This is a genomic window from Thalassotalea sp. PP2-459, assembly GCF_001913705.1.
GTDB lineage: Bacteria > Pseudomonadota > Gammaproteobacteria > Enterobacterales > Alteromonadaceae > Thalassotalea_C > Thalassotalea_C hakodatensis.
This window is the reverse complement of record NZ_MKQD01000077.1, coordinates 1-57,671: the sequence shown is the minus strand read 5'-3', so window position 1 is coordinate 57,671 and position 57,671 is coordinate 1. Positions and strand designations below refer to the sequence as shown.

The 57,671-nt window shown below is 38.7% G+C and carries 54 protein-coding genes (1 of these 54 running past the window's edge); 8 read left to right on the top strand and 46 right to left on the bottom strand.

Annotated features, from left to right (window positions below; all coding sequences use genetic code 11):
* The 14 genes from BI291_RS16735 to BI291_RS16670 form a co-directional block, all read right to left on the bottom strand.
* A protein-coding gene (locus BI291_RS16735; RefSeq protein ID WP_074500305.1) for a carbon-nitrogen hydrolase family protein crosses the window boundary here: on the bottom strand, window positions 1-73 show its beginning. The gene continues 770 nt to the left of window position 1, outside the view; 73 of the gene's 843 nt are visible here — the first part of the coding sequence; it begins with the start codon at window positions 71-73; the stop codon falls past the left edge of the window.
* Window positions 66-4,046, bottom strand: a complete 3,981-nt coding sequence (locus tag BI291_RS16730; protein WP_074500303.1) for a YhdP family protein — start codon at window positions 4,044-4,046, stop codon at window positions 66-68. The genes BI291_RS16735 and BI291_RS16730 overlap by 8 nt, the downstream gene beginning before the upstream one ends.
* A gap of 114 nt (window positions 4,047-4,160) precedes the next feature.
* Window positions 4,161-5,624, bottom strand: coding sequence for a ribonuclease G (rng, locus tag BI291_RS16725; protein WP_074500301.1), 1,464 nt, complete (start codon window positions 5,622-5,624; stop codon window positions 4,161-4,163).
* A 10-nt stretch (window positions 5,625-5,634) separates the two neighbouring features.
* Complete coding sequence (locus BI291_RS16720) at window positions 5,635-6,237, bottom strand: nucleoside triphosphate pyrophosphatase (RefSeq protein WP_074500298.1); 603 nt, start codon at window positions 6,235-6,237, stop codon at window positions 5,635-5,637.
* A gap of 11 nt (window positions 6,238-6,248) precedes the next feature.
* Window positions 6,249-6,728, bottom strand: a complete 480-nt coding sequence (gene mreD / locus BI291_RS16715; RefSeq protein ID WP_074500296.1) for a rod shape-determining protein MreD — start codon at window positions 6,726-6,728, stop codon at window positions 6,249-6,251.
* Complete coding sequence (gene mreC, locus BI291_RS16710; RefSeq protein WP_074500293.1) at window positions 6,715-7,602, bottom strand: rod shape-determining protein MreC; 888 nt, start codon at window positions 7,600-7,602, stop codon at window positions 6,715-6,717. Before mreC ends, mreD begins: the two co-directional genes overlap by 14 nt.
* Window positions 7,603-7,786: 184 nt before the next feature.
* Window positions 7,787-8,830, bottom strand: coding sequence for a rod shape-determining protein (locus BI291_RS16705; protein ID WP_074500290.1), 1,044 nt, complete (start codon window positions 8,828-8,830; stop codon window positions 7,787-7,789).
* A 168-nt stretch (window positions 8,831-8,998) separates the two neighbouring features.
* Window positions 8,999-13,162 (bottom strand): LamG domain-containing protein, encoded by a 4,164-nt coding sequence (locus BI291_RS16700; RefSeq protein WP_074500288.1) that lies wholly within the window; start codon window positions 13,160-13,162, stop codon window positions 8,999-9,001.
* Window positions 13,163-13,387: 225 nt separating this feature from the next.
* Window positions 13,388-14,017, bottom strand: a complete 630-nt coding sequence (locus tag BI291_RS16695; protein ID WP_074500285.1) for a PEP-CTERM sorting domain-containing protein — start codon at window positions 14,015-14,017, stop codon at window positions 13,388-13,390.
* Between the two features lie 173 nt (window positions 14,018-14,190).
* Window positions 14,191-14,601 carry a pilus assembly PilX N-terminal domain-containing protein gene (locus tag BI291_RS16690; RefSeq protein WP_074500282.1) on the bottom strand — a complete coding sequence of 137 codons (411 nt, stop codon included), beginning with the start codon at window positions 14,599-14,601 and terminating at the stop codon, window positions 14,191-14,193.
* Window positions 14,602-14,620: 19 nt separating this feature from the next.
* A complete protein-coding gene (locus BI291_RS16685; RefSeq protein ID WP_074500279.1) occupies window positions 14,621-15,370 on the bottom strand; it encodes a type II secretion system protein in 750 nt (249 codons plus the stop codon).
* Window positions 15,370-15,915: a type II secretion system protein gene (locus tag BI291_RS16680; protein ID WP_074500277.1), complete on the bottom strand. Its 546-nt coding sequence runs from the start codon at window positions 15,913-15,915 to the stop codon at window positions 15,370-15,372. Before BI291_RS16680 ends, BI291_RS16685 begins: the two co-directional genes overlap by 1 nt.
* Window positions 15,905-16,414 carry a type II secretion system protein gene (locus BI291_RS16675; protein WP_074500274.1) on the bottom strand — a complete coding sequence of 170 codons (510 nt, stop codon included), beginning with the start codon at window positions 16,412-16,414 and terminating at the stop codon, window positions 15,905-15,907. The genes BI291_RS16680 and BI291_RS16675 overlap by 11 nt, the downstream gene beginning before the upstream one ends.
* Complete coding sequence (locus BI291_RS16670) at window positions 16,411-16,902, bottom strand: prepilin-type N-terminal cleavage/methylation domain-containing protein (RefSeq protein ID WP_074500272.1); 492 nt, start codon at window positions 16,900-16,902, stop codon at window positions 16,411-16,413. Before BI291_RS16670 ends, BI291_RS16675 begins: the two co-directional genes overlap by 4 nt.
* A gap of 161 nt (window positions 16,903-17,063) precedes the next feature.
* On the opposite strand from BI291_RS16670, the gene BI291_RS16665 reads away from it, so the two are divergent.
* Window positions 17,064-18,797, top strand: coding sequence for a PglL family O-oligosaccharyltransferase (locus BI291_RS16665; RefSeq protein ID WP_074500265.1), 1,734 nt, complete (start codon window positions 17,064-17,066; stop codon window positions 18,795-18,797).
* Window positions 18,798-18,871: 74 nt separating this feature from the next.
* Here BI291_RS16665 and BI291_RS18710 read toward each other — a convergent pair whose 3' ends face one another.
* The 12 genes from BI291_RS18710 to BI291_RS16605 all read right to left on the bottom strand — a co-directional run bounded on the left by BI291_RS18710 (window position 18,872) and on the right by BI291_RS16605 (window position 29,771).
* Window positions 18,872-19,312, bottom strand: a complete 441-nt coding sequence (locus BI291_RS18710) for a type II secretion system protein (protein WP_074500263.1) — start codon at window positions 19,310-19,312, stop codon at window positions 18,872-18,874.
* 20 nt (window positions 19,313-19,332) lie between these two features.
* On the bottom strand, window positions 19,333-19,944 hold the full coding sequence (locus BI291_RS18705; protein WP_074500261.1) for a Tfp pilus assembly protein FimT/FimU: 612 nt from the start codon (window positions 19,942-19,944) through the stop codon (window positions 19,333-19,335).
* A gap of 101 nt (window positions 19,945-20,045) precedes the next feature.
* Window positions 20,046-20,531: a hypothetical protein gene (locus tag BI291_RS16650; protein ID WP_074500258.1), complete on the bottom strand. Its 486-nt coding sequence runs from the start codon at window positions 20,529-20,531 to the stop codon at window positions 20,046-20,048.
* Between the two features lie 2 nt (window positions 20,532-20,533).
* The gene (locus tag BI291_RS16645; RefSeq protein ID WP_074500255.1) at window positions 20,534-21,766 is read right to left on the bottom strand and encodes a type II secretion system F family protein; all 1,233 of its coding nucleotides are present in this window, start codon (window positions 21,764-21,766) and stop codon (window positions 20,534-20,536) included.
* A 6-nt stretch (window positions 21,767-21,772) separates the two neighbouring features.
* Complete coding sequence (locus BI291_RS16640) at window positions 21,773-23,488, bottom strand: GspE/PulE family protein (RefSeq protein ID WP_074500254.1); 1,716 nt, start codon at window positions 23,486-23,488, stop codon at window positions 21,773-21,775.
* A gap of 4 nt (window positions 23,489-23,492) precedes the next feature.
* Window positions 23,493-24,644, bottom strand: a complete 1,152-nt coding sequence (locus tag BI291_RS16635) for a tetratricopeptide repeat protein (protein WP_074500253.1) — start codon at window positions 24,642-24,644, stop codon at window positions 23,493-23,495.
* Window positions 24,641-25,543 carry an ExeA family protein gene (locus tag BI291_RS16630; RefSeq protein ID WP_074500252.1) on the bottom strand — a complete coding sequence of 301 codons (903 nt, stop codon included), beginning with the start codon at window positions 25,541-25,543 and terminating at the stop codon, window positions 24,641-24,643. The genes BI291_RS16635 and BI291_RS16630 overlap by 4 nt, the downstream gene beginning before the upstream one ends.
* A 17-nt stretch (window positions 25,544-25,560) precedes the next feature.
* Entirely contained in the window at window positions 25,561-27,258 is a 1,698-nt protein-coding gene (gene mshL / locus BI291_RS16625) for a pilus (MSHA type) biogenesis protein MshL (protein WP_074500250.1), read from the bottom strand.
* Window positions 27,259-27,260: 2 nt separating this feature from the next.
* Window positions 27,261-27,587 carry a hypothetical protein gene (locus BI291_RS16620; protein ID WP_074500249.1) on the bottom strand — a complete coding sequence of 109 codons (327 nt, stop codon included), beginning with the start codon at window positions 27,585-27,587 and terminating at the stop codon, window positions 27,261-27,263.
* Window positions 27,580-28,263 carry a hypothetical protein gene (locus BI291_RS16615; RefSeq protein ID WP_074500248.1) on the bottom strand — a complete coding sequence of 228 codons (684 nt, stop codon included), beginning with the start codon at window positions 28,261-28,263 and terminating at the stop codon, window positions 27,580-27,582. Before BI291_RS16615 ends, BI291_RS16620 begins: the two co-directional genes overlap by 8 nt.
* A gap of 1 nt (window position 28,264) precedes the next feature.
* The gene (locus tag BI291_RS16610; protein ID WP_074500247.1) at window positions 28,265-28,867 is read right to left on the bottom strand and encodes a PilN domain-containing protein; all 603 of its coding nucleotides are present in this window, start codon (window positions 28,865-28,867) and stop codon (window positions 28,265-28,267) included.
* Window positions 28,860-29,771, bottom strand: a complete 912-nt coding sequence (locus tag BI291_RS16605; protein ID WP_074500246.1) for a hypothetical protein — start codon at window positions 29,769-29,771, stop codon at window positions 28,860-28,862. Before BI291_RS16605 ends, BI291_RS16610 begins: the two co-directional genes overlap by 8 nt.
* A 170-nt stretch (window positions 29,772-29,941) precedes the next feature.
* Here BI291_RS16605 and BI291_RS16600 point away from each other — a divergent pair, with 170 nt between their 5' ends.
* Complete coding sequence (locus BI291_RS16600; protein WP_074500245.1) at window positions 29,942-30,889, top strand: 1-aminocyclopropane-1-carboxylate deaminase/D-cysteine desulfhydrase; 948 nt, start codon at window positions 29,942-29,944, stop codon at window positions 30,887-30,889.
* On the opposite strand, the gene BI291_RS16595 is transcribed toward BI291_RS16600, so the two are convergent.
* The 9 genes from BI291_RS16595 to BI291_RS16555 form a co-directional block, all read right to left on the bottom strand.
* Window positions 30,852-32,474: an EAL domain-containing protein gene (locus BI291_RS16595; RefSeq protein ID WP_074500244.1), complete on the bottom strand. Its 1,623-nt coding sequence runs from the start codon at window positions 32,472-32,474 to the stop codon at window positions 30,852-30,854. The genes BI291_RS16600 and BI291_RS16595 overlap by 38 nt on opposite strands.
* 134 nt (window positions 32,475-32,608) lie before the next feature.
* Window positions 32,609-33,061, bottom strand: coding sequence for a 50S ribosomal protein L9 (gene rplI / locus BI291_RS16590; RefSeq protein ID WP_074500239.1), 453 nt, complete (start codon window positions 33,059-33,061; stop codon window positions 32,609-32,611).
* A 20-nt stretch (window positions 33,062-33,081) separates the two neighbouring features.
* Complete coding sequence (gene rpsR, locus BI291_RS16585; RefSeq protein WP_074500237.1) at window positions 33,082-33,309, bottom strand: 30S ribosomal protein S18; 228 nt, start codon at window positions 33,307-33,309, stop codon at window positions 33,082-33,084.
* A gap of 9 nt (window positions 33,310-33,318) precedes the next feature.
* The gene (priB, locus tag BI291_RS16580) at window positions 33,319-33,588 is read right to left on the bottom strand and encodes a primosomal replication protein N (protein WP_254849607.1); all 270 of its coding nucleotides are present in this window, start codon (window positions 33,586-33,588) and stop codon (window positions 33,319-33,321) included.
* A 43-nt stretch (window positions 33,589-33,631) separates the two neighbouring features.
* Window positions 33,632-34,039: a 30S ribosomal protein S6 gene (rpsF, locus tag BI291_RS16575; RefSeq protein WP_074500229.1), complete on the bottom strand. Its 408-nt coding sequence runs from the start codon at window positions 34,037-34,039 to the stop codon at window positions 33,632-33,634.
* A gap of 170 nt (window positions 34,040-34,209) precedes the next feature.
* Window positions 34,210-35,286 carry an ABC transporter substrate-binding protein gene (locus BI291_RS16570; protein ID WP_074500226.1) on the bottom strand — a complete coding sequence of 359 codons (1,077 nt, stop codon included), beginning with the start codon at window positions 35,284-35,286 and terminating at the stop codon, window positions 34,210-34,212.
* Window positions 35,287-35,476: 190 nt separating this feature from the next.
* Window positions 35,477-36,250 carry a 23S rRNA (guanosine(2251)-2'-O)-methyltransferase RlmB gene (gene rlmB, locus BI291_RS16565; RefSeq protein ID WP_074500223.1) on the bottom strand — a complete coding sequence of 258 codons (774 nt, stop codon included), beginning with the start codon at window positions 36,248-36,250 and terminating at the stop codon, window positions 35,477-35,479.
* 8 nt (window positions 36,251-36,258) lie between these two features.
* A complete protein-coding gene (rnr, locus tag BI291_RS16560; RefSeq protein WP_368482982.1) occupies window positions 36,259-38,625 on the bottom strand; it encodes a ribonuclease R in 2,367 nt (788 codons plus the stop codon).
* Window positions 38,626-38,787: 162 nt separating this feature from the next.
* Window positions 38,788-39,405 carry a tetratricopeptide repeat protein gene (locus tag BI291_RS16555; RefSeq protein WP_074500218.1) on the bottom strand — a complete coding sequence of 206 codons (618 nt, stop codon included), beginning with the start codon at window positions 39,403-39,405 and terminating at the stop codon, window positions 38,788-38,790.
* Between the two features lie 385 nt (window positions 39,406-39,790).
* On the opposite strand from BI291_RS16555, the gene BI291_RS16550 reads away from it, so the two are divergent.
* Window positions 39,791-40,960, top strand: coding sequence for an HD-GYP domain-containing protein (locus BI291_RS16550; protein WP_074500216.1), 1,170 nt, complete (start codon window positions 39,791-39,793; stop codon window positions 40,958-40,960).
* Window positions 40,961-41,025: 65 nt separating this feature from the next.
* Here BI291_RS16550 and BI291_RS16545 read toward each other — a convergent pair whose 3' ends face one another.
* From BI291_RS16545 to BI291_RS16530, 4 genes are all read right to left on the bottom strand, one after another.
* Complete coding sequence (locus BI291_RS16545) at window positions 41,026-44,166, bottom strand: efflux RND transporter permease subunit (RefSeq protein ID WP_074500215.1); 3,141 nt, start codon at window positions 44,164-44,166, stop codon at window positions 41,026-41,028.
* Complete coding sequence (locus BI291_RS16540) at window positions 44,166-45,266, bottom strand: efflux RND transporter periplasmic adaptor subunit (RefSeq protein WP_074500214.1); 1,101 nt, start codon at window positions 45,264-45,266, stop codon at window positions 44,166-44,168. The genes BI291_RS16545 and BI291_RS16540 overlap by 1 nt, the downstream gene beginning before the upstream one ends.
* A 352-nt stretch (window positions 45,267-45,618) precedes the next feature.
* On the bottom strand, window positions 45,619-45,960 hold the full coding sequence (erpA, locus tag BI291_RS16535; protein WP_074500213.1) for an iron-sulfur cluster insertion protein ErpA: 342 nt from the start codon (window positions 45,958-45,960) through the stop codon (window positions 45,619-45,621).
* A 51-nt stretch (window positions 45,961-46,011) separates the two neighbouring features.
* Entirely contained in the window at window positions 46,012-46,680 is a 669-nt protein-coding gene (locus BI291_RS16530; protein WP_254849605.1) for a DUF6776 family protein, read from the bottom strand.
* Between the two features lie 148 nt (window positions 46,681-46,828).
* Between BI291_RS16530 and BI291_RS16525 the strand changes: the two genes are divergently transcribed.
* The 4 genes from BI291_RS16525 to hemL all read left to right on the top strand — a co-directional run bounded on the left by BI291_RS16525 (window position 46,829) and on the right by hemL (window position 51,369).
* A complete protein-coding gene (locus BI291_RS16525) occupies window positions 46,829-48,514 on the top strand; it encodes a chloride channel protein (protein ID WP_083602143.1) in 1,686 nt (561 codons plus the stop codon).
* Window positions 48,511-48,942 carry a CopD family protein gene (locus tag BI291_RS16520; RefSeq protein ID WP_074500212.1) on the top strand — a complete coding sequence of 144 codons (432 nt, stop codon included), beginning with the start codon at window positions 48,511-48,513 and terminating at the stop codon, window positions 48,940-48,942. The genes BI291_RS16525 and BI291_RS16520 overlap by 4 nt, the downstream gene beginning before the upstream one ends.
* Before the next feature lie 114 nt (window positions 48,943-49,056).
* Entirely contained in the window at window positions 49,057-50,070 is a 1,014-nt protein-coding gene (locus BI291_RS16515) for an aspartate carbamoyltransferase (protein ID WP_217693848.1), read from the top strand.
* Between the two features lie 9 nt (window positions 50,071-50,079).
* Window positions 50,080-51,369: a glutamate-1-semialdehyde 2,1-aminomutase gene (hemL, locus tag BI291_RS16510; protein ID WP_074500211.1), complete on the top strand. Its 1,290-nt coding sequence runs from the start codon at window positions 50,080-50,082 to the stop codon at window positions 51,367-51,369.
* A gap of 50 nt (window positions 51,370-51,419) precedes the next feature.
* On the opposite strand, the gene BI291_RS16505 is transcribed toward hemL, so the two are convergent.
* From BI291_RS16505 to BI291_RS16480, 6 genes are all read right to left on the bottom strand, one after another.
* Window positions 51,420-51,821 carry a hypothetical protein gene (locus BI291_RS16505; RefSeq protein WP_074500210.1) on the bottom strand — a complete coding sequence of 134 codons (402 nt, stop codon included), beginning with the start codon at window positions 51,819-51,821 and terminating at the stop codon, window positions 51,420-51,422.
* 292 nt (window positions 51,822-52,113) lie between these two features.
* Window positions 52,114-52,506: a 30S ribosomal protein S9 gene (gene rpsI, locus BI291_RS16500; protein ID WP_074500209.1), complete on the bottom strand. Its 393-nt coding sequence runs from the start codon at window positions 52,504-52,506 to the stop codon at window positions 52,114-52,116.
* A 3-nt stretch (window positions 52,507-52,509) separates the two neighbouring features.
* Window positions 52,510-52,938: a 50S ribosomal protein L13 gene (gene rplM / locus BI291_RS16495; protein WP_074500208.1), complete on the bottom strand. Its 429-nt coding sequence runs from the start codon at window positions 52,936-52,938 to the stop codon at window positions 52,510-52,512.
* Window positions 52,939-53,314: 376 nt separating this feature from the next.
* The gene (locus BI291_RS16490; RefSeq protein WP_074500207.1) at window positions 53,315-54,094 is read right to left on the bottom strand and encodes a TIGR04219 family outer membrane beta-barrel protein; all 780 of its coding nucleotides are present in this window, start codon (window positions 54,092-54,094) and stop codon (window positions 53,315-53,317) included.
* Between the two features lie 4 nt (window positions 54,095-54,098).
* The gene (locus BI291_RS16485) at window positions 54,099-55,091 is read right to left on the bottom strand and encodes a DUF2333 family protein (protein ID WP_074500206.1); all 993 of its coding nucleotides are present in this window, start codon (window positions 55,089-55,091) and stop codon (window positions 54,099-54,101) included.
* A 9-nt stretch (window positions 55,092-55,100) separates the two neighbouring features.
* Window positions 55,101-55,598 carry a copper chaperone PCu(A)C gene (locus BI291_RS16480; RefSeq protein WP_074500205.1) on the bottom strand — a complete coding sequence of 166 codons (498 nt, stop codon included), beginning with the start codon at window positions 55,596-55,598 and terminating at the stop codon, window positions 55,101-55,103.
* A 68-nt stretch (window positions 55,599-55,666) separates the two neighbouring features.
* On the opposite strand from BI291_RS16480, the gene BI291_RS16475 reads away from it, so the two are divergent.
* Complete coding sequence (locus BI291_RS16475; protein WP_074500204.1) at window positions 55,667-56,404, top strand: enoyl-CoA hydratase; 738 nt, start codon at window positions 55,667-55,669, stop codon at window positions 56,402-56,404.
* Between the two features lie 27 nt (window positions 56,405-56,431).
* Here BI291_RS16475 and BI291_RS16470 read toward each other — a convergent pair whose 3' ends face one another.
* A complete protein-coding gene (locus tag BI291_RS16470; protein ID WP_074500202.1) occupies window positions 56,432-57,406 on the bottom strand; it encodes a lipopolysaccharide assembly protein LapB in 975 nt (324 codons plus the stop codon).
* Between the last annotated feature and the right edge of the window lie 265 nt (window positions 57,407-57,671).

Sequence of the window (57,671 nt, the reverse complement as noted above, 5' to 3'; positions counted from 1 at the left end):
GTTGCTCAATAACCGTTAAATTTGTTACAACATCTGGTGCTGTTGTTAATTGAATCGCAGATATATTAACCATTTGGCCGTTCCATTTGATCTTTTTTGACTGGCTCTATCAGCCCTGTTTCTGGGTTCAGTACACCTTCAATTTTTTGCTCAGGTGTTATCTCTGGTAAATTTTCAACAATTTGAGGAGGAGAATCTTGTCCAACACTTATGTGTTTAGTCTTTTTATTTATCTGTTCAAAGTTTGGCTTAGCAATATCACCCGTTAACGCAAATTGGTACTCAACGGGTACTTGAGAGGTGATCACACCATCTATCGCCACACCAGCTAAAAACGTCACAGGGTTTAACGTTGCAATCCACGCGATAGCAGGAAGACTTGAGGTAACATTAGGCTGATATGACATGCGGTAATCTAATTTTTGAGTCGTTAAATCCGTATTACCTTTAACGCTTAAATCACCTGCAGCCCCTTTCATAAAAGTATTCTTAGTATAAACAATACCATCTTTAATATGATAATCACCCTTTATTTCACTATAAAACATGCCATCAGAAAACATATCACGAAAGTCGAACCTTAACTTTCTTACTAACGATTGTAGGCTAAGTATTGAAAAGGCTCTTGCTTGATCAGGAACTTCCTTTAACACTCCTTCGTCAAGTTCTGCTTTAATATCCCCATTAAAATTATTCACGGCAAAATTATGCGGCCCACCTAACCAATTAACGGCAAAAGAAGCTTCCAAACCGCTGTCAGCTACGGTTGATGATAGACCTAAACGCTCAAATTCTCTTTCAATATCGTTGCTATTAAAGCGTCCAATGATATCAGTAATCGAATGTTCGCCTTGTACTTCCCAACTCGCATCAAATGCCAACTGGTTACCTTTTCTTTTGGCAACAAAATTCTCAATGACCAATTTACCATCACTAATTCGATTTAATAAAAAATCGACTTTTCCAAAAGATAAATTAGCGTATTGACACTCACCGCAAGAAAAGCGAATTGGTGGCATGTTTTCGAAAATTTTCTGGTTTAAATGCTCATCTGTGTTATCGATAATATTTTCTTTAGCAAACTGTTCCGTTACATTTGATTCTTCGGTATTGAATAACGCTTTTTCAGGCGCAATTCGAATATAATCAGCATTAATATCGATACCCTGTGCCAGTAGCTCAGGAAATATTCTAACTTCTCCTCGAGCTTCCTTGCTGGTTATCGTGAGTTGCCACCAGCTCGTTTGATCGGCTAAATCAAAAGAAACACCGTTAAGTTCTTCACCATATAAATCTACCTGCGCAATATTCCCGCGAATAATATCGGGTGAAGGTAATAAGGGGCTATTTTGCTCATCATTTTCGGTATTCAATAAGTCTATACTCGTTAATAAGTCGGTAATAAATGGTTGCCATTCGTGAACGCTGGCCGAAGCTAATGCGGTTGTCACGTGGAATCCTGTCTTAGGTAGTGACATAGGTTCATCGCCTAAAATCAAATGTGACTGATTGAAGTTGATTTGTTGATGATTTAGTTTGCCATAAAAGGCCAATTGATCACCGATCATTGCATCAATAGTTGACTCTTCCAAATCACCATTGACAATCACTTTACTCTTAGTGATTTCTTGCTCCCTTTTGTTGAACGGGGAAGGTAAATTGAGGATTGTTCCTTCTAAAGTTGAATCAACGGTTAAGTGATAATTAAATTCACCATCATCAAAGTTGTTTAGCACTAATTGCCCTTGCCACGCTAATAGACCTTCACCATACGGTTTCATCAGTGTAGGTAATTGCGCTAACCATGCGTTTTCTGGCCATAAAGCAGAGATATTTATTTCGGTTTCATAATGTAGAGGGTTCTGAATCCCTGTTACTTCAAACGATAGCGGCATCCCTCGCCAATTTGCTGTTAAACCTTTTGTATTAATTTTTTCATTTTCAAACGTCAACTGCCCATTTAAGCCACTAAATAGCATTTCCGGTGATTTCAGCGCTACGTCATTATCATTAAATCTAATATTACCTTTTGCAACGATCGCATCAACATCATTAAGCGGTAAAGAAAGTGAAAATGTTGCCGCGATATTTTGCTTAACATTCACCTGCTCCAATACTGCGCCAACACTTTCATCGAGAGGGCTCGTTAGCATCAGGTTCGTCACTAAAGCAGGGTCTGCTTGTGCGATATTGGCAGCAACGTTTAACACTTGATCATGTGATAAAGAATCTATTGAAGCCGTAACTCCGGTAACATCCAACCCATTTAACGTACCAGATCTTCCTGTGATCAACATTTTATTATTGGTGAAATTTAAATTTGCCGCAAAATGTTGAATGGCAGGCCAGTTTTCATTGAAGATAAAACTGGCATTTTCAAGCTCAGCGTTTACGTTAAAAATACCTTCATTATGATCAAACGGAAATTTTGCCAATGGCCCATTAAATAATATTTTCGCTTGTGAAACGGTACCTTTTTTAAGCGCACTGTTTAAGTAGCCAACCAAATTTTCACCCATCAATAATGATGGATATAATGAAGGCGCATCAACGACATTAAGCCCAGAAGCATTAGCAACTAACCACATCTCAGTGTCTTTATCTGGCGAAACAGTGATGCCCAGAGCGGCATTCATTTTTATCTTTGACGAATCAAGCACCAGATCAGTAGAAGATATTTTCCATTGTTCTGCCTGTTTCCTTATTACAACATTCCCTAATAGCCGTTCAAAAGTAATTGGCGCTTCAAAATGCTCTGCAAAGTCAACGATTCCTTGTTGACCATCTAGTGCCACTTTCATCGTATCGTTATGGAAAACAACCTCACCAGAAAGCCCAGAAATAGCAGGGATCCCTTCGCTGAATTGTGATTGAAATTGAGAGAAGTTCGCTGTTGCTTTTAATTCGTCTTTTGACTGCTGAAAGACAATTTGCGTTATTTGTCCACTCGGGTTTATCGCTTCAAGTGTTGAACGTATTTCTTTTTGTTCAATAAATAACGGTAATAAATCATTGACGCCACCAATATCTAACTGAGAAATACTGCCGATTAAACCGCCATTATTGCGTTTTACATCAACCACGAATGGCTGCCACTGTTGCTCATCGGTGCGAATTAAAATGTTGTTAGAATACACATGAAGCATTTCAGTTGTTGATAGATTATCAAACACCAATTGCCCTTGTGTAATATTCAAGGTTTTTATCGCATTTTGATGTTGCCAAGCGATTTGATTGTCACCTAACGACACTTGTAATTGATCAGCTTTACCATTTTTAATGTCTAACCATGCATCAAAATTGATCGATGCATGGGTATTTTCATCTTCAATGGCGAAGACTTTGTCTAACCAAGGGGTAATATTGAGTTGGTTCGCTTGTAAATAAAGCTTACCTTGCATGTCACGAAGCTTCTCACCACGAATAGCCATATTAAACTGTAGGGTATTCGAGGTTAGTCCGTCTAACACCACCTTTCCTTTCGCTTTATGCGACAACCCATTATTTGCCCAATACAGTTCATTGATTAAGAACGTTCTTTCACCTTTCTCATCACGGTAGATTATTTGGCTATTTTGTACAGAAAAACGGTTTATTTGCTTCAAAAAAAGCCTTGATGCATTTTTTACTAGTTTAGTATTACTTGTAGAATTATTGGCAAACGCTTGCTGATCAAAAAGTACTCTGACCCCATTTAATGATAGATCTTTAGTGACAATATTACGCTGCTTTATACTTCGCCAAAAATCGACACTGACATCAAATGCTTCAATATAAATTTCAGCACCTTCAGTTTGCAAAACACTTACATTTTCAGCAATTAAGCTGGGCCCTGAGCTCAACCAGCCCATATTTAAATTACCGATAACAATATGGCTATTATAAGTATTATTAATATAATCTTGTAAATGCTGACGATAATTATGGGCGTAAGGCAAAAATAGACGTAACGAGCTTATCAGCACAGCAAATATGACTAATAAAATAGCCAATATTTTGTATGCTCGGTTTAACCAACGATTGGAAACCTTCGATACTCTCATCATCTAAATTCATTCACCTCTGTAGGTAATTTTTACGATATCCTTGCTTAACGCCAACTTCACTCCTTGTTTTGTTGGTAACACCCCATGTTTAACATGAAGATTTATCACGCATAATCACATCATGACGACATCAAATTGTTCCTGATTATACATGATCTCAGTTTGCACTTTAATTTGCTTGCCGATAAAAACTTCAAGTTCAGCAAGATTATGAAATTCATCGTTCACTAACGACTCGCTAACTGCTGTTGACGCATAAACAATAAACTTATCGGCATCATACGCACGATTAACTCGAACAATTTCACGTAGTATTTCAAAACAGACGGTTTCAACCGTTTTTAAATAGCCACGACCATCGCAAACTGGGCACTCTCCGCATAAAATATGCTCTAAGCTTTCACGGGTTCTTTTGCGAGTCATTTCAACAAGCCCTAAAGCCGAAAAGTCTGAAAGACTATATTTCACATTATCGCGAGCCATCGCTACATCTAAACTATGCAACACACGTCTTTGGTGATCTTCATTATGCATGTCTATAAAGTCGACAATAATGATCCCACCTAAGTTCCGTAATCTTAATTGTCTGGCGATGGCTTGTGTTGCTTCAATGTTAGTATTAAAAATTGTTTCTTCTAAATTACGATGCCCAACAAAGGCGCCAGTATTGATATCAATGGTGGTCATCGCTTCCGTTTGGTCAATAATTAAATAGCCACCAGATTTCAATTCAATTTTTCGATGTAAGGCGCGCTGAATTTCATTCTCAACATCAAACAAGTCAAAAATCGGACGTTCGCCAGGGTAATATTCCATTACCGGCGTAAGTTCTGGCACAAACTCTTGCGTAAATTCACCCAGTTGATCAAAGGTTAGTTTAGAATCAACTCGAATGCGCTCTAACGAAATCCCGACAAAGTCACGAATAACTCTAAACGCGAGTGGTAAATCTTGATAGATAGCAACTTTAGTTTGTTTGCGTTTTTTTCGTTCCATCACTTTTGCCCAAACACGGCATAGGAACTCTGCATCGTGTTGTAATTCTTTTTCACCCGCTCCTTCTGCAGCTGTACGTACAATAAAGCCGTGATCATCTTCACAATAAGGTTGTACTATTTCACGCAGTCGTTTTCGCTCTTCTACATCTTCAATTCGCTGGGAAATACCTGCATGACTAGCATTTGGCATTAAAACCAAATAACGTGCTGCTACTGTAATATCAGTCGTTAATCGAGCCCCTTTTGTTCCCAATGGATCTTTTACAACTTGTACAACGATATGCTGGCCTTCATGCACTAAGCTTCTAATATCAGGCACTTGGTCGCCATTACTTTCTTCGTTAAGGATCAATGAAGAATTAATATCTGAAGCATGTAAAAAGGCAGCTTTATCCAGGTTAATATCAACAAAAGCTGCTTGCATGCCTGGTAGCACTCTAATCACTTTGCCAAGATAAATATTACCAACGAGACCACGCTTAGCTTCCCGTTCAACATGCACTTCTTGAAGCACACCATTTTCGATAAGCGCTACACGCGTTTCACTGGGGGTTACATTGATCAGTAATTCACCGGCCATTTAACTTCCTTTATTTGGTAGTCGTGCGATTGAAGGGGGTAAAGATATTAAACTGGGTTAATAGTTGTTTGGTTTCAGACAACGGTAAGCCAACAACTGAAGAATAACTGCCATTGATTGCCTTAACAAATTGACCGCCTATTCCCTGAATACCATAGCCACCTGCTTTATCTTTAGGTTCCCCACTGCGCCAATAAGCGTTTATTTCGGCATCAGATATCTCATCAAACTCCACATGAGTACAAACTACTGATGTTTTGCTTAACGCTTGCTGAACAACCGCCACGCCTGTGTATACTTGATGAGTATTTCCTGACAGTAACATCAAATATTCCCTGCATTGTTGTAGATTTTCTGGCTTTCCTAAAATACGTTGTTGGTAAACAACACAAGTATCAGAACCAATAACAACCGTTGTATCGGCAAATTGATTAGCAATACATTGTGCTTTTTCTAACGCTAAACGTGCTACATAATCATCAGGTGTTTCTTGCGCTTTTAACGATTCATCAATATCTGGGCTAATACTTTCAAATTGATAGCCTAATTGCGAAAGAAATGCTTTTCGTCGTGGAGATTGCGAGGCTAAAATCAATGAGTACAGTTGTGACATGCACACTCCTGTTATTTAATACCAAAATGCCGGCGTATTTTTCGTAATAATAAAAAAGCCCACGGCCATAAAATGATTGTGGTGATCACTGGATATAAGTAGCTTGGTAAAAAGATAATATCCGTTAAAAAGCGTTGAAACCAAAACACCAACAAGTGATATAAAGCTGATAGTACACCAACAATAAGTGCTTGCTGCCAAACTGAAAAGTTACGAATTTTTTGAAAGTTTCCTGCAACAATATACACACATAATGCCATTGCTGCCGCATGTACCCCTAGTACCGACCCTAAAAGTACATCAAGTAGAAAACCCATTAACCAAGCTGTGATCACATTTACTCGGCTTGGTAATGCTAAGGTCCAATAAAGTAAGACTACCAGCACCCAATCAGGTCTAAAGGCATCAACGTTTAATGGCAGCGGCATAATAGAACCGACTATCGCTACTAATAAAGTTAATAGAATAATAATACCGTTATGAGCCAGCATTTTCACTCTCCGGCGCTACTGTTAATGCATCTTTACTTGAAAATATTGGTGTTGGTTTTTCTGGCCATAAAAGTAAGACATAACGTAGTCGATTTATTTGCGCAACTGGCTCACTTTGAACCTGTGCAAATGGTCTAGATTCATCCATTTTAACGGCTACAACTTTAGCAACTGGATAACCTTCTGGGTATTTACCGCCAAGGCCTGATGTTACCAGTAAGTCACCTACTAACACATCTGTACTGTGCGGCACAAAATTATGCACTAATCGATCAATAGTACCTGTACCGTTGGCTACCATACGTATACCGTTTCTACGGTTTCGCACCGGCACAGCATGAGTAACATCTGTTATTAATAATACCCGACTTGTAATAGTACCAACATGTAATATTTGGCCAACAATACCCTTTTCATCAATAATGGCTTGTCCTTCAAACACACCATCATTAGCGCCTCGGTTAATAACCACTTGGTGAGAATAAGGGTCGCTATCGACGGATAAAATCTCAGCCACCATTTTCTTAGCATCTTTGCGCACAGGAGATGACAACAACGAACGTAACCTATCATTTTCTTGCTTAAGAATATTAAGTTGCATTGCCTGCTCTTGAAATTGCAACTCATTTGATTTAAGTCGTTGATTTTCTTCTATCAAATGTTGTCTGGTAGTTAAATTCTCTACTGCCCAATCAATCGCTTGTTTAGGGGTTGTAGCTAAGTATTGCAATGGACTTACCATAGACTGTAAATAGCCACGCACAAACTCGAAACTATTCATTTTATGGTCAAAAAATATCAATAGCGCAGAACAAAACAGCACCAGAACTAGCCGGTGCTGTGGAGAAGGTCCATGTTTGAATATAGGATTCATCGAGAATATAGTTTCTCTTTTTTATTAAATTTAATCGCGCATAATGTAAATTACTTAAGCCATCTGGCGTCAATTTATGCGCCTACAATACACTTTAACATGAGAAAAAAGCACGGTATTGATTGTTACCAAAGAGTACTTCTAACGAATTCATAAAGTGTCATAACAAGCATAAAGCTCGTTATTATTCGTAGGCAAACAAGTCGCCACCATGCATATCAATCATTTCTAAGGCTTTACCACCACCTCGTGCAACACAAGTTAGAGGATCATCAGCAACAACAACAGGAATACCTGTTTCTTCCATTAATAAACGATCTAAGTCTTTCAATAAGGCTCCACCGCCGGTTAATACCATACCACGCTCTGAAATATCAGACGCTAATTCTGGCGGAGATTGCTCTAATGCTACCATGATTGCGCTAACAATACCGGTTAACGGCTCTTGTAAAGCTTCTAGAATTTCATTGCTATTAAGCGTGAAACTACGCGGAACCCCCTCAGCTAAGTTACGACCACGTACCTCTATTTCAATTAGCTCTTCGCCTGGATATGCAGAGCCTATTTCGTGCTTAATGCGTTCAGCCGTTGCTTCACCAATTAAACTACCAAAGTTACGACGCACATAATTTATGATCGCATCGTCAAACTTATCACCACCAATGCGTACTGATGACGAATACACCACACCATTTAATGAAATAATACCCACTTCGGTAGTACCACCACCGATATCTACCACCATTGAACCTGTTGCTTCAGAAACAGGCATGCCAGCACCAATAGCTGCTGCCATTGGTTCATCAATAAGATAAACTTCACGCGCACCAGCACCTAGTGCAGACTCACGAATAGCACGACGTTCCACTTGTGTTGAACCACAAGGCACACACACTAATACACGTGGACTTGGACGTAAAAAATTATTGCTGTGTACTTGCTTGATAAAGTATTGCAACATTTTTTCAGTCACGAAAAAGTTAGCGATTACGCCGTCTTTCATCGGACGAATAGCCTCAATATTACCAGGCGTACGACCTAACATTTGTTTTGCAGCGGTTCCCACTGCGGCAACACTTTTTGAACCACCGGCTCTGTCTTGACGAATAGCAACTACGGATGGCTCGTTAAGTACGATGCCTTGTTCTTTAACATAAATGAGTGTATTTGCTGTTCCTAAATCGATTGATAAATCGTTTGAAAACATGCCTCTTAATTTTTTAAACATAAGGTCTAAATGTCCTTGCTACTTGACTACAACATGCCTGCCATAGCGTACTTCAATTATTTTGCTAATTGTCGGTAATCATACCCCAGTATGTACTAGATGTGATGCCTCAATGATGAAAAAAACACGTTTTTTTGCAACTTTTTTCATGAAAATGTCAAAAAGCGGTTATTTTTGAATTTCTCGCCACGAAATTACCCGATCGTTACCACGAAATAGACCAAAATTTAATAACGCTGCAGGGTTATCATCGTTATTGCCATTATCTTGCCAATCGTATTTTAACCATTCAGGCACTTCATATTCAAACCGTAATACACCTTGTTCACCATTTCTGGGGGCGCTGAAAGTAAATCGGCTTGGCTGTTCAATAAAGTGTCCCGCGGCAAAAGCACCTGAAGTTGCCGCTTCAACATCTGAAGCTGTTAATCCATCTGAATTATCTTCATCAAACAATCGATATTGTCCTTCCCCTAAGCCACCACTAAAAATTGCACCAGAAGCAACTTTATCGTTAGGCGTTGTATTTAATGACGGAGTCGTACAGCTATCACTTGTATTGGTCATAAACTTACCACCATTAAAATATTCAACCGTCATTGCAACGGGTAAGTCTTCGGTTTCAGGGCCATAAGCATTATCCATGACCCATCGACCATAAAGCATTTCACTAACATCGATTGCCAATGCTTTCGCGGTAAAGTTACCCGCATTCGATAACATATCTAAACTTAGTAATTCACTGCCTTCGGGATCGACAAGCTTAATACCGTACCGAAGTTGTTCATAGGGACCATCGATAGTTGTTAGTCGATTAAATTTACCAAGGTCATCACCTAAATGATCGTCATCATTTTCATAAACACCTGATTGCCAACTGCCTTTAAAGTCAGTTAATCGCGTTGTTAAATCCGTTACATTGGCATTTTCAGCAACAAAAGTAATATTCGCCTTAATAAAGTCAAAATTGCTAGTTTTAAGATAATTTTCAGTTTTAACACCCTTTGAATTTTGCGCCTCTATCTGATAATTGAATTTAATTTCTGGTTGAGACATATATGTCATAGCATTACAAAAATTATCTACACCACTACTGATCATCGCAAACTGCGCCGGCACAAATCGCCCGATAGCCGACTGGCCTTGCGCATGATTATTGTTGTTATTGGCATTTTGTACTTCACGAGCAAACAATTTAATTAATCCTACTTCGCTGTATGCCGCACCTTGATCATTGACTGTGCTATTGTATTCCCCTTGAGAAAAAGGCACCGTGACACCGGTATAATTTTCTGCGAGGGTATTTGACACTAACCCTACTACATTTTTAGCAACCAATACTCCCTCATCACCTTCGCTAAATGGCGCTGTTCGCTGTAACGCCAACTCTACATTTTTGTTAAAATTCTTTGTCACATCACCTGATTTATTCACGGCTTTTATCGATAAATTAAACGCTTCACCCGCTTTTTGAATACTTCCCCCGGTATCGCTTGTGTTATCTAGGCTATTTCCGGAAGAAGTAGAGGCTGAAATTAAAAACGCATAAGGCCTTACATAAAAAACATCACTGTCTCCAACAAGCGTGATTGCAGGGTTGTCTACAGTAGCGGGAATAGTGTGCTTGGCATATAACGCAATTTCACCTGCATCATCATAGAGGTTATTCGGCAATTGCGCTTGCGAGTTCACATCAAACGTTAAACTGACCGATGTATATTGACTGGGCGTTGCACCGTTGTACTTCGGTATTATGCTATTGCCAATGGCATAGTCCTGCGTGCCATTGGTTGTATTTGGCGTGATAGCTTTCATGGCGAAATCAATATCTCTAACGCCTGGGGTATCAAAATATCCTTGGCATACCCCTTTATTATCTTTCACTGCTTGAATAAAGATTCTCGAGTTTCCAGCAGAAAGCATTGGTTCGCCAGCAACTTCAATGTTATTGAAGCCGGTAATTTTAAAGCCCGCGTTACTAAACGTGATTTCACAATCATTTGGATTATTACTATTACATACGTATCCGTTGCTAGCTGCAATACTGGCATTATTAATTGATAACGTCGCCGTCTCTGCGACTTGAAAAGGTAAATCAACCGTGGTGCTGCCAATAAAACTGACCGTTTGAGTCACGGCATGTGAACTACCTGTAGCAACAAGATCTACATTGACAATATTGCTCGATTCAACACAATTTGCGCCAAAACTATTGGTACAAGCTTTTATTGTGATGGGCTCAGGTTCACATGTTAATCCTGTTCCACTGTGCGTGATTAAGTAATGATCCACATCGGTCAGTGGACAACTCGGGTTGTTATCAATAAGCGTTTGTACTTCCGCGGCAGATAATGCATTTTGAAAAACATGAATGTCATCAATAAGACCATGGAAGAAATATTGATTGGTACCTACACGTTTACTGATCGCTAATGGGTCATTGGTTTGAACTAATGTTGTCGCAGAGAAAGATTTACTAGCAACAACGACACCGTCTTGATATAGCTTTAAACTTGAACCATCAAATACCAAAGCAACATGTACCCAATCACCTAATATTGCAGGTAATGACGACGTAATTTCATGCCTACCATTAACCGTTTCGGCCCGCCCCTTTAAAACACCTCTTTCAGAAAAAATACCCATTTGTGCTCTACCAGATCCACCGCCGTGTACTGATTTGGCCATTATTTGTGTAGTACCATTCCAACTATTCGCCCTAAAATAAGCAGCATAAGTTAAGGTTGAAGAACCGTTTAATAGGTCGTTGTGGGGAATTTCAACGTGATCGTTACGTCCATCAAACTCACCATATCGACATGACGCATTACCAACGGTATTAGCGCCATTATAAGCAGTACCGTTGATGCCATTAATACTGTCAGTAACTAAGCCAGTGCCACCTTGCCACGTTGGCTCTTCCATTTTTAAATGCAACACTTCTTTTGGTTGTGCTGTTGAGCCACAACTGTAAGTAACAAAAGAGTCTCGCTTCAATTCAATATTATCACCCGAAATTGCGCCTAAAATAGTGGCGCTCCTTTCAATTTCAATATCTTCAATGGCATATAAGAGCGCAGTCAGATTAACGTTACGGTTTAACTTTACGCCTTGATAGGCATAAATATGAAATTCACTCGCATTCCCCCCCTGATTTATCGTAGTATTTCTTGGTAACTCCAGCGCATTATTATTTCCATCACCATCTTTAAAAAACAGACGTACTAAGCCACTGCCAATCACTTCAAAATTAAGAGCAACGCCTGAATAGGTTAACTCTTCAATCCAATAATCACCTGGCGTCAAGCGCAAAGTAGCGTTAGCTTTTAATGATAGTGTTTCAATGCGATATTCAGAATAGTTAGATGAAAAATTTAACGTGCCATCTCTTTCTATTTCGACTTCTTCAAAGTTATTGCCATTGATAGTTCTCGTACTATTTCGTGAGACACTGAAATCTCGGCTACTTGATGTTGTTTTAAATCGAGACTCGACAATTTTAGTGGTTGGTGAACCTGAAGCTGAACATTGCCCATAGATATCACAAGAAGAATTATTACTTGAATGCATAATCCTTGCTGTAGCGAGAAGGTTATCAGGATTATTGATAATTTTACTATCACGATAAAAATGTATTTGGCCATTATTTGTGTGGCTCGTTAAACCATCGACAAATGTTGAATTACAAGAAAAGTCAAAAGGTTTAGTATTGACACATAAACCATGTGTATCCATATCGGTTATATCTTCAGCATCAAAATCAAATTCACCTTCACCATATACCGCTAGCGCTCCGCCAACTGAAATAGCGCCATTAATATCAAAGTCATTCCCACCCAAACTTCCTATTACAGCAGAACCAGCCACATAAATATTCGCATTAATTTTAACATCGTCGGCAATCGTTAAGGCTCCAGTTACAACAATTAAAATATTGCTTGGTACTCCTGATAAGTTAACTTCAGAACCAACAGGAATTGTCGCGTTTCCGTCAATGTAAATAACCGCTGTACCTGCTCCAGAAAATGTCAGCCCTTCACTGTCAGTAAGTCCCCAACTAGAATAATAATAAACCCCATCGGTTACGGTGGTTAGATTAAACGCGCCGTTATTGGGTAAACCGGTTACAGAAGGGGGGGTAAAGGTCGGTATAGTAACGCTCTTGCACTTATTGCTATTACATTCACTATCGTCACCATATGAAAAAAATTGTTTACTGCCGTTCACAGCAAATGAATGATCTTGCTGAGGAAAAATCTCTGAACAATCTATTGCATTAGCAACCACTGAACAACATAACAAAATGGTAGCAGCAAATACCTTAATATACATATGTTCCTTGACACGGTTTCGCACATGATTAGTTAAAAGGTACTCTGATGTTATCGAATTGACAAGTAACAGCTTGTATTTATAAAAATAATATTAATTTCAATTGCGACAGCAACACAAAAAGAAAAAAACCCGCATGTGCGGGGAAGATTTTCATGAAACATCGGGTTACGAATAACAATGTTCTCATAAACAACATCGTTATGTGTAAAAGCGGTAATCAATCTAGTAACGTACTAACTTACGAGACACTATAAAAACAAGACCTAGCGCAATTAAAAGTAATGACGCTGGTTCAGGTACATCAACTGATGGGGTGTCAACTAACGATTCCCTTACATAAAAGGTATCAGCAAAATCAAGATAAAAAGGAATTAGCCCCGCTTCGTTTCGCTCACTGGCAATTATACCAATAAGGAAATCACTTGTAGTGACAACGTCTTGATCTAATATATTCTGATTCAGACCAGTAAAAACGGAATTAAAATACTCTACAGCGTGGATATAACCTGTCGCATTTCCCTGAGCATCTTTAATGGTAAAAGCATCTAAAGTTAATACCTGATGAATAAACACCAATTGTTCTAACGTAGCATACGTCCAGTTTTGTTGAACTTCAGGCGCGTATAATGTGTTTGTTCCCCAAGTTTCTGCATTTACTGGTGAAACCCATGCATAATCCCACCCATTTGCTGAAACATAGTGAATATTTTCAGAGGCTGATGATAACTGATCGACCGCGTTAGTATAATCATGACTATCAAGTTCAGACTGCGTTAAATTAGTGATCAGCGTTGCCTGTGAAGCACTAGTTAAACATATCGATAATAATATTAGGCTAAAAAAACTTTTCATTAATACCACCTCTATTTAATGAGAAGACTCACAAAACGTGTAATCTTGAGCTTTTACAATCAAATTACATGCCAATAATATATTTTTCATTATTTTCAATATATTGATGAAAAATTTAACGGTGAAAAATTTAATACTGTAAAGAAATCCTACAATATTGTGTTACAGGAGTGTTATAAACTACGTGCCTGTACTTCTATCGTTCGAGATGTCACAACATCATCAACAGCGCAGCTTCCCGTGCTAGTTAATCGGTAATAACGCACACCAGAAACTTCAATATTGTCTTCACACGTTGTATTTATCACTTGGCAATTTTGAAAACCATCGACAGAATCAATCCGTGGCGCAGGCCCAAAAGATGTGCAACGTTGTGCAGGGTTGTTTAATGGGAAGAGTTTATTTAGTTGCCATTGCATTCCTGTTTGAGCGGCATGAAAAGCGCGAGTGCCAAGCACTTCATAAACCACAGTATTGCTACTTGTGCGCAGCATTTTAACAAGTGCTACGCCAAGTAAACTCATGACAACAATAACGAAAATAGCGATCACAAGCGCACTGCCTCGTAGTTGCTTTCTATTCATTGTATTTTTTCCTGATACGCTATGGAACATTTGGCACCTGTATCTCATTACTAAACAATGCTTGTTCATCATTTTCTTTAAATAACAGCGAAATACGCACTAACGCGTTTCGTTGTAAACTTGCTGGTATCACTTCAATAATTGACGATGCTGTGTCTATACCTTCAGCGATTGTCACACTATTACGCTGTAAAGTACCTGTGCTTGTTAAGCAAATTTGAGTGTTATTGCCAATAAAATAAACGCGCTTAGTGGGTGAATCGGTAGTAAATATCACGTTAGTAGCAAAGTTTACCCGCCAGGGTATTATTGAGTCATCAATGGTAGTGAAGCTTTGTACTTTACCAGAAGCTACATTCGTATCTGATTGATGTGTAGGGTACACAATCACTTTATCTGCGTTTGCAATATCTCTCACTTCAAATGGTACAACTTCTATAGCGTTTTTTGGTGACTCTGGCGATACAGGAATATCAATATAAGTCGTTACGCCCCATATCGGCATGAAGGTTAAGCACGTTGAGCTACCAGCATTTGTCACACGTAAAGAGTTTGGTAATGCTTGTCGCACTTCTCTATTTAGTCGTTCAATTGCAAATCGCGCACCACTAACTAACTTATCTCGAGCAGTAGATTCGGCGTAAATATTACTGCCAAATTGCAAAAAGTTACTAACACCTACCGCCAATATCCCCAGGATTACAATAACCGTAATTAACTCAATCAAGGTAAAACCACGCGCTTGACGTATAGAACTTTGAGAGAACATCAGTGGTTTGTCCGGTAGGTTGAAAACGTAAGTTCGTAACCTGTTGGCGTTGTTACGGTCACCGTGATAAGTTTTGCCGTATTGCGATTATCATCAGTATCACCTTCTTCATAAGTAACACCATTATAGTCACTATCATTGCCTACTTTGACCGATAAGGTATAGCCTAAATAATCAAGAGCATTTTCTTGAGAATCTTCAATTTCACCGACGTTATAAATTAAGCCATGGTAATCATCGACATCATCAAATTGCTTACGTTCATTAGCTTCTTCATTTCCCATGCTTGTGCTGCATGCAGCAATACCTGTTTCACCACAGCGTAATCGGCCTCCAGACTTATCGCTATTTTCATCAAATGCTTTTTGCTGAATTTCATTGAGCATTGATTGTGCTAATTCAGCACCTCGTATTTGATGCAATACACTCGCACTTTGCTCAGTCGCGGGGTATAACAAACTAGTTAAAACGGCAAATGAAATAGAAAGCACCACCATACCAACAATGGTTTCGATTAACGTAAAGCCTTTACTCTTAACCTTCATAAATAAAGCCTTCTATATTTACCAATACTTTTACGGTTTTTTCGCTGCCTTGTATCTGTATTTCACAAGGTGCGGTACAATTGTTCGGCCGTCCCATCTTATCAAATTGAATATCTGCTCCGCTAAAAGCTACCTCATGATTTGCATCTATTTGAACACTCGTAGGGCCATCTTCTTTGGTTAAGTCATATCGTGCATCATCCTGCCAATTACTCGCATGACAATTATTCGAGGTACTAAGATCTGTTGCTAATAACCCAATAGTTTTCGCTTGCACTTTTACCGTATGGCAATGTTCATCCGTTGCTTGTTGCATTGCGCGCATTTGCACAGCACGCAAGGTTGTGATGATTTCATCTTGATAGGTCATTTCTTCATAACCGTTGCTAGTAAACCATTTAGGTACAATCGTTACCGCAACAATCGCTAAAATAATAATCGTAACCACCATTTCAATGGTGGTAAACCCTTGTAACGGGCGATGTGGAGTCGTTATCATGGGCAAGGGTTCATGCCCACTTTAGCTTTAGATGTATCGGTAGCCGCTAGATAAAACACGATACAGTCTTCATTAATGTTATTAGGTACTGCTTGGCCTTTTGGATAAATGATAAACCGAGTACTATCAGTAGTGGCAGTGTGTGTAAACTCATCGCGATCATAGGTAATTATTTTTTGCCATTCACTATCTGAGCCAAGTGGATAACCATAACTCACCGCAACCATTTGACCATCGAGGGTTACGCGCGGGAATGCTAATGCAGTATTTGCATTCGGTGCAAACGGTAATTGGTGATTACCTGCAACCACTGACTTTCCATGTACTCGTGCCATCCCTCCTTCAATCGAAGCCTTTATCGCTTCTAGGGTTGTTGTTTTTGCATTACCGGAAAAGTCGATATACTTAGGCACAGCAATTGACGCTAAAATACCAACGACAATGATCACCACAATCAATTCTATTAAGGTAAAGCCGTTTTTATGCATTAGTGTGTAACCCCAAGTGTATTGCTATCAACTTTCTATAACACTTCAATCATAATGAATATTCTTCAATAAATACAACTCTTAGGTAAAAATCGTTAAAAAGTTGAAATAAAATCACTTTCTACTTAATCTGCGTTTAACGCAACTTAACTCTTCACCTTATGGCTCGCTTTAACCAAATCTCGTTTTTCTTACTGTTCGGTTATTTTGTTATTGGTATGCCATTTATTATGGAGACGTCCGGTGGTAGTGGTTTAGCCTATTCATTCAATGTGTTAGCGTGGTTTTGCATGCTGTTAACCATAGCTTTAGCGTTATTTAAAGCGTCTACTGAGAAAACATTTGCCATATCATGGTTTGAATATAGTTTATTAGCGGTTTTATTGTGTTTATTGATACCTTTCTTTTATGGTGCAGATTACCGTGACTTTGCCATTCCCCGATTTTTAGGTGCTTGTGTTGCTATCGCTTTTATTATTGCGCTGCATCAATTTGATATTTGGCGGAACAAAAAGCATTTACTTTTAGGGTTAATTTTATTAGCTGTTAGCATTCAAGCCGCGGTTGGACTCTTTCAATTAAGTCTCACTGAATATTTTGCGCCACTTCATTTTGATCCTCAACGTGATCGTGTTTATGGTCTATTTTATCAGCCGAATGTCATGGCAAGTTTTATCGCAACGGGTTTCGCTATCTGCTGTTATTTCATGGCAACACGGCAATTATTAGCAAAAAAATGGCTCGTACTACTTTTAATTCTACTCGCAATTTTTACGGTTTTACTGACCGATTTATTATCATTAACGGGCAGATACGGCGCAATGACTGCGCTCATTTGTATTACCCCCTTACTCATAAAACGTTCAATTAAACGTACGTTGGCTTGCTATGTTGTTATCGCTGTGGCTGTACTGACGACGCTTTATATCAATAAGCACACTGATGAACCCAGTTATATAAAGGATGAACAACGCAGCGTTAATGTCAGAGAAACTATTTACAGCGTTAGTTTAAAACTCTGGCTCACTGAGCCGTTAACAGGAATTGGATATGGCCACTTTGAGCGCGAATACCTCGACTTTCACAACCAATTAAAAAAAGAACAGCCAGCAATAGCTGAACCCTTAATTAATCTAAGCCATCCGCATAATGAGCCACTGTTATGGATTGTTGAAGGCGGTGTTATACCACTGATTGGGTTTTTATTATTGATAGGCTTATTTGTTCGATTAATGGTTAGCAGTAAAAACACCTATCAAGCCGTTGCTTGTTTAGGGCTGTTAATGCCTATTGCTTTGCATACGCAAACAGAGCTACCTTTTTATAGCTCGACGCCTCATTTGTTAGTATTTGCAATGCTCATTGTGTATGTTTCTAAAAAACTACTAACAGATACCGCAATTACCACTAATGAAGGTAGAGCTATATCCTCCTTTAAGCGTAACGGTTACAAAGCCTATACAGTAATATGGCATAGCAGCGCAAAATTAACGGCAATACTGATTACAGTGATCTCAACAACTTTTTTACTAACCACACTACACACCAATTATATTGTCACGCAATACCAAAAATCTTCGGTGCAAACGTTAGATAAGTTAGCAGCAATTATTAATCCACTACCTTGGCGAAGTAAAATTGAGGCACTTGTCTTTCATAATATGCTGTATTCAGGCGTAAAACATAAAGACATTAAAAAAGTAATTGCTTTTGCTAGCTGGGCGGAAAAAAGAGTAAAGCGAAAACCGAGAAAAGCATTATATGAACAGCTTTTGTTTTGTTATCAAATTAGTGGAGATGAAAAAAACTATCAACGTGCGCTCCAAGAAGCAAAAGCGACCTACCCATTAGTTAATAGCTGGTCTATCACAGCTAAAAATTATAATGAATCATAAATACTGATTGTTTTATTGGTATAAAAAAAACCGAGCCATACGGCTCGGTTTTTTGTAGTTCTATTACGTTTAAGTTAACACTTATCTAGATCAACTGCGGTAATACTAGGACGTGTCGTAGCATTACTAGGCTGTGTGTAAGTCACACGACAATTGACTTGGTCATTTGACTCTAAATGAAAAAATGCTCCGCCGCTGAAACTAATAGAATCATCGACATCTACTAGCTTGATGATTTCAGCTGTCTCCGGCCAACCGTATTCTAGGTCTACGGATGAGCCCGCTACAGTAATTGAATCACCTGTAGATATGGCTCCTTCAACTAATGCCTTAGCGTGAACCAAATCAGCGGCAGAATTAACTGAGCCTTGTACACCTTGCATCACTGACGCTTTTGCATCCCCAGTTAGGTCGATAAATTTAGGCGCAGCTGTTGCCGCTAAAATACCTAAAATGACAATCACCACAACAAGTTCGATTAAGGTAAAACCTTTAACATTTGATAATTTTTTCATAGTAAATCCCCGAACGGTTATTAATTATTTATTGTTATTGCAACCGCACTGTTTGCAGGTTGATATGTAAAGTAGTTAGCAACGTTATTGATGTTAGTAACATCGTAATCGCCATTAGTGTCTTTCGCAATGGTTTCTTTCAAGTAATAAAAACACGAACTTGCAGCACCTGTACCGGTTTTTGCTACATAATATTGCATACTAGTGTCGCTATTTAAGGTACCAGGAACATCCGTTACTTTAGGTGGTTGCTGTAAAATACTGTTCCAAACGTCAACACAATTTGCAGCATCAAAACCACCACCTAGACTTGCACCATCATTGCTCACAGCCGTAGAACCCACCACATAACCAGGGCGAATACCGGCAGCTTCTGTGGTTAATAGCACTTCTGTTCCGTCATAAGTGACCACATTACGGCCACCAGTATCTTGTTCTCGACCTAACGCTTCCCATTGCGCTCTCGCCAGCGATATTCCCGTTGCAAAGCCGCCGGCCATACCTTCAATATTGGCTTCTTTAGCACGATCGGTTAAATCTAAAAACTTAGGTATTGCTGTTACCGCAAGAAAACCCAAAATTACAACAACGATAACCAGTTCAATCAATGTGAAACCTGATTGCTTTTTCATATGACACAACCTCAATTAAGATCTTAAAATTATTCTAACAACGTTTTAACTAATAAGTCACTGGTTTATATTTACTAATGATTATTAACATTGACGCCTTTTTATTTTATTACCATTACCTGACTCACTGTACCTGTTTGCAGGGCATAGTCAAAGTATTCTCCGCTAGCAAGTTGATACCGACAACTTCTTTGCAAGGTCGGCTTTTCTCTAAACCTTTCAATAGCAGCGACAGGTTGGTTCATAAAAGTTAACGGTGATTGCATAACAACTTGCCAAATCTTGCCACAATTATTGTTAACCTGCTGAAAGTCAACCCAGCCTTTCCCATTTACAGAAATCGTCATATCTTCTTTCTTAATAGTAACAACACTTGGTTGATTTTCCATAAACCATTGCGCTCTTATCGACATTACTCTTGTAGCAAACGTTGATGCTGCGGTTTCAAAGCTAACTTTAGTAAAGCGTTGTTCTTGCTTAAAGAAATAATAAATAAATACTGACATTAAGCAAGCCACTAACGTAATAATAATAATATTTTCACTGAGCGATTTTTCTCGGCTATTTGACTGCTCTTGCTGTGTCATTTTTACCCCTTAAACGCAGACATCATATCCCACATTGGTGTAAATATACCTAAAGCTAAAATGAGCACCATGGCCGCAACAACCGCTATCAAAATAGGTTCGATTTTAGCGGTTAACGTACTTAATTCGTAATCAACTTCACGTTCATAATATTCCGCTACCTCTTGCAATAGCTCATCAACTCGGCCAGTTTCTTCACCAACAGCGACCATCTGTAATACTAACGGGGTAAACAACTCACTCGCTATTGCTGAACGCAGTAAACTTTCTCCACTCTCGATTGCGGTACGCATTGCAACTATTTTCTTGCCCATATAGCTGTTATCAACAGCTTCTGATACTAATGATAGACCTGTAGTCATCGGCACACCAGCTTTTAGTACAATGGCAAAACTATGTGAAAAGCGTGCAAGTATCGAACGTTCAATAATAGAGCCAACAATTGGCAAGCGTGTTTTGATACGATCCCAGCGATATTGGCCATCAGTGGTTTTTAAATAACTTCGCGTGCCAAAAAAGCTAAGCACACACACAATGAGCATATGCGGCCAATATGTTAAGAAAAAAGCCGAACTATTAATTAACGCTTTAGTTGCCCAAGGTAACTCGGCACCTAACTTAGAAAACATATCAGCAAAGGTTGGAATAACAAAAATATTTAAAATAACAATGGCAATAACAATCGCAATGATCACAAAAGACGGATAACGTAAGGCCGTTTTAATGCGTTTTCTCGTCTCTTGTTCACGTTCAAAATAACTGGCTAATTTCGCAAAGGCTTGTTCAAGTTGTCCGGTATTTTCACCTACGTGAACCAAAGAAATAAACAGTGGCGTAAAAATTCTCGGGTGATGGTTTAACGCAGAAGAAAGCGCATACCCCCCTTCTAACTGTGATGCTATCTCGACTAACGCTTTTTTTAACTGTTTGTTCGTGCTGGAATCTGCCATGCCATTGATAGCACGTAAAATGGGAACCCCTGAACGAACTAAGGCATACATCTGGCGACAAAACACGATCAAATCATCTAACGATACAGGTGAAGAACCAAATATTTGCGCCAAATCCAACTGATTATTGGCATCACCTGATTTGTTTTTACTTGGCTCAATGGCGATTGGAATTATTTGCTGGCGATTTAGCTGCTCGGCTACAGCCGTAGCATTAGCGGCTTCAATTGACCCCTTTACCTGGGTGCCGCTGCTATTTCTACCAATATAATCAAATGCCGCCATATCTTGTTACTCGCTCACATCAACCATTTCAACAAGGCGTAACACTTCTTCAACGGTCGTTATTCCTTGGGCGGCATAATCAAAAGCAGCCATCGCTAAAGGAATAAACCTAGGGTGTGCTTTTGCTTGCTCAGTAAACATTTCAGCATCATCTCTTTTTAATGCCGCCATCATCGGTTCATTCATTTCTAACAATTCAAATACACCAATTCTGCCTTTATAGCCTGTATATTGACACGATTGGCAACCTGTCCCTTGTTTATAACTTGCTTGTGTGGCTTTCTCTCCTGCTAAGTGGGATAACCACATTTTTTCTTGGCTGGTTGGTTCATGCTCACTTGCACAACTTTCACATACGCGTCGTACCAACCGCTGGGCAATAATCGCACGTAAAGAGCTACCCACTAAAAAACCTGCTGCGCCCATATCTATCAATCTTAATGCGCTAGTTATAGCATCATTAGTATGTAAAGTTGATAGCACCAAGTGACCTGTTAATGCGCCTCGTAAACCAATTTCAACGGTTTCATGATCACGCATCTCACCCACCATGATAATATCAGGATCTTGGCGTAATGCCGTACGCAACACCCCTGAAAAGCTTAAATTTATTTTACTGTTAACTTGTACCTGATTAATACGTGGTAAACGATATTCTACGGGATCTTCAACCGTGATTATTTTTTTAGATGACTGGTTTAGTTCACTTAACGCACCATATAATGTAGTTGTTTTACCGCTACCTGTGGGGCCAGTAACCAACACCATGCCGTGCGGACGGGTTATTTGATGTCGTACCCGTGCAACTAGCTCAGCAGGCATACCCGTTTCATCAAGCGACAGTAAACCTGCTGATTGATCTAACAAACGCATAACCACTGACTCGCCATGTTGAACCGGCATTGTCGACATACGCACATCAATGCTATGACCTTTAATTTTTAAGTTAAAACGGCCATCTTGTGGTAAACGCTTTTCTGAAATATCTAACCCTGCCATGAGTTTTAACCGTAAGACCATGGCGGAGGCTATTTTATTTTCTTTTAATACATTTTCTTGCAACACACCATCAATACGTTGGCGAATACGTAAAAGGTTTTCATCCGGCTCTATATGGATATCTGATGCACGCATTTGCACGGCATCTTCAAATACTGATTGTAATAACTTCCCTACGGTTGCATCACCGCCCTCATCGACAAACGAAGTCGTTAAATCGAATTCAGAAGATTGATCGTATTCTTCTTCTAATTGGCTAGCGAAAGATTCTATATCCGCTGTACGGCGATATAAACCATCAAAAGCTTGGTATAGTTGCGATTCCATCACAACGGCAAGCTTTATACTGCGCGGCGAAAGCATATCTTCAAGCTGATCTAAACCACCTAAATCAGCAGGATCACTCATGCCTACAAGTACTGCATCACCTTGATCTTCAATGATGAGTGCTCTTAAACGTCGGGCATGTACTTCTGGTAATAATTTTGCGACTTCAGTCGGAATTCTACGCTGACTAATATCTAAAAATGGCACATCAAGTTGTTGTGCAAGAAATTCTAGAAGTTGTCTTTCTCCTAAATAACCTAATTCAATTAAGGTATCACCAAGTTTTCTACCCGTTGATTTTTGACTATTTAGTGCTTGCATTAATTGTTCATTAGTAATGATATGCTCATGAACAAGCAAATCACCAAGTCGCATTTTTAATTTAGGGGCAGCCATAGTGTTATTCTCCTAACTCTGTCAGTCGTTGACGAATAAACTGACGAGTACTTTCAGATATATCATTCGTTTGTTGAGTTTGACGGTACGCACTTTTCGCTAAGTTAAATTCGCCTTGGCTATCTAATGCAACGGCATATCCTAGCCACCACTTTCCTTGAGCAGGCTGTAGTTGAGTAAGGCGTAAATACGCTGCTGCGGATTTTTTATGATCGCCCACTTGCTGAGTTAACGATGCCAAAAGCGATTGAAATTCAACATTATCGACCTTGGCAAGCGGCAGCAAACTTGCAATAGCATTTGAAAGCATGCCTTGCTTAATATAAATACGTGCTTGCATTATCCTAAAATCAGGGTTTTGCGGTGCGAGTGAAATCCCTTGAAACAACACATTTAAAGCCGCACGATAATCTTGTCGGCCAAACCAGAGTGCAGCAAGCTGTTTTCTGCTTGAATGATGTGTTGGTTGTATTAATAAAATTTCTTCTAGAAGTTGTTCCGCTTGTTTGATCTCACTTCGTTCTATGGCTTGTTGAGCTGCATTTGTTTTTTGATCAACGAGTTCTTTCGGCGTTAACTGTTTACGTGCAATTGAAAGTGTTGGTTTACTGTCAGTTTTTGAGCTCACGTGTTGTTGAGCCGTATCATTCTCTTGTTGCTTAACTGTATTGTTAGTTGTTGTAGGTTGCTGCCTGTGTACCTGTTCATTGCTATTGTTCGATGGCACATTTTTCTGTATTGATAAAGCAATTTGTTGGTTTTCGTTTTGTTGTTCGGTAACCTGCGAACTTGTATTTTCATCAACTCGATTTACAGACTGTTTAACTACCGTATTTTGGCGTTCAGTATCAATCGAACGTTGAAGGGAAGACTCCTTAATGCTGGCCGCCGGTGACTTTACTTGATGTTCAAGCTGTTCACTTGCAATGTTAGTCGTTGAAGTTATATTTTGCTGAGCTTTTAATTGTTGATTTTCTTGGTATTGCCACCAAATAATTAAGGCAAAAACATTAATTAAAACCAAACTAAGCAGTATAAGTAACCATGTTTTTTTTGGCTGACGTTGAGTAGCAAATATGTGCTGCCTTTCGTTATTTATTAATTCATCACCTTGGCGCTGATCTAAATCTTTTAGCATTTGGTTAATTACACTCACAGCATTTCTCCAAGGAAGTACCACCCTATCAATAACATACTCAATAGCACACCGCTAGCAAACCAGCCATTAACCCTTACTGCTTTTTCAACTGTTGCTTCTGTATCTTTTACGGCAAGTTTAAGATGTGTTTTAGTCAATTGGTAGGTTCCTTGTCCATAGCTTAACATCAGCATTTTATGGCATAAAATATTGACTAGCCTCGGAATGCCTTCTGTAACTTTTGCGATCTGTTGACATAAATTTTTATCAAACAACTGCGCACCTTTATAGCCAGCAATATGCATACGATGATCAATATACTGTGCAACTTCTTCACCAGTCATAGCTCGTAAACCATATGAAAAAGTGATGCGTTGCTTTAATTGTCTAAACCTTGTTTCATTTAATCGCTGATCAAGTTCAGGTTGCGCAAATAACACCACTTGCAGTAATTTTCGTGTTTCTGTTTCTAAGTTGGTAAAAAGCCTTAATGCTTCTAAGCTTTCAGCCGGCAACGCCTGTGCTTCATCCAAAATGAGTACCACTGAATGACCTTGACTGTGTAATGTTAGAAGTCGTTCCTGAATACGTTGCGTTAACAGTTGCACCGACATTCTTTGAGCTTGTTTAACACCTAACTCTACCGCGACTGCTCGTCGAAGCTCATCTGGTTGTAAGTACGGGTTAGGTATATAAGCTGTTACAAAATGCTCTGGTATTTCATTCAATAACTTACGACATAGCAGTGTTTTTCCTGTACCAACCTCACCAATAACCTTGATGAAGCCTTCACCTGTCTTTAACGCTGTCAGCAATACTTCAAAGGCTTCATAGTGCGGTGCAATCCCCAAATAAAAGTTAGTATTTGGGGTTAGGGTAAACGGTAATTCACGTAAACCAAAATGATAAAGATACATATAAATGCCTAAGGCGCTTATTGCGTGTCTTCTTCAGGAAACCATTGTTTCAATAATTGTCGAGCATCTTCTAATTGGCTTTTCCAAGTATCTTGACCAGTCACTATCGGTTTCAACATCAGTACCAGCTCTTTCTTCTGGGTACTTTGACTTTTGCTTTTAAACAGTTCACCCATCAATGGAATATCACCTAGTAACGGTGTTTTAGACTCCATATCAATTTTAGTGGTTTCTATAAGACCACCAATAACGATAATTTCACCTGACTTTGCCCTAACGACAGTATCTGATTCTCTAACGCTACTTTGCGCCAGAGGTAACACATAATCTTGACCATCTAAGCGTATGGTTTTTGTTTTCTCTTGTACTGTTGTCACCGATGGGTGAACATGAAGAATAACTTCGCCATTAGCATCTATTTGCGGTGTAACGTCTAGCGCTATACCTGAGAAAAAGGGCGTTAATTCTATTTCTGGCGTGGTAGTGGTAGCAGTACCGGTTGTAGTCGTTGATGAAACTTCAGTGACAAAAAACTCATCATCACCAACTTTTATCACCGCCTTTTGGTTATTCGTTGCCGTAATACGAGGGCTAGAAAGCACTTGTACATTCCCTTGTGTCGATAGTAACCGTAATACCCCTGAAAAATCAGTGTTCTTAAAGAAGCTAATGCCAGTAACACCACCGATAGTGTTTGAAATAGCATTACCTTCGATATTTCCAGTGGTACTAAAACCAATTGCGGTTTCGTTAAAACCACGATGTAAGCTACCAAGGATGCTTTCCCATTCTATCCCTTGTTGGTAATCATCATTTAAGGTGACTTCCAATATTTTTGCTTCAATAATCACTTGTCGACGCAATAATTCTTGCGTACCGGTTAAAAAACGCTTAATTGCTTTGATATCTTTCGGATATGCTCGCACTGTCACTAAACCTGACTGAGGAGATACCACCACTGAGCTTTCTGAGTTGTCACTTGCGCCGATTAAATTTTCTAAATTTTCTTCAAGTTCTTTCCAAAAATCTGATTTATTCTCAGTGTATACGTTGGTGCCATTAACATTCATTTGTGCCGATTGATTATTTTGACCACCGTTACCATTTTGATTTTGTCGGTTATTGTTGTTCGAGTTATTGTTGCCATTATTTTGACCACCGTTATTACTATCAGCATTACCAACACCACCTGAATTAACACTCATGGTAGAAAAACCACCACGAGTAATAAATAAATAATCTAATGGTATTGTTTCAGTACGAATACCTGCCGGGTAAATCTGAATAACTTGGCCTGTTTGGTGAATTTCATAACCATATAATTGCTCTACAACATCGAGCGCTTCATTCAGTGTGACATCTTTTAAATTTAAGGTAATTGCTCCGGTCACGCCTGGATGCACAGCAACACTATAACTAGAATCTTCTACCAACGCGGCAAAAAATGCTTGCGCATCAACACCACTCGCACCAATATCTAATCGCTTCTCAGATAATAAGCCTTGCCTTGCTTGATTCATACTCTGTTGCATTAAGTCTTGCTGCACCGCCGATGGAAGACTCGCAAGGGGTTTAGGTGCTTTAGTATTCTCTGCAGAAGCAATTGCTTTATCTAATTCGTCGGTAATATGTTTGGGTTGTGGTGGAACAGATTGACAACTCGCTAAGAAGATTGTCATTGCACCTAGTAACAAACTTTTTGAAGGCTGATTCATAGTTAATTATCTTTTTTCTTTGAATTGTCGACAACGGACGAGAACAATGACAGCTTTATATTTTTCTCATCAGACGAAAGTAATACGTAACGCGGTGTAACCTTAGTCAATCGGTATTGATTTAGCTTATCACCTTGTTTTAACAAGGTACCATTAATAACAACGTTAAATTGTTTACCTGATTGCACAATGCTTTGAAGCACAAGTTCAGCGTTAGCTTGCTGTTGTTCACTGGCAACTTCTTGCTTTAATAGTGGTTTTGTTGGGTCATTAGATTGCCCAAGGCTAACAAAAGAAACGAGCACTAAACTTAACAATACTTTATACACCTAAAAACTCCTTATTCGTGCTTAAGCTATACATCGTTATTGTTAATTCACCCTTAGGGTACGCCATTAACTGATAATCAAATGTTTGCCAGAAGAACTTCCATTTCAGTTTTTCTAAAGCTGCTATATAGTCTTTTAGTGCGAAATAATCTCCGGATAATGTTAATTTAACACCATGTTTATACAATGATAATGATTGTACCGGTAAAGGTTGTTCAGCAACGTTTTTCTTTTCAGTTTCAGGAGTTAACTCCATAGGCTCTGCGGCAAAAACATCGAACGATGTTAACGAAACAGCTTTTTTTGATGACAATAGATCAATAAGTGCATGCCGCATTTGAATGGGGTTAATAAGATCTGACGCCAATAAACTAAGCTGTTGATCAACTTCACTCATTTGTAATTGATATTGGCTCAGCTGTTTGCGGATCGCATCATTAGGATCTGTCTTTAATGCCTCAGCAAGCACATCAACCGTCATTTGTGTTGATTGAATATCAGCTACATTTTGTTGATGCTGTTTAGTAAGCTTTTCAATTTGTAGTAAATTATCGTCAATGAACATACTAAATATAATGAAGATAATCGCAATCAAGCCAGTTAGGATGATCAAGTATTGTTCTCGAGGTGTGATCTGCAAGAACTTATCAGCATATATTTGCCAACGTTGCTTCATCTTATTGCTCCTTGCCTGTCTGTTGACGAGAACTTATGACAAACTCCGTTAGCTTTTGATCATTTTCTTGTAAGGTGAAGTGACTAAAAACATGCCCAGAAAGAAACGTTGATTGCTCAAATGCCGCTAACCACAAAGGTACACTTTCTGGCGTATGTGCTACCCCGGAAAAGCGAATATAATTCCCTGAAATTGTCACCTGCTTTAAGCTAATATCGCGATGATGATATTGCGATAACTCAGTCATTGCCGCTGAAAATCCAGCAGCATGTGTGGAAGAGGTATCCGTTAACTGCTGATGCAATAATTGTTTATTTTTAAACAGTAATTTAACGGTTGCTAATTGTTCTACCAGGGCTGTATCAGCTTTGTTTGATGCTACTTGACTTTCGAGCGTCATTTGCTGAGTAACTATAGCTTCTTTTGCTAATGTTGATTTCGCTACTTGCTTTTTACTGTCATTAAGCTGATAGTGCGACCACGTTAGCCACAAAAGCATGGCAATAAATACAAACACCCATAAGGATACGACACGGGCTAACGTCCACGTAGGCTGTTTAGCAATAAGTTCAGGTTGTAATAAATTTATCGAATACTTAGCCATCGACAACCTCAGACATTGCTTGAATACGTGTTGCTCCTAAACTAGCCGCGTAGGTACGATATGGTTCAAAACCTTCTGGCATAGTAAATAAATTGACCGCAACATTAGCATTTTCAGCTAAACACCGTGCTAAATAAGCTTCGTTTTCAATGGGCACTAACACCTCAATACTTTTTATTGGTGCTTGTTTCATTTGTCGCTCAAAGTAATCCATAGAACGCTGAATTTCTAAACTCAATGAGTCAATCGTACCAAAACTAAGTTCTTGTTCTGTTTTCTCACCAATTTGCGCCATACCTCGAAGTCGTCTTTGAAAGTATAATCGCCCTTGTTTAACAATGAGCAATAACATATCTTCATTAGGTTGTTGGCATAATAGAATTTTAGCGTCATCAATATTCGGCATTAAAGCAGCAAAGGCAAACTCTTCAATAGTAATTGATGCGACACTAAGTTGTTGAGTATTCAATGATGTTAACCACGTTGCTAACATATCTTTCGCCGCACAAATCACATGTATTTTATCACTGTCACTTGACGTTTTAGGTGCATCAAAATAGTCAATCACCATATTCTCTGGAGGAATTGACACTAAATCTTTGATTTGCCATTTTAACGCACTGTTGATTTCTTCTTCCGGCAAAGCAGGTTTATCAATTTGTACCACTTGGTTATGTTTCGAAGACAAAACTAAATGGCACTGACCACTTGGTTTATATTTTTGATGCACACGAGTAAATGCCGAATTGAAATCGCCATCTGTTAGCTCTATTAACTTACAACGCGCATTAAGACTATGATCTAAAGAACATAGATGAATAGAGCGCTGTTGTAGACTAAGCCCAACGATACTGCTTGATCCGCGAGGTTTAAATACTTGTTGAATCCGTGACGCTAGTGACATTTAATTGATATTATTGTTGTTTATAAGAGTCGCCATGTTTTTCATTATCACTTATTCGTATATATCCGCAAGTTTTTTAGTTAATATTTCATTATTAAACATTTATAGTCTCTCTAAATGTTGTGAAATAGCCCGCAACCACACCAACAAAGTATATACTTATCGTCATCATGATATCTTCTGCTAATTTACCTTCTCCTGTTCAAGTCATTGAACATCCGTTATTCACAAAACATAAACTGACTGTTTACGTAAAACGCGATGATCTTATTCACCCCGTTGTGTCGGGTAATAAATGGCGGAAGTTAAACTATAATTTACAGCACGCAAAATCTTTAGGTTATCGTGGCGCTCTCAGTTTTGGTGGCGGATATTCAAATCACCTTCATGCACTCGCTTATGCTTGTCAGCAACAACAAATACATGCAATTGGCATGGTACGTGGTGAACAGCATTATGAAACCAATGCAACGCTGACGCAGGCCAAGCAATGGGGTATGACTTTAGATTTTATTGATCGAAAAACCTACAAGTTACGCCACGATGAAACCTACTTAGCAGACTTAAAATCACGTTACCCTGACCATTTTATTATTCCTGAGGGTGGCAGTAATTCTCTTGCTTTAAAAGGTGTCAGCGAATTATGTGATGAGCTAAATAGCCAAGTTGAATTTGATACGATTATTACCCCAGTTGGAAGTGCAGGCACGATTTCAGGAATAGTTGCAGGGGACAAACAACAACATAATATTCTCGGTATTGCGGTATTAAAACAAGCAGAGTATTTACATGAACACATTCAATCACTGCTGCAGTCACATCATTGTAACGCACAAAACTGGCAACTATTCACGAATTTTCATGGTGGAGGGTATGCAAAGTTTTGTGCTGAAGATTTATCAAAAATGTGTGAATTTAGCCAGTTAACGCAATTACCGTTAGAGCCCATTTATTCAGGAAAAATGATCTTAGCGCTATTAACGTTGATCGAGCAAGGCTTTTTCCCTGCTGGCCACCGCATTGTGATATTACATACAGGCGGGCTACAAGGTTTGCACGGACTTATTGAGCAAAAAAAAATTAAGGCTGATGAATGGCTTTTGCCACCTGCGACATAGGCTCAGTAAAGTAGTGTCCTTGTCCGCCGTTCACGCCTAATTTTTTTAACGTTCGCCACTCTTCAGCGCATTCGACACCAAAGGCGTAAATGTCAACTTGTTGAGATTGGCAGATTTTTACTAGACTTTTCACGAAAATTTGATTTTCAGAACGCTGATGAATATTAATAACAATACTGGCATGAAGCTTAATCGCACTGATTGGACATTCCTTTAAGTAATCAACACTTTCAATATATTGTCCAACCTTGTCAATAAATAACCGGATCCCAAGTGACTGTAACTGTGATAATACAGGCTTTAGCTGTAAATACTCATTGACTAAATGATATTCTGATATCTCTACAATCAGTTGTGATGATATTTTTGGATAGCGAACAAGAATTTCTTTAAACTTGCCGAGCAAGTTTTTCGATAACAAACTCTCAATCGATAAATTTAAACTACAACTTTCAGTTAAATGTCGATCGTAATTCAATAAACGGCAGACTTGTGATAACACTAAAAAATCAACCTCTTTAATCACACCACTTTTCACCGCCATTGGTAAAAAGACGCGTGCGTTAATCAATTGCCCGTCTTCATCACGCACTTTGGCCAATACTTCATGATGTAAAGATTTTTCGTTGGTTGCAGCAAGTACGGGTTGAAAAAATAACACAAAGGCATTTCTTGCAATGGCTTTTTCCAAAAAAGTTCTCCATTGTAATGAACCTTTAGCACGCACATGTTCCACCTCACCAGGTTCAAACATAAACCATTGAGAAGGGCCTTGTAATTGCGCTGATCGTAGCGCCATATCAGCTTCAGATTTAATTTGATAGCTATTCTCAGCTTGAGAAAAATAGCTTACACCGATATGCACAAAAGAATCTCGTTCTACGCCTATCGGTAAGGCTATACTTGATAAGGTTTTGATCATGCGTTGCGCTAATTGTTCTGCTTCAGTGATATAAACACCTGGCGCTATCAACGCAAGTTCATAGGTACCTCGGCGTGTTAAATAACAACCCGATAATTTATGTAGCAACATATTAATACTGGCGATCACCTGATTGAAAATTTGCGTTACCGCTGTTCTCCCATGAAGCGTATAAACAAGTTCGCCTTCATTAAAATGAATAAAGTAAACAGCTCCTTGTATACCTTCTTCTTTAAGTAACGCATCAAGACGATGATCAAAAAATTCTCTATTGCCAAGCCCAGTATCTTCATCGAGTAATATTTTACTTCTAATACCTTTATCAATCATGCTGTCAATATTATCAACATCACGACCTTTAGTGACTAATCGGTTTACCATTCGAGCAATAACGTCTTGCCCAACTAAATCTTGATACTCATGGCAAATATTGGCTAAGTACGCCCAATTTTCTACAACGAGATATCTTTTATATTTAGGTATGACTTTTTTATGTAGAAGGTAGATAGTAACGATGATCGCCAAAAGAACGAACGTGAGCAAGCTCGCAAGTAATATTTGATTATTAAACCAAAGTAATAGCGATGCCCCAGTGATAATGACTGTTATCAGGTACAATAAAGACAATAATACCACTGGTGAAGATGATGTTAGCTTGACCATTAACCTTGATGTGTTTGTAGATTCTAATCAAAGTGTAGCTAAAATTATGCAATCAACACTGATTGGCTAAAATAAAAGTAAAAAAAAACGCTGTAACCTAAGTTACAGCGTTTTCATATAAAGCTAAGTTGTAATTACGCTTCAGCGATAACAACAACTTTAATGCTTGAATCTACATCTGTGTGCAAGTGAATAGCGATATCGAACTCACCTGTTTCACGGATTGAACCGTGTGGTAAACGTACTTCAGCTTTAACAACTTCAACACCCGCTTCAGTGATCGCATCAGCGATGTCACGAGTACCAATTGAACCGAATAATTTACCTTCGTCACCAGCTTTAGAAGCGATTGTTACTTCAGCAAGTTCTACTAATTTAGCAGCACGTGCTTCTGCAGCAGCTAAGTCATCCGCTAATTTCTTTTCTAAATCAGCACGACGAGCTTCAAAGTGCTCAACGTTTGCTTTAGATGCGAAAACAGCTTTACCTTGAGGTAATAAGAAGTTACGTGCATAACCAGACTTAACAGTTACCTTGTCACCAAGGCCGCCTAATTTGGCGATTTTATCAAGAAGAATTACTTCCATTTTCAAAACCCCTTATTAGGTTACTTGTGTAAATCAGTATACGGTAATAATGCTAAGTAACGAGCACGCTTGATCGCACGACCAAGTTGACGTTGATATTTAGCACTTGTACCAGTGATACGGCTAGGAACGATTTTACCACTTTCAGTGATATAATTTTTTAACGTAGCGATATCTTTATAATCAATTTCGCTAGCGCCTTCCGCTGAAAAGCGGCAAAACTTACGACGTCTAAAAAAACGAGACATGGATTTCTCCTAATTTATCTTTTCTATTTGCGAGGCATGCAGTACGAGAATTGGGTTACCATTTCTTGATTCATGACGGTTGATAAAACCAGTCACTTTAACTACATCTCTTGCAATGAACTCACGCGTTATGTGGGTTAATTCACCTGTTGCCACTACCTGTATTCGAACAAACGCTTGACGATTTAAGCCAGCTTCTTGTTGCATTGAGCGATGATCAATTGAAAATTGGCAATGCTCTATACCTGCAGGACTTGTTGAAAAACTAGGTTTTTTCACCAGTTCCCCAACTAACACTAAGTGATTATCAACCACAGATTACTTATTCTTCGCTTGCAGCTTCTTCAGTTTTTTCTTCAACTTTAGCAGCTGGCGCTTCAGTAACCTCTTTCTTCACTTCGCGACGGTCATCTTTAGCAACAGCCATAGGTGATGCTTCAGTTACCGCGCCTTTAGTACGCATGATCATGTTACGAATAACAACGTCGTTATAACGGAAAGAAGTTTCTAATTCATCAATAACTGATTGCGGCGCTTCAACGTTAATTAAAACGTAGTGTGCTTTATGCAGTTTGTTGATTGGGTATGCTAACTGACGGCGACCCCAGTCTTCAAGACGGTGGATTTTACCTTCAGCGGCGTTGATCAAGTCAGTATAGCGCTGGATCATACCAGACACTTGTTCACTCTGATCAGGGTGAACCATAAATACGATTTCGTAATGACGCATTACGAGCTCCTTACGGTTGTAGCCTCTTAGCTGGCTCAGCCCAAAGCACCAGTATTGAGGCAAGGAACAAAAATATGTTCAGGCTGATTTAAGGTCGCGTATTGTAGGTAAAACAACCGATAAAGGCAAGCTTATTTAGTGATTATTTAATCACCGACGCGGTAAGCATTTTACTGTCTAACAGGTGAATAGATGTTTAAGTAAACGTTGTTAAGGCCCTGATGTTCTAACGGTGAAAATTCAATTTTAATATCAAGCTGTTGCGATGAAAAATTTTGTATTTCATTCAAAAAGCAAGTTGGAGTCATAGTGTTGATGCATTGCTTAGCTACTTGAGTAAATAAATAGCCATTCATATACCCTTCTAATTGAATACGATCCAAGTCAGAATAACCAGCAGCGTTCATGTCTTCAACAAATTGACGACAATATGCTTTTTTGCAATCTTTTGGATCGGGAAAGACTTCAGTGATCAATACATCACTGTGGTATTTAAGTAATGGGAATAAGTCAGCACTTGAAATAAAGGATACACTTGAAAAAAATGGCGTAAAATCTTGCTCATACGCTTGGTTAATTAATGTTGACAATGGTTTATATGTTCCCACAAAAGCGACCGCTTCAACTTTGTGTTTACGCAACAACATTAATGCAGTTTGTATATCTTCGGTATTTCTTCGATATCTTGCCGTTATCGTAGGCGTGACATGATAGCTTTCCATAATTTTCTTATAACCTTTCTCGACCGCATAGCCAAAATCATCCGCTTGGATCAATAAACCGATATTTTTAAATCCTCTGGTATTTATAAGGTAATCAAGTTGCGCCTTTACTTCTTGATAATAGCTAGCTCGCAAGGTAAAAATATTTTTAATTGCTGGCTTTCGAAGAAAATATGCACCGGTAAAAGGGGTTAAAAATGGTAACTTATTATTTTTAATGGTCTCGAGAATAGCTGCAGTTGTCGGTGTACCTACATAATTAAAGAAAGCAAAAAAATCACCTTGCTGAAGAAAATATTGCGTATTTTTAAGCGTATTGAACGGTTCATAACTATCATTTCGATGTGTCATTTCAATACGATAGCCTGGAAGTTCATTCTGATGATTTACTTTCTGAAAATAAACCTCTGCTCCCTGATTTAACCTGATACCAATTTGCGCCGCTGGTCCTTTCGTAACATTAGAGACAGCAAGCTTTATTAGGTTATCTTCATTGAATTGTGCATAGGTTAAAGTACTTAGCAATAATACAACAAGGTAAATAAGTATGTTAAGTATAAGTTTACCCCTTTTTAACTATCGTTAATGGTGATGTTACTGCAGCAATGTGCGCCCACTAGATCAACGGTTTAAGTTATTAATCTAATGGGTATTATAATAAACAAAATAAATGAACAGCGTAGCTATTTATTTAGGGTCTGTTGACCTTTCGCGTTTATTTTTGCAGCATTTTGGCTTGACGCTGACGAACAATTTCAAATAAACAAATACCTGTTGCCACTGATACATTTAAACTTGAAACATTCCCAGCCATTGGCAGCTTAACAAGTTGATCGCAATTTTCTTTAGTCAATCTACGCATACCTTTACCTTCTGCCCCCATGACAAGTGCCATTGGGCCATCTAGTTTTACATCATCATATAAGGAACAATCAGTTTCGCCTGCGGTGCCGACCAACCAGATACCTTGTTGCTGTAAAGACTTCATGGTTCTGGCTAAGTTAGTCACTTGAATCAACGGTACAGTTTCAGCTGCGCCAACCGCAACTTTTCGTACGGTGGCGCTTATTCGTGCCGCGTTATCTTTAGGTACAATAATCGCCTGCACCCCTGCCGCATCGGCATTACGTAAGCATGCACCTAAATTATGCGGATCAGTCACGCCATCTAAAATCAGTAAAAAAGGTAATTCATTTTTACGTTCAGCAGCGAATAACACATCATCTAAATCAGCTTCTGACAACTGTTTCTCTGGAGTTATTCTTGCTAGTACACCTTGGTGTTGCTCACCTTTCGCTTTATCGTCAAGCACCTTTCTCTGTACTACTTGCGTAGGAATGCCATACTTTCTTGATAAATTAACAATTGTAGATAATCGTTGGTCATCACGACCTTTTAATAGAAATAATTCTTTAAAGCGTTCCGGTTGGTTTTCAATTAGTGCTGTTACAGCATGAATACCAAAAGCCAATTCGTCATGTTTAGCCATTTTATCATTTAACCTTTTGTTTTCTTTCTCGCATTTTTACCAGGACGTGATTTCTTATTATTGTTGTTTTTTTTCTGGCTTGCTTTTGATTGTTTTTTCGATGTTGCTGGTGAGTTTTTTTTATCAACATTTTTTTGTAATTTGCGCTTTCTGGTTTTCGTTGCTGCCGTCTTAACGGGTTTTTTAGCAACCTTGTTAAGGGTATCCACCAATACTAAATCAATTTTCTTTTCTTCTAAGTTTACCGCAGCAACTTGCACTTCCAATTCATCACCTACGTGAAAACTATTGCCGGTTTTATCTCCCGTCAAACACATACGCGCATCATCAAAGTGATAAAAATCATGACCTAAAGAAGTAATATGCACTAATCCTTCGATATGAATGTTATGCAAGCGGACAAATAGGCCAAAGTTAGTAACAGTAGAAATTACCCCGGTAAAAACATCTCCTACATGATCTTGCATAAATTCACATTTAAGCCAATCTGCAACATCGCGCGTTGCATCATCCGCTCTTCGTTCTGTCATAGAACAATGTTCGCCCAATTCAGCGATTTGCTGCTGTTCGTAAAGATGATGCCCTTCATTTGCCTCAGAAGCTGATTGCGATTGCAATATTGCTTTAATCACACGGTGGATGACTAAATCAGGATAACGCCTGATCGGAGACGTAAAATGGCTATATGATGCTAACGCTAAACCAAAATGACCAATATTGTCATGCTGATAAACAGCCTGCTTCATCGAACGAAGTAACATGGTTTGTATTAGCTCTTGTTCTGGCCTGCCTTCTATTGTTGCTAAAATTGCGCTGTAGTCAGCAGGCTCAGGCCCATCTTCCATCGCCCCTTTTAGCGGCATAGTAATACCTAGCTCCGCTAAGTAGTTTACAAAATGCGTAAATTTTTCATCGTTAGGCTTATCATGTACGCGATATAGCCCAGGTTTTTGATGCGCTAAAACAAAGTTTGCTGTAGCGACATTTGCGAGAATCATGCACTCTTCAATTATTTTATGGGCATCATTTCGTAATAAAGGCTCTATAGACTCAATTTTACGATGTTCGTTAAACACAAAGCGTGTTTCTTGTGTTTCAAAAGCAATCGCACCTCTTTTTTCTCGCGCTATTTTTAGCGCTAAATATAATTGATTCAGTGTTTCAAGTTCAGGCACTCTGTCAGCATATTGCTCTCTAAGTTCTTGATCATCATTTAATATTGCAGCAACTTTCGTATACGTAAAACGTGCATGTGATTTAATAACCGCGGGATAAAATATACTTTCAGCTAACTCTCCTTCAGTATTTATCGTCATTTCACACACCATTGCCAAACGATCAACATCAGGGTTTAAAGAACATAAGCCGTTCGATAGTTTCTCTGGCAGCATCGGGATAACTTGGCTAGGAAAATATACGGAATTTCCTCGCGCTATTGCTTCATCATCTAAGGCACTTCCTGGACGCACATAATAACTTACATCGGCAATTGCCACCCATAAACGCCATCCACCGGTTGGTTCTTTTTGACAATATACTGCATCATCAAAATCTCGTGCATCTTCACCATCTATGGTAACTAAAGGAAGTTTGCGTAAATCTTTTCTGTTAGCCTTCGCCGGTTCATCCACTTCGTCATTGATCTGATTAACTTGCTCAAGCACACTACTAGGAAATTCATGTGGTAAATCATGTGCTCGTAGTGCTATATCTATTTCCATACCTGGCGCCATGTAATCGCCTAATACCTCGGATACTTTGCCAACGGCATTACTACGTTTACTGGGTCGCTGAATGATATCAACTACCACCATCTGCCCATGCCTTGCAGTCGAGCGCTCTTTTGGATCAATCAGAATATCTTGTTTAATTCTGGTATCTTCTGGCACAACAAATAAAATATTATGTTCAACAAAAAAGCGGCCAACAATACCGTGCTTGCGCGGTTCAATCACATCAATAATTTTAACTTCTTGTCGACCTTTACGGTCAGTTCTATCGACGATCATAGCTTCAACAATATCACCGTGTATAACACGCTGCATCTCATGTGAAGAAATAAATAAATCTTTACCTTTTGTTGCCTCTACAGGTTGGTCTGGAGTAAAAAAACCATACCCATCACGATGTCCACAAACCTTTCCGGTTAATAAACTGTTTTTAGGAGGAATTGCATACTGTTTAAATTTATTAAAGATCAGTTGTCCTTCATTTTCCATCGCACGCAAACGCCGTTTTAATCCAACGATGTGTTCATCACGTTGATAGTTTAATTTTTTACATAACGCTTTAAAGGTAGGAGGAATATTGGACGTTTCAATAACAGACAAGAGTTCTTCACGGCTAGCAACCGGAAACTCGTATTCTTGCTCAATGTTTTTTGGTTTTGAATCTTTAATAATCGTTTTTCTTCGTTAATGGACTGACGTTTTTATTATATCTTACTTCACCTAAGACACGTCAAATATTAACCACTTTTTATCGATAATAGGTCATTATCAAACGAAAGGTACTTTTCTTAGTAAAAAATTAGTTGTCTAATATTTTCCTTGCTTGGCCATATCTACAACACGCGTAGGCATTTTTTCTGCAAGATCAGACAGTAATATTGATATTTTTCTATGAATTTTCTTATCATCGGTTACAGAATGATGGAGTTGAGCATAGAGCTCAGGAAAGTCTAAGGGACTGCCGTTGCCTTCATTGTATATTTCAGCAAGGCGAATTTGAGCATTAAGATTTTGCAGGCTTGCCGCTTCTTTAAGGAAAATAATTGCCTGTCTCATATCTACCTGCATAAACTTTCCAACGTGATAATATCGGCCTAATTGCTCTAAAGCTTCTGGTAAACCTTGATCTGCAGCCTCTCTCATATAGTGTAATCCTAGTGGAATATCTTTTTTTATACATACTCCGTAAGCTAGCATGTCACCCCATAAAAACTGAAAAGCGGGCTTTTCTGAAATGGTTGCGCGAGCTTCAATATCTTGAACAAGTTGACATTCATCTATGACAACTTGGCTTAAATGCTTGTTTTCTTTTATTAAATCTAAAAGTATGTCATCCGTATATACTTGTACTGCTTTTATAGACGCACCATGTGTAAATAACGTTACACTGAATAACATTAAAAAACTGATTAATAATCGCAACATAACTACCCTACTTTAACGGTCAAAAACACGTTCAATAATGCCTTGTTATCGACACTTTTCAGAAAATTTTTAGTCCTTAATCATAAAAATTTATTAAAGACTTGGGGAATGACTAATAGCACAGAGCCCACTCATCGTTAATTCTATGCAAATTTAGCACCAAAAAGATTTAAACGCATTTGTTACTCAAACTTTACCCCCACGATAACAATATTAGAGCGTGTTGATTGTCCCAAATACTTCATTTTTTCTACCAAGTTGAACAATTATCTTCTATGATATTTATTCTACAATAAATAATACACCCTTAATATGTCACCATCATGTTGTGCCGAATGGAAACTCAACATAACAACATTAAAATATCAAATAGTTGAGAAAACATATGATAAAACAAATATGCATATCTGAATTAAAAGTAGGTCATTTTGTCGTCAATATTGCAAAGCAATCCGCGCAATATACGTTAACCAGTGCAGGTAATATTAAAAGTGACCGCGTTATTCAAAACTTGCTAAAAAAAGGTGTACAACAAGTTGTTATTGATACCGATAAAACACTTACTTTTGCACAAGATCAGGCCGAAATTGCACAGGAAAGCGTAAATGAACATGTAACGATTCAAGCTAAAGATGCGAAAGAAATTTTTTCAGTCTCGAAAGAGATCCAACAAAAAGTGTTTAACGATGCTGCACAAGGTAGACCATTAGATTTATCGCCTGTCACAGAGATTACAGATAGGGTCATTGAAGAAATTTTTAAGAATCCAAACGCACTTGCCAGTATTATAAACATCAGAAATAAAGATGAATATTTACTAGAGCATTCGATCTCAGTTTCTATCTTAATCACAATATTCGCCAAGTTTTTGAAACTTGATAAAAGCATTATTCAACAGCTGGCCATCGGCGCATTTTTGCATGATGTGGGCAAAATTATGATCCCAGAAGAAGTGCTCAATAAACCAGGTCGGTTAACTGAAGATGAATTTAGTATTATGAAATCTCACGTGACACATTCAATCGATATTATTCAACATACGCCAGGCATTTCAGAATTGAGTTTAGAAGTCGCAGCGTTACACCATGAAAAGCTCAACGGCCAAGGCTACCCTTTTAACATTCCTGGAGATCATATTTCTACTTACGGAAGAATGATTGCTATATGTGATATTTTTGATGCGTTGACCGCAGCAAGGTGCTACAAAGACGGCTACAGTCATGGTAAAGCCTTTGCAATTTTAAAAAACCTAGCCGATCAACAACATTTAGATGCGAGTTTAGTGACTAAATTTATTCAATGTATGGGGATTTATCCTGTAGGCACGCTAGTAGAATTAAACTCAGGTAAAGTTGCGATAGTTGAAGAAAAAAATGAAAAAGATTTATTAAACCCAAAAGTAAAGATTTTTTACAGCGCAAAACACCATCACTTTGTTGAAACCAAGTATATTGATTTATCTCAATCGGAAGATTTTATTATTAAAGGTATTAAGGCCGATGATCTAGATTTGGATATGCATCAGATCACCGAACAATTAATAACTGAAGGTTAGGGTCTGTTGATCTTTCGCGTTTTGTTCGAACAAAATTTAATCTCGAAAGGTCAACAACTCCTAGTCTAGGCCGCATTTTTTTCACGCTTATTGCGCGTAAACAGGCTCATTTTTTGCTTCGCTGATTGATATACACCTTTCTTAGTTCGCAACATAAGCAAACAAGGGGTTAATACCAGTGTCAAAATAGTGGCGAAAGCCAAACCGCCAGCAACTACCGTTGCCAATTGGGTCCACCATTGCGTAGAAGGCGCACCATACACAGCCGTGCGATTAAAAAAATCTAGATTGACTTGCATAACCATAGGCAATAAACCTAAAATCGTGGTGATAGTTGTTAGCATAACAGGGCGAAGGCGCTGTGCTCCGGTACTTAATACAGCATCCGTTGCTGACATGCCTCGCGATCGCAACACATTATAAGTATCAATTAATACAATGTTATTATTGACCACAATACCCGCTAATGAAATTACCCCTATTCCCCCCATCACTATTCCAAAGGGTTTTTGTACCAAAACAAGCGCTAAGAATACCCCTACCGTTGAAAACACCACGGCACTTAAAATTAAGAACGCTTGATAGAAACTATTAAACTGAGTAACCAAAATAATCGCCATCACAAATAAAGCGACGCCAAATGCATTGACCAAGAATGCTTGTGATTCTTGTTGATCTTCATTCTGTCCTTTCAGCTCAATATGTACTGTCGGCGCAATACCTAATGTTGGTAATTTCGCTTGTAAGGCAGGCAACTCTTTAAGCAGTTGAGCCCCCGTGATCAAGTTCGCTTGAATAGTAACCACTCGCCTACCATCAGTACGTCTGATAGTATCTACTTTAGGCGCTGGCACACGTTCAACAAAACTGCTTACTGGCACTAAGCCCGCAGAAGTTTTTATTCGTAGTGAATCAAGTCGCCCGATACTGCGTTTTTCTTGTGGAAACCTAACGCGAATATCTAATTCATCATCCACATCATCAGGTCTATATTCCCCAAGCTTTAAGCCATTCGTTACCATTTGTACCGTTGAACCAACTAAAGCGGCATCTGCGCCATAAGTTGCGGCTTTTTTACGATCAATATTAAGTTGCCACTCGATACCCGGTTTAGGCGCAGTATCTTCAAGATCGGTGAATTTTCCTGAATTCACTAACACCCCTCGTATCGCTTTTACTGCTTGCTCTAACTGCTCAGGAAAACGTGAACTTAGCTCAATGACAACATCTTTTCCGCTTTGAGGTCCATCTTCATTTTTTCTTGCTTCAAGTTCAACGCCTGCCATATCGGCAGTATTGGTCTGAATATTTTCAATAATTTCATCTGCTTTACGACGTAACTGCCAATTTAAAAAGTTAACTTGAAAGGTACCTACTATGTCATTGCCACCCGTTAAATTATATAAGGTGTCTATCCCTTTAATCGGTAAAATGCGTTGTTCAATATCACGCATAATGGCATCTTTCTCATATACGGAGAGATCGCCATGTGAGCGCACCACAATGGTTGCACTATTTGGCTCAACTTCTGGAAAAAACACAACGCCCAACTCTGAAGCACCGTAAAGGAACATCACTACAACAGACATGATGATGGTGCCAATAATCACTTTCCATGGATGTTTTATCGCTTTGGACAGTAAACCAATATATTTTGCTGTGAACCCCGTTAGTTGCGAAAAATCTCCTTTTTCGCTATCCAATACTTGTTGCTTTTGCTCATCTGACATCGGACGAGGCTTACCCAAAACTGTGCCTAACGTAGGAACAAAAATAAGCGCCATTGCGAGTGATGCTGTTAACACCGCTATCAAAGTAATAGGGAGGTATTTCATAAACTCCCCCATCATACCCGGCCAGAACATTAACGGTGCAAATGCAGCCAAAGTGGTTGCGGTTGAAGCGATAATCGGCCAAGCCATGCGTTTAGCCGCGTTTGCATAAGCTACTTGTTTAGATCTACCTTCACTCATTTCCCTATCTGCAAACTCGGTAACAACAATAGCGCCATCAACGAGCATACCTACCGCCATAATAAGACCAAAAAGTACAACGATATTTACTGTTAAGCCTGAAATCGCTAGTACTAAAATTCCAGTTAAAAATGCCCCTGGAATCGCTAAGCCAACTAACAAGGCAGTGCGTGCACCAAGTGCAGCAATAACCACGATAACGACGAGTAATACCGCTGATAACACATTATTTTGTAGATCATTCAAGGTGTCTTTAACGTCAACCGACTGATCGCCTACGTAATCAACCACAACTTGCTGCGGCCAACGTTGCTTTTTTTCAGCAATCAATTGTTTTACGTTATTAACAGTATTGATAATATTTTCACCCGAACGTTTTTTGACTTCCAGTGAAATTGAGCGTTCACCATTTAAGCGGGCAAACGTTGAAGGATCTTTATATGCTCTTCTTACCGTAGAAACATCTTCAAAGGTAATAACCTTGTCACCTTCCGCCTTTATGGGTAACTCTAATAAATCTTTAACTGATTCAAATACTGAAGGAACTTTAACGGCAAATCGCCCTTTACCAGTATCCATAGTACCTGCTGGTACTAAACGATTATTGCGATCGACTAACGTAAAAATATCGTTTTGATCTAATCCATAGCTTTCTAGCAGTAGTGGATCAACGATAATTTCAACCATATCTTCACGATCGCCACCGATATCTACTTCAAGCACTTCTTTCATGCCTTCAATATCATCTTTTAGATCTCGTGCTAACGTAAGCAAACCACGCTCTGTAACAGGTCCTGATAATATCACTGTTACCGCAGGCACTTGGTTGGCCATCGTCACTTCGTGTACCTCTGGCTCTTCAGTTTCTGAAGGCAACTTGGCTTTAGCTAGCGTTACTTTGTCACGAACATCTGCAAGTGCTTCTTTAGGATCAAGACCAGCTAAAAATTCCAAAGTAATAGACGCATGTCCTTCACTAGCGACTGCTGTCATTTCTTTTATGCCAGCAATAGATTTTAGCTCTTTCTCCATTGGGCGAACTAGCATTCTTTCAGCATCTTCCGGAGAAATTCCATCGTGAATCATCGACACATATATCATTGGAATTGTAATATCAGGATTCGATTCTTTCGCAATATTTGCGTAAGTGACAGCCCCAGAAATCAGCAATAAAATAAAAATAAGCAATACTGAACGAGTTCTCGTAAGGGCTCCGTCAATAATAGTCAGCATTATTCTTCCTTATCACTAACAGCATGAACCGCTTCAACACGATCGCCTTCGCGAACGAAGCCTTGCCCGAGGGTAATAACATCAGCTTGCGAACCAAGACCGGCAAGCCACATGCCATCATTTTCACTTTTAACAACATTAATTGGTGTAAATTTAACCGTATTATTATTTACCGTTTTGACACCCAAATTCCCTTGATCATCAAGCGCTAATAATGCTGGTGATACTTTAATCGCTTCGACTTGTTCAAACGCTAAAGAAATTTCACTACTCAGCCCTGAAAATAGCTTATTTTCATCATTGTTTATCGCTACTTCAATTTTAAATGTATTGGTATATTCATCAGCCAAACTTGCGATATATCGCACATCACCTGTGAATTTAGATTTGTTTAATAAGGTAACCTGTGCTTGTTGGCCTACTTTTATTTTGCTGACTTGATTTTCAGTAACATGAGCGGTAACAATCAAGGGATTTAAATCAGCAATAATGGCAACATCATCACCACCTTGTAAGTAATCACCTTGTTCAACAAAACGCGTATTAAGTACTCCATCAAACGGCGCCCGAATAACGGTGTTTTTTAAAGCAATCTCAAGTTGCGCGATCTGTGCTTTTATCGCCTGTAAATTAGCGTCTGCCTGACTGAGTTGAACCTCACCTTGGTAACCATCAGCATTTAACGTTTTAATACCGCGATATTCGATTTCTCGCTGAGCCAATAGTGCTTTAGCTTGATTAAGCTGCGCAGGAAGTTCATTGCTAGCCAATGTAATAATTTTTTGCCCTTGTGAAACTGCAGCGCCTCTATTAGCGTGTACTTTGACAACCTGACCAGAAATTTCCGCTTTTAACGTGGTAATTCTATCGGGAGCAGTACGACCATATAATTCGATCGCATCACTGACGGCATCAGCATACATCGTTTCCACTTTAACTTTAGGGATTACCTCTTGCTGTTGCTCGTTTTCAGCGGCCGACACTTTTACCTGAAACAGGCCGGACAACATCCACAATATTAACAAAATAGAAATGATAATCGCCAAAATATAGGGTCGTTGAGATAAGAAGGTTCTAAAATTGCTAATACGATTAGCCATGCTGACTCCAATGCCATTTACTTTTATAAGTAGGTGATTCTGATTTGGTTGCTAAAATTGATGATTTTTAATAATGCGCAGATAAAGTACACCGAACAGCCTATTCACGCAATGAGAAAGAAGATCTAAATTGTTAAAATTTGTATAAAAATTAACTTATTGGTGATACACGAAAATTGTTTTAATAAACATAAATACTTATGTTGATTTCACGTATTGCTGTTAACATTATAAAATGACCAGCACACAGGTAAATAGCTTTATTGACAAGAGAAAAACAGAGGGGTTTTCGCGCAAGAAACGAGGAAAATATTTCTTACGCGCTATAATATATGGCGACTCAAAGACGACTTTAGATTGAAAATGATGAACCACAACCACACGTTGTGCTTGCATTTGGATTATTCACTAAAAAGCGACTCCCTTCTAAGCCTTCATAATAGTCGACTTCGCCATCAACCAAATATTGTAAACTCATTGGATCAACAACCATGGTGACACCCTGTTTTTCGATTGTCATATCACCTTCATTGACTTTTTCATCAAAGGTAAAGCCGTACTGAAACCCTGAACAACCACCACCTGTTACGTAAACACGTAATTTTAGCTCTGGATTCTCTTCTTCTGTGATCAAAGCCAATACTTTACTTGCAGCGGCATCAGTAAATTTAATTGGTACTTCTGGATTTGACATAGATTTCAACTCTTACTTTAATATGCGGGAATTATCGTAAACTTGACCAATTTAATCAAGTATTAGCGACGTGGATTGTTCGGTCTTCTCGGTGACATCAGTCCATGAGTAACTTTGATCAATACGTTGGTACGCTTGCCATTTACTTTTTGGCAATATTGCCGACAACACAATTTGATCAACTGTGAAATGCTCTGGTAATGTTATTTCTCCTTCAATCACTTGAAAGTATTGAAAACTGAAACCTAATTGTTCCTTGGTAATTTCCGATACTTCACTCAATGCAAGTTTAGTAGGTTTATTCTGTAAGCTACCATGAAGTGCTAATTGAATGTGGCCCTTAGCATAACGTTTTCGTACTTTCTGTTGAACCAATACCACTTTAAACCGATAGTGGTGTTCGCTTGCGGTATTTGAAATCACAAACTGATCAATCACTACGCCATCAGCTTGTTTTTCTGGTGCCATTACTTTTTCATAAAACGCGAGATCTTTTTTCACTTTAAAGTGCTTTTGCTCTATGGTTGTTAATAGCTTTTGTGACTTTTGATTTGCCAAACGCTCAACCTCTAATTCAACTTCTAAGGTATTGATCCGACGAATATGATTTTCTTGCTGCTCGTATAGGTGATCTAAGCGTTTCTGCATTTGTTCAAGGGTATGCTGTTGAAAACCGTGAAAGAAATTTCCAATACGGTAACCACAAAAAAAACAGGTCACAATTAGCGCCAGTAACAATAATGAAGATCGAAAAGTGCCTAGACGCTCTACGATACTATTTAAATTTAATTTTGCTAACCAACTCATATAAAAAGTATTATGATACCAATGAAATACAACAATAATAACAAACAACAAGCTTCACACTATGATGAATAACTTAGCGCTAAAAAAACATCTTGCTCAACCCAAGACGTCTTGGCAGCTTTGTTTACTTGCTGCGTTAGGTGGCGTTGCTTCTGCCGCAATAGTGATACTTTTTACATTTAGCATCAAAGAACTACAAAATCTATACCTCGTCTTGTCTGCTAATTATATCAACTCTGACCTCGTAAGTCGTATGCTATTACCAATTATTGGTGCATTAGTTATATTATTGTCCGCTATGCTGACTGGTTATCAGTATTTACGCACCGGAATACCTTTTGTACTCCACCGTTTAAAAGTCGCTTACGGCGTGATGCCGCTAAGAAATACGGTTAATCAATTTATCGGCAGCACTCTAGCCATTGCTAGTGGCTTTTCAGTTGGTCGTGAAGGACCAGCGGTTCATTTAGGGGCCGCTTGTAGTAGCTACATTGGCAATAAATTACATTTACCTTTTAACACGGTCAGAACATTATGTGCCTGTGGCATCGCAGCTGCTATATCCGCTAGTTTTAACACACCGATTGCTGCAGTTATTTTTGTTATGGAAGTTATTTTACGTGAATATAAAGTGTACATATTCATTCCAATCATGATCGCAGCATTAGTTGGTTCTATGATCACACAAGGTGTATATGGCCCAGCACATCAATATGAATTTTTCGATAAAATTGATTTAACCGTTATTCATTATCCAATTTTAATGTTATTTGGTATTGCTCTAGGAATTTTAGCCTCTGTTTTTAATAAAAGCCTAACCACTTTAATCGCTTATTCAAGCCAATTCTCTTTAAAACGTAGACTACTTATCGCCGCATTAATTACGGGAATTTGTAGTGCTTTTGTTCCGGCCGCAATAAGTACAGATATTCAATTCAGTCATTTTAACACTGAGTTTTCTCAACCTGTCATGATGGTACTACTGTTGTTATTAGCTAAATTGCTCATGACCATTACAGCGCTAGGTTTAGGTATTCCTGGTGGTATTATCGGACCCATTTTAGTTATTGGTGCTATTTCAGGTGTTGTTGCCGCAGAAGCAGTTGTGCCCTTTTTACCCGGTGAACACCTCCCCACTGACTATGCTTTAATGGGTATGGCTGGCTTTATGGCTGCAACGTTAAACGCGCCTTTAGCTGCTTTATTAGCGGTGGTGGAGTTATCTGGTCAACTTGAAGTGATTGTGCCTGCCATGTTAGTTATATCAACGGCTTGTGTATCCTCCGGACAATTTTTTAAAAATCGCAGTGTATTCGTTATGCAATTAGAAGTGCAAAATTTACTGTACCGTCAACCTCCCATAGAAAAAACGTTACAACGTGTTGGTGTTTTAGCTGCAATGAACACAACATTCGAGTTAGTGAGTGATACCCATATTGATTATTTGAGCAACCGGTACTTAAAAGACGAAGGTAAAACATTACTTATTTCTCGCGCAGTAGACCAGCCTGAACTATTCATTTGGCATCAAGCGCGAGTATCAGAAGATAACAGCGTGCAATCATTTGATAATCATCCGCTCATTGCTATTGATAGTAGAGCAACCCTTGCTGAAGCATATAATGCGTTAAGTGATGCCCGCAGGGGCGCTGTTTATATTTACCAACAAGACCAGAGTAAAATTTTAGGCATATTGCCTTTTGCACAAATTCGCCGATTTTTACTCGAAGGAAATACAACGTCATGACAATTCTATGGTTAAAAGCTTTACATGTTAGTTTTATGGTTGCTTGGTTCGCTGGTATCTTTTATTTGCCACGTTTATTCGTCAATCATGCACAAGCAAAAAATCAACAGGTGATTGAACAATTAAAAGGGATGGAGAAACGTTTACTCTTTTTTATTACGCCTTTTGCTATTTTAACGGTGATATTCGGCTTATTGTTAATATATTCATACGGTTCTGCTTGGTTTAACAGTGCGATTTGGTTACATATTAAAATAACCTTAGTTTTCATTTTGCTGGCATACCATGGCTATTGCTTTCGCTTGTTGTACCTTTTTAAGCATGATAGAAATCAACGAAGTAGTCTTTTTTATCGCATTTTTAATGAAGTGCCTGTAATCATTTTATTTGCCGTGATTATTCTAGCTTACCTCAAACCTAGTTTTTGACAAAAGCACGCGTTTATTCATTCTAAATATCCATTGAATGTGCTATATTTCGGCGGATTTTTTTCGTGTATATCGCACGTAAAGTAAACACCATTCCATTACTTAGGAAAGACTATGATGACCTTCGAAGGTAGCCATATCCTTTCAGTTTCACAATTTGATCGTGAAGCTATTTCAAAAATCTTAACTGTCTCTGCACAAATGGCGCCGTATGCCATGCGTCAAAAACGGTGTCATGTATTAGAAGGCGCCATCCTTAATAACCTCTTTTTTGAACCTAGTACGAGAACACGAGTTAGTTTTGGTACTGCCTTTAATTTGCTTGGAGGCTTTGTTCGAGAAACCGTTGGCGAAGAAAACTCATCGTTAAGTAAAGGTGAATCACTATTTGATACCGCACGAGTCATTAGTGGTTATTCAGATGTTATCGCTATGCGTCACCCAAAAATGCACTCAGTCAGCGAATTCGCTACTGGTAGTAGTGTGCCGGTAATTAATGGTGGTGACGGCGCTAACGAACACCCAACACAAGCATTATTAGATTTATTTACCATTGAATCTGAAATGAAACCTTTTGGGCGCACATTAGATGGTTTACACATCACCTTAATGGGTGATTTAAAGCATGGCCGTACGGTACATTCGTTATCTAAACTTCTGAGCCTTTACAACAATATTACTGTCACAATGATTGCACCAGATGCACTTCAAATGCCTGATAACGTTATTGCTACACTTGAAAATGCAGGCCATAAAGTCATCCTTACGAATACAGTGGAAGGCAATCTTGACTGCGACGTTATCTACCAAACACGTATCCAACAAGAGCGTTTTGCCAGCCCTGGCGAGGCTGATCTATACCGCGGCCACTTTAGTTTGAATCGCGATATATACCAACAGTATTGTCAAGCACATACCGTAATAATGCATCCATTACCCAGAGATTCTAGGCCCGAGGCAAATGAATTAGATACCGATCTAAATGATTTAGATAATCTCGCTATTTTTAGGCAAGCACAGAACGGTGTACTGGTAAGAATGGCACTATTTGCATTGGCGCTTGGCGTTGAAAATTCACTAACAAAATATGAAAAACCGATCACTTGGTATACCAACAAAGCCGGTTAAGGACGTGATATGAACAAATCAGAACAACTTTTCGAACATGCAAAACAAATTATTCCTGGTGGCGTAAATTCTCCCGTTCGTGCTTTTAATGGTGTAGGCGGCACACCATGCTTTATTGAACATGCTGATGGCGCATATATCTTTGATGCAAATGGTAAAAAATACATCGATTACGTAGGCTCATGGGGCCCGATGATTTTAGGTCATAACCACCCTGCGATTAAAAAGGCGGTTATTGAAGCTGCTGAAAATGGTCTTAGTTTTGGTGCCCCAACCGAAATTGAAATCACTATGGCAGAAAAAGTACGTGAAATTGTTCCTTCGATGGAGCAATTACGCATGGTGAGCTCAGGTACAGAAGCAACCATGAGTGCTATTCGTTTAGCCCGTGGCTTTACCGGCAGAGATAAAATTTTAAAGTTTGAAGGCTGCTATCATGGCCACGCTGACTCACTGCTTGTTAAAGCCGGTTCAGGGGCTTTAACCATGGGCGTACCAAATTCACCAGGGATCCCTGAAGATTTTGCTAAGCACACTATCACAGTGAGTTTTAACGATATAGAACAAGTTAAACAAGTCTTTAGCGAGATAGGCGATCAAATCGCTTGTATTATCGTAGAGCCTGTTGCAGGCAATATGAATTGTATTCCACCTGTTGCAGGATTCCTTGAAGGCTTACGTGTTGTGTGTGATCAATATCAATCTGTACTCATCTTCGATGAAGTGATGACAGGCTTTCGCGTGGCATTAGGTGGAGCTCAAGCTCATTACAATATTACCCCTGATTTAACCACTTTAGGAAAAGTTATCGGTGGTGGTATGCCAGTTGGTGCTTTTGGTGGTAAAAAAGAAATTATGGATTACATCGCACCAGTAGGGCCAGTTTATCAAGCAGGCACGCTTTCTGGAAACCCACTTGCGATGGCAGCAGGTTTAGCTTCTTTACAGGAATTAAGCCAGGGTAATAAGCACGAGAAGCTTACTGCTAATACAGAAGCGTTAGCTAAAGGGTTTAAAGCTGCTGCTGATAGTCATAACATACCGTTATCTATCAACTACGTAGGCGCAATGTTTGGCTTTTTCTTTACCGAAGAACAGCAAATAACAAGCTTTTCACAGGCCACAGCATGTGACGGTGAAATATTTAAACGGTTCTATCATCTAATGCTCGAAGAAGGCATTTATTTAGCGCCATCAGCATTTGAGGCAAGCTTTTTATCAACCGCACATTCTGATGAAGATATTGCAAAAACACTTGCAGCGGCTGAAAAGTGTTTTGCTATGTTAGCAAAACACTAATAGCGACGAAAAAAGGCGACTAAAATTAGTCGCCTTTCGCTTTTAACGATTTATTCTACTTTTATTTTTACAGTTTGTAGCTCACTCTGTAACCAATTGTAGGCTTGCTGCCACCCCAACTCCAACCCAGAAAAAACACGACAATTCCATTTGTCTATAGCACGTAATGCTTGTAAATTATTCGATATTTGTTGTGCTTCTTTTGAATAATATACAAAGGCTATCGCTTTTAAATGCGCATAAGACGCAACACTTAGTTTTGCTTCATAGCTATAAGTATAGTGATTAACTTTATTAATAAGCATTGCAAAATTATTGCAAAACCTTGATTGAATAAAATGATGACATTCATCCACCATTTCAAGATCCATCACTATGCCTTCATCGACTACAACTTCTACAATATTGTTAGAAAGCAGATTAAATTGCCCGAAACTCAAGCGATGTTTCATCTTTGCTTCCTTACAAATACCACAAAGTGTTTGCAGTTTTTTTGCGTAAACACGCCATACAAACATAGCGGTATTATTGTAAGAATTCAAACAAATCTGGTGGGAAAATCAAGCTAAGGAGAGTTTTTAAAACTAACCTGATGTTTTCGAAGTTAATTACATGGCAAATTGGTATAACTTAAATGGGCACGCATTTATTATCATCTCTATCATTGATAGAGCTAACATTAAGGCAAAAGTAATAGGCAAAAAAAAACCGGCAAAAGCCGGTTTTTTTGCATAACGTAATAAATTAACGTTTTGAAAATTGTGGACGTTTACGTGCTTTATGTAAACCAACTTTCTTACGTTCAACTTTACGTGCATCACGAGTAACGAAACCTGCTTTACGTAATTCGCTACGTAATGTTTCATCATATTGTAATAATGCACGAGTAATACCGTGACGAATTGCACCCGCTTGACCAGTACTACCACCACCGGCAACAGTAATGTTAAAGTCAAACTTTTCAGCTACTTCTGCAACATCGATAGGTTGACGAACAACCATACGTGCAGTTTCACGTGCAAAGTATTCTGTAATGTCACGCTTGTTAATTGTAATTGCACCACTACCAGCTTTCATGAACACACGAGCAGTAGAGCTCTTACGACGACCAGTACCGTAATATTGATTATCAGCCATTGCTTACAGCTCCAAAGGTTGTGGTTGTTGTGCAGCATGCTTGTGCTCAGGGCCAGCATACACTTTTAACTTGCGGTACATTTCACGACCTAAAGGTCCTTTAGGAAGCATACCTTTAACAGCGAATTCAATCGCACGCTCTGGCGCTTTTTCAATTAGTTTTTCAAAACTAATTTGCTTTAAACCACCAGGGAATTCTGTGTGCGAGTAGTAAATTTTACCCTTCGCTTTGTTACCAGTTACTTTTACTTTCTCTGCGTTAACAACTACGATGTAGTCACCTGTATCACAGTGAGGCGTGTATTCTGGCTTGTGCTTACCGCGTAAACGGCTAGCAATTTCAGTAGCGATACGACCAAGAGTTTTATTCTCAGCGTCCACTAAAAACCATTCGCGTTCTACGCTTTCTGGCTTAGCTACAAAAGTTTTCATTTGAAAAACCCAATATTAAATATGTTACTTAAAAAACAGCTTCACGCTGCAGTTCAATAAGACTTCGCTGTACCCCTTCGAGTATCGAGCCCTTTGTTTACGGTTTGGGAAAAACCTAATAAACAAAATTGTAACGTTAGGGAGCGCAGGATTATACAGAAAAAAAAACATAAGATCACGTACAAATTTTAATCTTTGATGATTTTGTACATTTTTTTAAAAATTAGCCAATTAACATCAACATACCGCTTGGCAAACATTATTTGTCTGAGCAAAAAGCCGTAAAGGTAATTGATTAATGTCGATTACAGAATTTACACTTGATAACCACCTACCAAAGCAGGCGGTAGATGGTTATTACGTTATTAGCGAATACTTAAAAATGTACAATCGCTCCAGCAAAGATGCCTTCAAATTCAATATTAGCATATAAATTATTGATGTCTTCGAGCTCTAACTTAACAGCACGATAACCTAAAGTTAGGCTAACATCCACCGCTAAATTATCAATAACATCGTAACTAACACCTGCTTGATAATCATATAACGTGTGATCATCCAAAGATAAAAAATTGCCTCGAGCAAATACGTTTACTCCGGTGAATGGTAAACCTACGATGGTAGAAGCATATAGCATGGGCACTATTTCATCTGTTGATAATGAGCCGGTAACTTGCGTCGTCGTTGTTGTACCATCGTTAGACACGTTAGCTAACCCAGAGACTGAAACGTCTCCGTCAAAATCACGCCCTGTAATACCGAGATCAAACGAAAACAGACCATTATCAAAAAATTCATAATATAAGGTATAGTCGGTATAGCTTACATCAAAGTTTGCGTTTAATTGATTATTCGCTTCAAACGTATAATCATCAAACACAAAGTCTGAATCAAATTGAGTCGCGCCTTTAGTTGCGAAATCTGTTTGCGAAATCATCGCATTGGGAATAAAGGGTAATGGATGTTCTACGGCAATAAACAATGAACCTTGTTGTTCATCTTTAAGATTAAAATTTCTTTGCCCGCCACTTTCGCCAAATACACCAGATGCTTCGTTGTCCCATATATGACCACCTAAGTAGACGCCAATTGCATCTGCTTGTACTGATGAGCTAAACATTATTGTTGATATAGCGGTTGCTATTAATTTATTCATTGGTTTATCCCTGACTTAATAAATCATTTAAATCGATAAGTGCGGCATTAGCTCGCGATATATAATTAGCCATCACTAAAGAGTGATTTGCCAAAATGCCAAATCCGTCGCCATTGAGAATCATCGGACTCCAAATAGCTTCTTGGCTTGCCTCTAATTCACGAATAATTTGTTGTAAACTCACTTTAGCATTTTTCTTTGCTAATACATCATTAAAATCAATTTCAATCGCTTTTAAAAAGTGTAATAACACCCAACTTGCGCCACGCGCTTCATAAAATTCATTATCAATTTGCCACCAACTTGTTTTTACCTGTTGTTGCTGGTTTGCGTAGGTTGATTGACTTGCCACATCATCACCCGCTAAATCAGTATTAAGTTGTTCGCGTCCAACACTTGCACTTAATCGTTGTGAGTAACTTCCCATACGTTTAGTAACTTCTTGTAACCAATCACGTAAATTATCTGCTCTGGCATAAAATTGTGCGTCTTGTGAGTTAACTTCAGTGAGTTGCTTACGATAAATATAAAGTGCATCAATGGCTTTTTGATACTCATTTTCAGCACTCGGCATTGCCCAGCTCGTATGATCAATGTTTAATTGTGGCTGTGCTATTTTTAATTGCGTATTTTCAACCGATTGCGACTGAGAACGACTAAACTCTTGTCGCATTACCAGCGCCATATCGCGGATCATTTCTAACGCGCCAAATTCCCATGCAGGAATATTGTCAAGAAACACTGAAGGCGGTAAGGCATCATTAGCCAAATATCCACCGGGCTTGTTTAATATCGTTTCTGTCACTCTTATTAACGCAGTGGTTGTGGTATAACCAACAACGGGGGATACATTTTCAGTTTTTGCCGCGTCGATTACCTCTTGTCTAATGTCTAACTTTTCAGGCTCAAAACTCCAATAAACACCTAAAAAGTAAAGCGCTAGGCAAATAATGCCAACGATGGAGGTAACGGTTTTTACTGACACGTTAAGATTCATAACTCACTCCTAATGATGATTATGTGGATGCGCTTTTTCGCTTTTCCGTTTAATGCTTTCAACCGGTAATGTAATAGCCAAACGCTCTCCGCCTTCAAAATGCAAACTTAAAGCAACGTTGTCACCGGCACTTAAAGGCTCCTTAAGTTCGAAAATCATTAAATGTAACCCTGACGGCTGTAATGTCACTGTGTCATGCATGTTAATTTCGATCGCATCAAGCTGACGCATTTTCATCATGCCATCCGACATTTGATGCTCGTGAATCTCGATTCTAGAACTAATATCACTGCTTGCACCAATTAGCTTTTTATTTTTCATACTATGGTTACTAATCGTCATATATGCAGATGAAACATCAGTACCAGGTATTGTTGCTCGTATATAACCATTTTCTATCGTCACTTTTTGATCTGCATGAGCAATATGCGTTAATAATACCAACACACTGGCAAATGCCACCGACATCCATTTCTGACAAGTCTTTGTGAAAAATCTAATATTCATGGCTTGCTATCTTTCCTTTATATACTCATATTATATTCATACTGCCATTGTAACTAAGCTAATTTCAAATGGATAATTTAATTCTTTCAAATTTACAAAATAATGTTTTGCACATCACTATTAATCGCTTCGACAAAAAAAATGCATTAAATTCAAAAATGTATTTAACATTGTGTGATTTACTCGCATCAGCTGCAACGAACGATAAAGTGAATAGTGTACTCATTCAAGGCAACGAAAGTTGCTTTTGTGCCGGCAACGATTTAGCTGACTTCATTAAGCATGCTAATGATGACGACCTTGCTGCCTTTCAATTTGTCAAAGCACTAGTACATTTCAACAAACCTCTGATTGCTGCAGTTGCAGGCCCCGCTGTTGGTATTGGTACCACTATGTTGCTTCATTGTGATTATGTTATCGCAACAAAAGACGCAAAATTAAAACTACCGTTTAGTCAGTTAGGGCTTTGTCCAGAAGCCGCTTCAAGCACTTTATTACCGCTAAAGTTAGGTCATAACAAAGCTTTTGAATTACTTGTACTGGGCGATACGTTTAGTGGACAATACGCACACGACATTGGTTTAGTTAATAAAATCACCTCTGATGAAACGTTACTTTCTGATGCACTGGCAGTGGCTGAAAAAATAGCGAAACTACCTGCAGATGCCACTCAAACAAGCCGACGCTTAATTAAACAAGCAACACAACCACAGGTACTTAAGGCAATTGAACAAGAAGCTATAGAGTTTTCAAGGTTAATACAAACAAACGATTGCCAGCAAATACTGCAACGTTTTTTTAATTAACGACGTTCTCTAAAGAGCTAATATCACTTAGCTCTTTAACTTTTTAATTTTCTTTTTAAGCTCTTTCACCTTGTCTGCTAGTTTTTCTTCGTCGTTTAACTCAATACTCGTTAACGTTTTTTCTGCTATATCATATTTTTTCTGATGCATGTATAACTGCGCTAACCTTAATTGGCTCCATTTCTCATACTGCTTACTATTTTTTACTTGGCTATTTTGCAAGGCATGAATACCTACTTCTACCTCTTCACCAGTTTCTGCTGCTAACTTACCTTGTTGATAAAGCGCTTTCGTTTTTTCTTCATCGTTTTGCGCAAATTTAACGGCAAGTTTGAAGTCTTCGCGTGCTTTTTGCCATGCTTTATCATCCATGCTTGTTATTGCACGATAGAAGTACAATTCACTACTTTCAGGGTATTTCACCAATCCTTCTGCTAGTGTTTTGTAAGCTTCTTGTGGTTTTTCATTGGCTCGGTAAATAGTGGCAAGATGCTTATACCCTTTCACTGGTGCAATTGTTAATAGTTTTTTCGCATATTGTGTTGCTTTATCTATATCTCCACCAGCAATACCTGGCGCATGTAAATAAAAACCAATCGCCGTATCAAGTGCTTCAATATAGTTAGGTTTCAAGGTTAATGTTTTTTCTATCGATTCAACAAAATCTTCCGCATAGCCCAACTTTGAAAAAATACTTGCCTGTTGAGCCATAATAATTGCACTGACTGAAAAATAGTAATTAACTTGCGCATTTGATGCGTGTTGTTCTTGTAATACTTCAAAATAATCAAATGCTGGCTCTCCATCTTCATTTGATAAAAGTAAACGCCCTTTGGCTATTTTAGCAGGTAAAGTTTGCTTAACATCATCAGGCAAGGCTGAATATTCAGTTTTAGCTAACGCAATATCTTGTTCAGTTAATGCTTTCTCCACTTTTTCCATTGTTGAAGCAACACTTGCTGAGCATAAAGAAAACCATATTATTAGTATTAGCGCTTTCATTTATTATCCTTTGTCCATATTTTGTAAATTAAGATTAGGGCCTGTTGATCTTTCGCGCTTATTTTTGCAGCAGTTTATTGGTATTTAGACAAGGCATTGCGATTAATGTGTGGTTATTCCACATGAAAAAGCAATAACGACGTATAAATACCAAAAAAACGCTGCCCTTTGGGTTGAGCTAAACGCTATTTCTTCATCGTTGTTCGCAATTTACATGGAATAACCATGCGACATTGCTCACGTCTTGAACAAAAAGCGTTTAGTT

Excerpts from the sequence above, each read along its gene's own strand:
- mreD (WP_074500296.1), bottom strand. The coding sequence starts at position 6,728 with ATGCTGGCTCATAACGGTATTATTATTCTATTAACTTTATTAGTAGCG.
- BI291_RS16690 (WP_074500282.1), bottom strand. The coding sequence starts at position 14,601 with ATGAATAGAAAGCAACTACGAGGCAGTGCGCTTGTGATCGCTATTTTC.
- BI291_RS16675 (WP_074500274.1), bottom strand. The coding sequence starts at position 16,414 with ATGATAACGACTCCACATCGCCCGTTACAAGGGTTTACCACCATTGAA.
- BI291_RS16545 (WP_074500215.1), bottom strand. The coding sequence starts at position 44,166 with ATGCTGACTATTATTGACGGAGCCCTTACGAGAACTCGTTCAGTATTG.
- BI291_RS16600 (WP_074500245.1), top strand. The coding sequence starts at position 29,942 with ATGATATCTTCTGCTAATTTACCTTCTCCTGTTCAAGTCATTGAACAT.
- erpA (WP_074500213.1), bottom strand. The coding sequence starts at position 45,960 with ATGTCAAATCCAGAAGTACCAATTAAATTTACTGATGCCGCTGCAAGT.
- BI291_RS16665 (WP_074500265.1), top strand. The coding sequence starts at position 17,064 with ATGGCTCGCTTTAACCAAATCTCGTTTTTCTTACTGTTCGGTTATTTT.
- mshL (WP_074500250.1), bottom strand. The coding sequence starts at position 27,258 with ATGAATCAGCCTTCAAAAAGTTTGTTACTAGGTGCAATGACAATCTTC.
- BI291_RS18710 (WP_074500263.1), bottom strand. The coding sequence starts at position 19,312 with ATGAAAAAATTATCAAATGTTAAAGGTTTTACCTTAATCGAACTTGTT.
- BI291_RS18705 (WP_074500261.1), bottom strand. The coding sequence starts at position 19,944 with ATGAAAAAGCAATCAGGTTTCACATTGATTGAACTGGTTATCGTTGTT.
- BI291_RS16685 (WP_074500279.1), bottom strand. The coding sequence starts at position 15,370 with ATGTTCTCTCAAAGTTCTATACGTCAAGCGCGTGGTTTTACCTTGATT.
- rplM (WP_074500208.1), bottom strand. The coding sequence starts at position 52,938 with ATGAAAACTTTTGTAGCTAAGCCAGAAAGCGTAGAACGCGAATGGTTT.
- BI291_RS16480 (WP_074500205.1), bottom strand. The coding sequence starts at position 55,598 with ATGAATATTAGATTTTTCACAAAGACTTGTCAGAAATGGATGTCGGTG.
- rplI (WP_074500239.1), bottom strand. The coding sequence starts at position 33,061 with ATGGAAGTAATTCTTCTTGATAAAATCGCCAAATTAGGCGGCCTTGGT.
- BI291_RS16505 (WP_074500210.1), bottom strand. The coding sequence starts at position 51,821 with ATGAAACATCGCTTGAGTTTCGGGCAATTTAATCTGCTTTCTAACAAT.
- BI291_RS16515 (WP_217693848.1), top strand. The coding sequence starts at position 49,057 with ATGATGACCTTCGAAGGTAGCCATATCCTTTCAGTTTCACAATTTGAT.
- rpsI (WP_074500209.1), bottom strand. The coding sequence starts at position 52,506 with ATGGCTGATAATCAATATTACGGTACTGGTCGTCGTAAGAGCTCTACT.
- rng (WP_074500301.1), bottom strand. The coding sequence starts at position 5,624 with ATGGCCGGTGAATTACTGATCAATGTAACCCCCAGTGAAACGCGTGTA.
- BI291_RS16610 (WP_074500247.1), bottom strand. The coding sequence starts at position 28,867 with ATGGCTAAGTATTCGATAAATTTATTACAACCTGAACTTATTGCTAAA.
- BI291_RS16695 (WP_074500285.1), bottom strand. The coding sequence starts at position 14,017 with ATGAAAAGTTTTTTTAGCCTAATATTATTATCGATATGTTTAACTAGT.
- hemL (WP_074500211.1), top strand. The coding sequence starts at position 50,080 with ATGAACAAATCAGAACAACTTTTCGAACATGCAAAACAAATTATTCCT.
- BI291_RS16595 (WP_074500244.1), bottom strand. The coding sequence starts at position 32,474 with ATGGTCAAGCTAACATCATCTTCACCAGTGGTATTATTGTCTTTATTG.
- rpsF (WP_074500229.1), bottom strand. The coding sequence starts at position 34,039 with ATGCGTCATTACGAAATCGTATTTATGGTTCACCCTGATCAGAGTGAA.
- BI291_RS16670 (WP_074500272.1), bottom strand. The coding sequence starts at position 16,902 with ATGCATAAAAACGGCTTTACCTTAATAGAATTGATTGTGGTGATCATT.
- BI291_RS16555 (WP_074500218.1), bottom strand. The coding sequence starts at position 39,405 with ATGTTGCGATTATTAATCAGTTTTTTAATGTTATTCAGTGTAACGTTA.
- BI291_RS16645 (WP_074500255.1), bottom strand. The coding sequence starts at position 21,766 with ATGGCGGCATTTGATTATATTGGTAGAAATAGCAGCGGCACCCAGGTA.
- BI291_RS16615 (WP_074500248.1), bottom strand. The coding sequence starts at position 28,263 with ATGAAGCAACGTTGGCAAATATATGCTGATAAGTTCTTGCAGATCACA.
- BI291_RS16605 (WP_074500246.1), bottom strand. The coding sequence starts at position 29,771 with ATGTCACTAGCGTCACGGATTCAACAAGTATTTAAACCTCGCGGATCA.
- BI291_RS16640 (WP_074500254.1), bottom strand. The coding sequence starts at position 23,488 with ATGGCTGCCCCTAAATTAAAAATGCGACTTGGTGATTTGCTTGTTCAT.
- BI291_RS16700 (WP_074500288.1), bottom strand. The coding sequence starts at position 13,162 with ATGTATATTAAGGTATTTGCTGCTACCATTTTGTTATGTTGTTCAGTG.
- BI291_RS16630 (WP_074500252.1), bottom strand. The coding sequence starts at position 25,543 with ATGTATCTTTATCATTTTGGTTTACGTGAATTACCGTTTACCCTAACC.
- BI291_RS16520 (WP_074500212.1), top strand. The coding sequence starts at position 48,511 with ATGACAATTCTATGGTTAAAAGCTTTACATGTTAGTTTTATGGTTGCT.
- BI291_RS16490 (WP_074500207.1), bottom strand. The coding sequence starts at position 54,094 with ATGAATAAATTAATAGCAACCGCTATATCAACAATAATGTTTAGCTCA.
- BI291_RS16650 (WP_074500258.1), bottom strand. The coding sequence starts at position 20,531 with ATGACACAGCAAGAGCAGTCAAATAGCCGAGAAAAATCGCTCAGTGAA.
- rlmB (WP_074500223.1), bottom strand. The coding sequence starts at position 36,250 with ATGGCTAAACATGACGAATTGGCTTTTGGTATTCATGCTGTAACAGCA.
- mreC (WP_074500293.1), bottom strand. The coding sequence starts at position 7,602 with ATGAATCCTATATTCAAACATGGACCTTCTCCACAGCACCGGCTAGTT.
- BI291_RS16730 (WP_074500303.1), bottom strand. The coding sequence starts at position 4,046 with ATGATGAGAGTATCGAAGGTTTCCAATCGTTGGTTAAACCGAGCATAC.
- BI291_RS16470 (WP_074500202.1), bottom strand. The coding sequence starts at position 57,406 with ATGAAAGCGCTAATACTAATAATATGGTTTTCTTTATGCTCAGCAAGT.
- BI291_RS16540 (WP_074500214.1), bottom strand. The coding sequence starts at position 45,266 with ATGGCTAATCGTATTAGCAATTTTAGAACCTTCTTATCTCAACGACCC.
- BI291_RS16680 (WP_074500277.1), bottom strand. The coding sequence starts at position 15,915 with ATGAAGGTTAAGAGTAAAGGCTTTACGTTAATCGAAACCATTGTTGGT.
- BI291_RS16550 (WP_074500216.1), top strand. The coding sequence starts at position 39,791 with ATGATAAAACAAATATGCATATCTGAATTAAAAGTAGGTCATTTTGTC.
- BI291_RS16705 (WP_074500290.1), bottom strand. The coding sequence starts at position 8,830 with ATGTTTAAAAAATTAAGAGGCATGTTTTCAAACGATTTATCAATCGAT.
- BI291_RS16485 (WP_074500206.1), bottom strand. The coding sequence starts at position 55,091 with ATGAATCTTAACGTGTCAGTAAAAACCGTTACCTCCATCGTTGGCATT.
- BI291_RS16720 (WP_074500298.1), bottom strand. The coding sequence starts at position 6,237 with ATGTCACAACTGTACTCATTGATTTTAGCCTCGCAATCTCCACGACGA.
- BI291_RS16475 (WP_074500204.1), top strand. The coding sequence starts at position 55,667 with ATGGATAATTTAATTCTTTCAAATTTACAAAATAATGTTTTGCACATC.
- rpsR (WP_074500237.1), bottom strand. The coding sequence starts at position 33,309 with ATGTCTCGTTTTTTTAGACGTCGTAAGTTTTGCCGCTTTTCAGCGGAA.
- BI291_RS16525 (WP_083602143.1), top strand. The coding sequence starts at position 46,829 with ATGATGAATAACTTAGCGCTAAAAAAACATCTTGCTCAACCCAAGACG.